The sequence below is a fragment of the Maridesulfovibrio zosterae DSM 11974 genome (genome assembly GCF_000425265.1).
GTDB classification, from domain to species: Bacteria; Desulfobacterota; Desulfovibrionia; order Desulfovibrionales; family Desulfovibrionaceae; genus Maridesulfovibrio; species Maridesulfovibrio zosterae.
The window spans coordinates 288358-346028 of the sequence record NZ_AUDC01000011.1; the positions used below are offsets into that span (position 1 = coordinate 288358).

The 57671-nt window shown below is 40.2% G+C and carries 50 protein-coding genes (1 of these 50 running past the window's edge); 27 read left to right on the top strand and 23 right to left on the bottom strand.

The genetic code is table 11. The features are described 5' to 3' along the window. The first annotated feature begins 170 nt into the window (after positions 1 to 170). The 10 genes from H589_RS19185 to H589_RS19190 all read left to right on the top strand — a co-directional run bounded on the left by H589_RS19185 (position 171) and on the right by H589_RS19190 (position 10017). Complete coding sequence (locus tag H589_RS19185) at positions 171 to 701, top strand: HD domain-containing protein (RefSeq protein WP_027721114.1); 531 nt, start codon at positions 171 to 173, stop codon at positions 699 to 701. A 332-nt stretch (positions 702 to 1033) separates the two neighbouring features. Then, positions 1034 to 1597, top strand: a complete 564-nt coding sequence (locus H589_RS0105530; RefSeq protein WP_027721115.1) for a GAK system XXXCH domain-containing protein — start codon at positions 1034 to 1036, stop codon at positions 1595 to 1597. A gap of 48 nt (positions 1598 to 1645) precedes the next feature. Beyond that, a complete protein-coding gene (locus H589_RS0105535; RefSeq protein ID WP_035075130.1) occupies positions 1646 to 2788 on the top strand; it encodes a PHP domain-containing protein in 1143 nt (380 codons plus the stop codon). Positions 2789 to 2935: 147 nt separating this feature from the next. Further along, complete coding sequence (locus H589_RS0105540; protein WP_027721117.1) at positions 2936 to 3208, top strand: amphi-Trp domain-containing protein; 273 nt, start codon at positions 2936 to 2938, stop codon at positions 3206 to 3208. Between the two features lie 2 nt (positions 3209 to 3210). Continuing rightward, positions 3211 to 4869, top strand: coding sequence for a PhoU domain-containing protein (locus tag H589_RS0105545; protein ID WP_027721118.1), 1659 nt, complete (start codon positions 3211 to 3213; stop codon positions 4867 to 4869). Positions 4870 to 4896: 27 nt separating this feature from the next. Next, positions 4897 to 5772 carry a GAK system ATP-grasp enzyme gene (locus H589_RS0105550; RefSeq protein ID WP_027721119.1) on the top strand — a complete coding sequence of 292 codons (876 nt, stop codon included), beginning with the start codon at positions 4897 to 4899 and terminating at the stop codon, positions 5770 to 5772. Beyond that, on the top strand, positions 5772 to 6860 hold the full coding sequence (locus tag H589_RS0105555; protein WP_027721120.1) for an HprK-related kinase B: 1089 nt from the start codon (positions 5772 to 5774) through the stop codon (positions 6858 to 6860). Before H589_RS0105550 ends, H589_RS0105555 begins: the two co-directional genes overlap by 1 nt. 87 nt (positions 6861 to 6947) lie before the next feature. Then, a complete protein-coding gene (locus H589_RS0105560; protein ID WP_027721121.1) occupies positions 6948 to 8135 on the top strand; it encodes a GAK system CofD-like protein in 1188 nt (395 codons plus the stop codon). Between the two features lie 281 nt (positions 8136 to 8416). Then, on the top strand, positions 8417 to 8968 hold the full coding sequence (locus H589_RS0105565) for a hypothetical protein (RefSeq protein WP_027721122.1): 552 nt from the start codon (positions 8417 to 8419) through the stop codon (positions 8966 to 8968). A 185-nt stretch (positions 8969 to 9153) separates the two neighbouring features. Then, positions 9154 to 10017 (top strand): nitroreductase family protein, encoded by an 864-nt coding sequence (locus H589_RS19190; protein WP_051249635.1) that lies wholly within the window; start codon positions 9154 to 9156, stop codon positions 10015 to 10017. Positions 10018 to 10143: 126 nt separating this feature from the next. On the opposite strand, the gene H589_RS0105575 is transcribed toward H589_RS19190, so the two are convergent. Then, positions 10144 to 10641, bottom strand: coding sequence for a hypothetical protein (locus H589_RS0105575; protein WP_027721123.1), 498 nt, complete (start codon positions 10639 to 10641; stop codon positions 10144 to 10146). A gap of 88 nt (positions 10642 to 10729) precedes the next feature. After that, positions 10730 to 13861 (bottom strand): ATP-binding protein, encoded by a 3132-nt coding sequence (locus H589_RS0105580; protein ID WP_027721124.1) that lies wholly within the window; start codon positions 13859 to 13861, stop codon positions 10730 to 10732. Between the two features lie 265 nt (positions 13862 to 14126). On the opposite strand from H589_RS0105580, the gene H589_RS0105585 reads away from it, so the two are divergent. Then, the gene (locus tag H589_RS0105585) at positions 14127 to 14402 is read left to right on the top strand and encodes a DUF2325 domain-containing protein (RefSeq protein WP_027721125.1); all 276 of its coding nucleotides are present in this window, start codon (positions 14127 to 14129) and stop codon (positions 14400 to 14402) included. Between the two features lie 78 nt (positions 14403 to 14480). Here the strand turns inward: H589_RS0105585 and H589_RS0105590 are convergent, their stop codons facing one another. Then, positions 14481 to 15332 carry a deoxyribonuclease IV gene (locus tag H589_RS0105590; RefSeq protein WP_027721126.1) on the bottom strand — a complete coding sequence of 284 codons (852 nt, stop codon included), beginning with the start codon at positions 15330 to 15332 and terminating at the stop codon, positions 14481 to 14483. A 31-nt stretch (positions 15333 to 15363) separates the two neighbouring features. Further along, positions 15364 to 16503, bottom strand: coding sequence for a GAK system CofD-like protein (locus tag H589_RS0105595; protein ID WP_027721127.1), 1140 nt, complete (start codon positions 16501 to 16503; stop codon positions 15364 to 15366). Positions 16504 to 16833: 330 nt separating this feature from the next. Between H589_RS0105595 and H589_RS0105600 the strand changes: the two genes are divergently transcribed. Continuing rightward, on the top strand, positions 16834 to 17439 hold the full coding sequence (locus H589_RS0105600; protein ID WP_027721128.1) for a YqiA/YcfP family alpha/beta fold hydrolase: 606 nt from the start codon (positions 16834 to 16836) through the stop codon (positions 17437 to 17439). Here H589_RS0105600 and H589_RS0105605 read toward each other — a convergent pair. Continuing rightward, the gene (locus tag H589_RS0105605; RefSeq protein WP_027721129.1) at positions 17436 to 18623 is read right to left on the bottom strand and encodes a GNAT family N-acetyltransferase; all 1188 of its coding nucleotides are present in this window, start codon (positions 18621 to 18623) and stop codon (positions 17436 to 17438) included. The genes H589_RS0105600 and H589_RS0105605 overlap by 4 nt on opposite strands. 9 nt (positions 18624 to 18632) lie before the next feature. Beyond that, positions 18633 to 19559: a LysR family transcriptional regulator gene (locus H589_RS0105610; RefSeq protein ID WP_027721130.1), complete on the bottom strand. Its 927-nt coding sequence runs from the start codon at positions 19557 to 19559 to the stop codon at positions 18633 to 18635. Between the two features lie 243 nt (positions 19560 to 19802). Here H589_RS0105610 and H589_RS0105615 point away from each other — a divergent pair, with 243 nt between their 5' ends. Next, the gene (locus tag H589_RS0105615; protein WP_027721131.1) at positions 19803 to 20237 is read left to right on the top strand and encodes an iron-sulfur cluster assembly scaffold protein; all 435 of its coding nucleotides are present in this window, start codon (positions 19803 to 19805) and stop codon (positions 20235 to 20237) included. 27 nt (positions 20238 to 20264) lie between these two features. Here the strand turns inward: H589_RS0105615 and H589_RS0105620 are convergent, their stop codons facing one another. The 3 genes from H589_RS0105620 to H589_RS0105630 all read right to left on the bottom strand — a co-directional run bounded on the left by H589_RS0105620 (position 20265) and on the right by H589_RS0105630 (position 25373). Further along, positions 20265 to 23267 (bottom strand): response regulator, encoded by a 3003-nt coding sequence (locus H589_RS0105620; RefSeq protein ID WP_027721132.1) that lies wholly within the window; start codon positions 23265 to 23267, stop codon positions 20265 to 20267. Positions 23268 to 23290: 23 nt separating this feature from the next. Beyond that, positions 23291 to 24349 carry an ABC transporter substrate-binding protein gene (locus tag H589_RS0105625; RefSeq protein ID WP_027721133.1) on the bottom strand — a complete coding sequence of 353 codons (1059 nt, stop codon included), beginning with the start codon at positions 24347 to 24349 and terminating at the stop codon, positions 23291 to 23293. Positions 24350 to 24494: 145 nt separating this feature from the next. Further along, a complete protein-coding gene (locus H589_RS0105630) occupies positions 24495 to 25373 on the bottom strand; it encodes an endonuclease/exonuclease/phosphatase family protein (protein WP_245577047.1) in 879 nt (292 codons plus the stop codon). Between the two features lie 216 nt (positions 25374 to 25589). Between H589_RS0105630 and H589_RS0105635 the strand changes: the two genes are divergently transcribed. Then, positions 25590 to 26357: a substrate-binding periplasmic protein gene (locus H589_RS0105635; RefSeq protein WP_027721135.1), complete on the top strand. Its 768-nt coding sequence runs from the start codon at positions 25590 to 25592 to the stop codon at positions 26355 to 26357. Between the two features lie 13 nt (positions 26358 to 26370). On the opposite strand, the gene H589_RS20880 is transcribed toward H589_RS0105635, so the two are convergent. Continuing rightward, entirely contained in the window at positions 26371 to 26544 is a 174-nt protein-coding gene (locus H589_RS20880) for a hypothetical protein (protein ID WP_169433105.1), read from the bottom strand. Between the two features lie 391 nt (positions 26545 to 26935). Here H589_RS20880 and H589_RS0105650 point away from each other — a divergent pair, with 391 nt between their 5' ends. Then, positions 26936 to 27514 carry a hypothetical protein gene (locus tag H589_RS0105650; RefSeq protein WP_027721137.1) on the top strand — a complete coding sequence of 193 codons (579 nt, stop codon included), beginning with the start codon at positions 26936 to 26938 and terminating at the stop codon, positions 27512 to 27514. A gap of 288 nt (positions 27515 to 27802) precedes the next feature. Then, the gene (locus tag H589_RS0105655; RefSeq protein ID WP_027721138.1) at positions 27803 to 28141 is read left to right on the top strand and encodes a hypothetical protein; all 339 of its coding nucleotides are present in this window, start codon (positions 27803 to 27805) and stop codon (positions 28139 to 28141) included. 76 nt (positions 28142 to 28217) lie between these two features. Here H589_RS0105655 and H589_RS0105660 read toward each other — a convergent pair whose 3' ends face one another. The 3 genes from H589_RS0105660 to H589_RS0105670 form a co-directional block, all read right to left on the bottom strand. Next, the gene (locus H589_RS0105660; protein WP_245577048.1) at positions 28218 to 28946 is read right to left on the bottom strand and encodes a peptide arginase family protein; all 729 of its coding nucleotides are present in this window, start codon (positions 28944 to 28946) and stop codon (positions 28218 to 28220) included. Positions 28947 to 29299: 353 nt separating this feature from the next. Continuing rightward, positions 29300 to 29536 carry a hypothetical protein gene (locus tag H589_RS20885; protein WP_035075140.1) on the bottom strand — a complete coding sequence of 79 codons (237 nt, stop codon included), beginning with the start codon at positions 29534 to 29536 and terminating at the stop codon, positions 29300 to 29302. 198 nt (positions 29537 to 29734) lie between these two features. Continuing rightward, the gene (locus H589_RS0105670; RefSeq protein WP_027721140.1) at positions 29735 to 30391 is read right to left on the bottom strand and encodes a LexA family transcriptional regulator; all 657 of its coding nucleotides are present in this window, start codon (positions 30389 to 30391) and stop codon (positions 29735 to 29737) included. Between the two features lie 163 nt (positions 30392 to 30554). Between H589_RS0105670 and H589_RS0105675 the strand changes: the two genes are divergently transcribed. Then, the gene (locus tag H589_RS0105675) at positions 30555 to 30854 is read left to right on the top strand and encodes a hypothetical protein (RefSeq protein ID WP_027721141.1); all 300 of its coding nucleotides are present in this window, start codon (positions 30555 to 30557) and stop codon (positions 30852 to 30854) included. On the opposite strand, the gene rnr is transcribed toward H589_RS0105675, so the two are convergent. The 4 genes from rnr to H589_RS0105700 form a co-directional block, all read right to left on the bottom strand. Continuing rightward, positions 30851 to 33088 carry a ribonuclease R gene (gene rnr, locus H589_RS0105680; protein WP_027721142.1) on the bottom strand — a complete coding sequence of 746 codons (2238 nt, stop codon included), beginning with the start codon at positions 33086 to 33088 and terminating at the stop codon, positions 30851 to 30853. The genes H589_RS0105675 and rnr overlap by 4 nt on opposite strands. A 176-nt stretch (positions 33089 to 33264) precedes the next feature. After that, positions 33265 to 34329: a tetraacyldisaccharide 4'-kinase gene (gene lpxK, locus H589_RS0105685; protein WP_035075143.1), complete on the bottom strand. Its 1065-nt coding sequence runs from the start codon at positions 34327 to 34329 to the stop codon at positions 33265 to 33267. A 291-nt stretch (positions 34330 to 34620) separates the two neighbouring features. Continuing rightward, positions 34621 to 35352 carry a Bax inhibitor-1/YccA family protein gene (locus H589_RS0105695; protein ID WP_027721144.1) on the bottom strand — a complete coding sequence of 244 codons (732 nt, stop codon included), beginning with the start codon at positions 35350 to 35352 and terminating at the stop codon, positions 34621 to 34623. Positions 35353 to 35497: 145 nt separating this feature from the next. Beyond that, positions 35498 to 36946: an oligopeptide:H+ symporter gene (locus H589_RS0105700; RefSeq protein WP_027721145.1), complete on the bottom strand. Its 1449-nt coding sequence runs from the start codon at positions 36944 to 36946 to the stop codon at positions 35498 to 35500. 228 nt (positions 36947 to 37174) lie between these two features. Between H589_RS0105700 and H589_RS0105705 the strand changes: the two genes are divergently transcribed. Beyond that, on the top strand, positions 37175 to 37381 hold the full coding sequence (locus tag H589_RS0105705; protein ID WP_027721146.1) for a TOBE domain-containing protein: 207 nt from the start codon (positions 37175 to 37177) through the stop codon (positions 37379 to 37381). A gap of 78 nt (positions 37382 to 37459) precedes the next feature. Here the strand turns inward: H589_RS0105705 and H589_RS0105710 are convergent, their stop codons facing one another. Further along, the gene (locus H589_RS0105710) at positions 37460 to 38407 is read right to left on the bottom strand and encodes a calcium/sodium antiporter (protein ID WP_027721147.1); all 948 of its coding nucleotides are present in this window, start codon (positions 38405 to 38407) and stop codon (positions 37460 to 37462) included. Positions 38408 to 38574: 167 nt separating this feature from the next. Beyond that, on the bottom strand, positions 38575 to 39642 hold the full coding sequence (locus tag H589_RS0105715; protein WP_027721148.1) for an adenine nucleotide alpha hydrolase family protein: 1068 nt from the start codon (positions 39640 to 39642) through the stop codon (positions 38575 to 38577). Between the two features lie 230 nt (positions 39643 to 39872). Here H589_RS0105715 and recA point away from each other — a divergent pair, with 230 nt between their 5' ends. From recA to H589_RS0105750, 7 genes are all read left to right on the top strand, one after another. After that, a complete protein-coding gene (gene recA, locus H589_RS0105720) occupies positions 39873 to 40934 on the top strand; it encodes a recombinase RecA (RefSeq protein ID WP_027721149.1) in 1062 nt (353 codons plus the stop codon). 111 nt (positions 40935 to 41045) lie between these two features. Further along, positions 41046 to 43688 (top strand): alanine--tRNA ligase, encoded by a 2643-nt coding sequence (gene alaS, locus H589_RS0105725; RefSeq protein ID WP_027721150.1) that lies wholly within the window; start codon positions 41046 to 41048, stop codon positions 43686 to 43688. An 89-nt stretch (positions 43689 to 43777) separates the two neighbouring features. After that, complete coding sequence (rplM, locus tag H589_RS0105730; protein WP_027721151.1) at positions 43778 to 44206, top strand: 50S ribosomal protein L13; 429 nt, start codon at positions 43778 to 43780, stop codon at positions 44204 to 44206. A 19-nt stretch (positions 44207 to 44225) separates the two neighbouring features. Beyond that, positions 44226 to 44618, top strand: a complete 393-nt coding sequence (rpsI, locus tag H589_RS0105735) for a 30S ribosomal protein S9 (protein WP_027721152.1) — start codon at positions 44226 to 44228, stop codon at positions 44616 to 44618. 366 nt (positions 44619 to 44984) lie between these two features. Next, positions 44985 to 46235 carry an EAL and HDOD domain-containing protein gene (locus H589_RS0105740; RefSeq protein WP_027721153.1) on the top strand — a complete coding sequence of 417 codons (1251 nt, stop codon included), beginning with the start codon at positions 44985 to 44987 and terminating at the stop codon, positions 46233 to 46235. A 112-nt stretch (positions 46236 to 46347) separates the two neighbouring features. Then, positions 46348 to 47718 carry a sensor histidine kinase gene (locus H589_RS0105745; RefSeq protein ID WP_051249636.1) on the top strand — a complete coding sequence of 457 codons (1371 nt, stop codon included), beginning with the start codon at positions 46348 to 46350 and terminating at the stop codon, positions 47716 to 47718. A gap of 19 nt (positions 47719 to 47737) precedes the next feature. Further along, the gene (locus H589_RS0105750) at positions 47738 to 49006 is read left to right on the top strand and encodes a radical SAM family protein (RefSeq protein ID WP_027721155.1); all 1269 of its coding nucleotides are present in this window, start codon (positions 47738 to 47740) and stop codon (positions 49004 to 49006) included. A gap of 203 nt (positions 49007 to 49209) precedes the next feature. Here H589_RS0105750 and H589_RS0105755 read toward each other — a convergent pair whose 3' ends face one another. Continuing rightward, complete coding sequence (locus tag H589_RS0105755) at positions 49210 to 50247, bottom strand: HD-GYP domain-containing protein (protein WP_035075149.1); 1038 nt, start codon at positions 50245 to 50247, stop codon at positions 49210 to 49212. Between the two features lie 289 nt (positions 50248 to 50536). Between H589_RS0105755 and H589_RS20295 the strand changes: the two genes are divergently transcribed. Both H589_RS20295 and H589_RS19205 read left to right on the top strand, forming a co-directional pair. Further along, positions 50537 to 53884 (top strand): hybrid sensor histidine kinase/response regulator, encoded by a 3348-nt coding sequence (locus H589_RS20295; protein ID WP_051249637.1) that lies wholly within the window; start codon positions 50537 to 50539, stop codon positions 53882 to 53884. Continuing rightward, complete coding sequence (locus H589_RS19205; RefSeq protein WP_051249638.1) at positions 53877 to 55067, top strand: ATP-binding response regulator; 1191 nt, start codon at positions 53877 to 53879, stop codon at positions 55065 to 55067. Before H589_RS20295 ends, H589_RS19205 begins: the two co-directional genes overlap by 8 nt. Before the next feature lie 56 nt (positions 55068 to 55123). On the opposite strand, the gene hydF is transcribed toward H589_RS19205, so the two are convergent. The 3 genes in view from hydF to H589_RS0105780 are tightly spaced (each overlapping or abutting the next) and all read right to left on the bottom strand, a layout consistent with a single transcriptional unit that may run on beyond the window. Continuing rightward, positions 55124 to 56329 (bottom strand): [FeFe] hydrogenase H-cluster maturation GTPase HydF, encoded by a 1206-nt coding sequence (gene hydF, locus H589_RS0105770; RefSeq protein WP_027721157.1) that lies wholly within the window; start codon positions 56327 to 56329, stop codon positions 55124 to 55126. Beyond that, entirely contained in the window at positions 56319 to 57338 is a 1020-nt protein-coding gene (gene hydE / locus H589_RS0105775) for a [FeFe] hydrogenase H-cluster radical SAM maturase HydE (protein WP_027721158.1), read from the bottom strand. Before hydE ends, hydF begins: the two co-directional genes overlap by 11 nt. After that, positions 57325 to 57671: the 3' portion of a hypothetical protein gene (locus H589_RS0105780; RefSeq protein ID WP_027721159.1), read on the bottom strand. 244 nt of this gene lie beyond the right edge of the window; 347 of the gene's 591 nt are visible here — the last part of the coding sequence; the start codon falls outside the window, past its right edge — the gene reads right to left on this strand; its stop codon occupies positions 57325 to 57327. The genes hydE and H589_RS0105780 overlap by 14 nt, the downstream gene beginning before the upstream one ends.

Consider the following 57671-nt stretch of genomic DNA (forward strand, 5'->3'; position numbering starts at 1 on the left):
GTATAATACTTGAAGAAACCAGACATTCAAATAGTGCCGGTAGGTTCTCGTGATCAATGCACATTGTAAGTAGAGAATTATCTTCATTTTTATATCCAGAAATGTGGAAAAGAATTTATCCCTATTAATAATTATCACCCCCCAAGAATTCAAAGAGTTGCGATACGGCTATGAAAAAAGATATCCCCACCAAAGAACAATGCGAAGCCCTTCTGATATCACATAATGTGCAGGAAGAGATCATCATTCATTCTAAAATAGTCTGCGACGTGGCCAGAAGGATCGGAAGAGACCTTAAATGGTTACGTGATCGTGGTCCAAACATCGCACTGATCACAGCAGCAGCCATGCTCCATGACATTGCCAAAGGACAACCTGACCATGCTGCAGCCGGAGGTAAGCTTTTGCGTGAGCAGGGCTATAACTTAATTGCTGGGATAGTTGAATCTTATAATAATATTGAATTTTCAGGAAAGACACCTGTAACCGAAAAGGAAATCGTATTTATCGCCGACAAACTGGTAAAAGGAGACCAGATGGTTACTGTTGTATACATATACGATAACAAAATAAGGTCATGCACCGATAAACACCAAATAGCTGAATTGGAAAAATGTAAAGCAACAGCGCTACGCATCAAGACGTCAATTGAAAAAGAAACAGAAAAAAATCTTGAAGAACTAGCTATTGCAGAGAGTTAAACAAGTTTCTCCGTAAATTTAAATTTTAAGCCTGAAATGAATCTCATTTCAGGCTTTTTTATTTCAAAAAAAATAAAACAAGCACCTAGATATTTTTCAGCAACTTAACGATTCAATTCCAAGTATTTACTGGCCAAACCATATCTCTTAGAACTATCATTTTTATATTTTTAAAACTTCTTTACAATACATATTCATAGCGAAGTGAACTCTCAGCAGTTGCAAGATTGTAACAATTCCGCAACAGTTCTGGTATGCATTTCATATAAGCCTATAAGGATTAACCAAATAAATGCATACTTAAAAAATGTATAATGATTAGGAGACCTGCAATGGGCAAAGATAATAAAATTGAAAAAACAATTAATCAGGATGAACTCCCAGATTTTCTGCGCAAAATTGCTGCAGCTCTAGAAAATGGAGCATCTGATGACATCGCTTATCTCGCCGGAATTGAGGACTTTAAAAAGCTCAAAATCAACATTCGCAATGAATATGGACAAACTTCAATAAAAATAAAAGCCAAGCCGTCAAAAGACGAACCATTACTACCAAACGAGCAAGAAACATCAGGTCAGAATAGCGGAAAAACTGTTGCGGAAAAACCGAAATACAGCCTCCTCAAAAAACGTATGCGATCTTCATTTAAAATTATATTTAAAGCTCTACACGGTGGAGAGATGCCTCCAGCTGAAGCTGTAGAAGAATTTATTGCTGACTCTCGCCTTATGGTCAGCTATACAGGCAAAGGTTATGGCGATGAATATTATGACGAATACATTGCAACATGCGGCATTTTCAAGAATGCTTTTGAAAGTGGAGATATTGAATCAGCGCATAAGGCATGCGATGAGCTGAACAATATTAAGGCCCATTGCCACTCAAAATATGATTGAAAAATTTCGACCATAACAACTTCGCAAATAAACAGGATTAAAAACACAATGAATACGACCGCCAGCTGCCCACAGGCAGTAAAAATTTCCCCTGAAATAACTGATGAGGACCGTGCAAGATTCCATGAAGTCATATCTACAGAGCTGGCTGACTGGCAAGTTGAGCAAATTACAACTCCTTCAAAAATATATCCCCGCCAGGAAAAACTCCTTGCCCTGCACTGGCACCCGGAGTTTGTTCCTCTTAGTCTGATTACACAAAGGGTAAATGCCATGTTCCCGAATGTATCGGACAAAATGATGATCCCAACTCAGCATAACGTCCTAATGAGCTATGGAGATTATACTGGCGTTGAAGTTGACTGTTATGCCAGCGGGTTCAACCAGAAAGTCCAATTGCTGCTGCATTTTGAAAATGAAAGAGTTGAAGAGGCACATGTATTGAAGTCAATGCTGGCACACACTTTTAAATATCGGTCATCCCAGCTTTTCGAATATATGGACACTATTACCAAGCCCATAGAAGACCGCATAGATAAAGCTTCCCGCGAAACAGGAGCTGATGAAGATCTGGTAGAAATGGTCAGAGTTTACGTGACCAAACTACAGACAATACTTGATGAGGAATGGTCCAATGTTCCTCGTGAATCTATTAAAAATAAACTGATAAAAAACTACTTTGACGCCATGCGTCCAAAATATGGCGACAACTTGATCAATCGTATTCAAGCCTACCTTAAGGGTGTTAAAAAACTGGTCAAAGCTAATTTCTCCTTAAAGTTCTTTTACAGAGCAACTGAAGTAATCGAAGAAGCCCGCTCTCTGGGTGGATGCGTTGTTATACCGCACCCTGAAGAATTCTGGCCCATCCTGCTGGCAAAATACGATGTTGACGGTATTGAAGTGTGGAATCCACAATCCCAGCGCTACACTGAATTCCTTATCTCAGTGGTAAATGAACAGAACGCAAGCCGCCCATCAGGAAGCAGAGATCTGCTCATTTTTATGGGCGACGACTGCCATATGAGTGAAAAGACAAAATCTCTAGAGACTCAGGATGCAGTCAAAGCTGCCCGCGAGATAGGCCTCCAGCCGGCATGGGATAATCTTAATATAAGAAAGAAACTTATAATTGCAGGGATAGACAGACAATCTGTGATCACTGAATACAGATCCAGATTAGCAAGATAATTAAGATTCACCCAATTCTTAATGTAATCTTCACACAACTGAAACTTATCACTTATACATAAACAACAAGTTTGAATAGCCTTTCAGAACTAGCACATCCGGCTGTAACTCAAATTTTACAACAACCGGAATTCATGGAGATAACTAATGTCAATTGATCAAAAATTTGTATTTGAATCCCTGCAGGATTCAGAAACTATCCGTCAGTTTCTAAAATCTCTAGTAGATGGATTTGATACAGGAAAAATCAGTCTTTCAACAAATGGTGATGAAATTGAACTGACTCCTAAAGGACTTCTTAATTTTTCTGTAAAAGCAAAGAAAAAAGAAACAGACAATAAGATTTCCATCAAGATTTCTTGGAAAGAGTCTAAGGCAAATGCCAGTCCTGTTGCAAAAACAATTAACGTTAATTCATAATTATGTTCACATTCGAAGGCCTTGACGAAAATTTTAAATTCCTCATTATTGAGGTTCTCACTCAGATTAAAGCGACCAGAGCATTTGTAAATTCTCCATCTCGCTCCCTTTTTCGCAAAATAACCTCTCGCGACGATTACATCGACAATTTAAAAACTGTCATTGAAAATAAATGCTATTCCAGAATAAACAGCTCCAAAGATCTGGATAAAAGCATGCTCAATAGAATCAGAGCTATTCAGGTTTCAGCGGTTAACCTCGAACGTATCGGTGATTTTTGCGTAAATATTGTCAACCAGATGGCTTACCTTGAAGACAAAGCATTTATTTTACGTTTTGAGTGCACTGAGGCATTTGACATAATTGAATCCACAACAGAGATTGTTGAAGAAGCCTTCATTCGTGAAGATATGCCTCTGGCTCTCAAAATCTGTAAGTCGGAGTTCAGACTCGATTCATTATACAAAGACAACTTCAACCACGTTCTGGCAGAAATGGGAAGTGGCAAGAATATACCAAACCTTGTCACGATCCTATTTATTTTCCGCTACCTTGAACGAATTGGCGATTCTCTCCTCAACGTAGGTGAAGCTATTATCTTTGCGATTCTTGGAGAACGCATCAAAATTGAACAGTTTGAGTCATTACAGCAAACACTGAGTGTGTCCGGTTATGACGGTTCATTTTCAGATATTGATTTTCAAGGGATATGGGGATCACGTTCAGGTTGCCGTATAGGCCACATTAAGGCCAAAGAAAATGAAGGGGATGAAGGCACCCCTGTAGCTCAGGGTAGTATATATAAAGAAGGAAGCCTTGATAAGATTAAGCAGGAGCAAAATAATCTTAAAATCTGGAATGATAAATTTCCGGGAATGGTACCTGAAGTTTTCGGATTTCATGAAACCCCTGAAGAAAACAAGGGGTCAATGCTGGTGGAATTCCTGCCTGGATGTACTCTGGATACAATGATCCTTACCTCAGATGACACCGATCTTGAAAATGCTCTGTTCACTCTTGAGCAGACTTTACGTCATATCTGGATAACGACCAAAAAAGACAATCCCTTACAGACAACTTTTATGGAGCAGCTTCGATCCCGTCAGAACGGAGTGTTGCAAGTTCATCCTGAATTCAACCGCAACACCAGACAACTTGGAAACACTGAAATATGCTCCTCTGAAACTTTGATAAATGAATGTATATCAATTGAAGAGTCTATCCCCGCCCCTTTCAGTGTTTTTATCCATGGTGATTTCAACTGTAACAACGTTGTATATACCAATGCGGACGAACGAATCAGATTTATTGACCTCTATCGTTCGCGCGATTTCGACTACATTCAAGATGTGTCTGTTTTTCTGGTCTCAGGCTTTCGCATGCCTGTATTTGACCGACCAATTAGAAATAAGATCAATTCCGTAATCTCACGGTTCTATTGTTTTGCTGAAGAGTTTGCACAAGAACAAAATGATAACACATGGCAGGCTCGCCTTGCATTGGCACTGGCCCGCTCTTTTTATACATCCACTCGCTTTGAATTCAATTACGCTTTTTCAAAAGAAATGTTCAATCGCTCAATGTTTCTGCTTGAAAAAGTCAGCCGTTTCAACGGTAAATGGAAGGATTTTATTCTGCCTGAAGACATTCTCCACTATTAATTTTTTAGCAGAGACAAGGGATTAGCTATGAAAATAGGTGTAATAGGACTCAAAGAGGCTTGGTCGTCGGAGCAGCTTGCTGAAGCTGTTGCCAGAAAAACTGGTCAGAAAAAAATGATTTTCGAAATGCAGGATGTAAGACTTGACCTGCCATCAGGTAAAGCAATTGTTGAGGGACACGATCTTTCAACTTTTGACGCACTCATCATTAAGAAAATTGGCAGGCAATATTCCCCGGACCTGCTGGACCGTCTTGAAATGCTGCGAATGCTTGAAGGGCGTGGAGTTAAAATCTTCTCATCGCCCTACTCCATACTCAGAGTTCTGGACAGACTGACCTGCACCATTTCCCTGCAGCTAGGAAATATCCCTATGCCGCCCACCACAATAACGGAAGATGTTGATCATGCTTTAGCCGCAGTAGAAGAATACGGTGAAGCAGTCTTCAAGCCTTTATACAGTACAAAGGCACGCGGAATGTTTGTCCTTAAACCAGGCCCAACGGCACGGGGAACAGTAGAAGAGTATCACAAGCTATACTCAACAATGTATATTCAGAAAACCATTGATCTCAATAATAGTGATCTGGGAATTGTTTTTCTCGGCGGTGAGTATCTGACGACGTATGCGCGCTGCAAGACAACAGATTCGTGGAATACAACCACAGTAAATGGCGGGAAATATGCCCCCATTGATCCTCCCCAGGAAATAATTGATCTCGCACAAAAAGCTCAGGCTATTTTCAATCTTGATTTTACCTGTGTCGACGTTGCTATAACAAAAGATGGCCCCTTTATATTTGAAGTATCAGCTTTCGGCGGATTCAGAGGTCTGCTTGAAGCCAGAGGTATCGACGCCGCATCCCGATACGTAGACTACGTAGCTAAAAAGGTTGGAGCATAATGAACCAGAGTAAGATTACACGAGCAGAAGTTGTAAGAAAATACCGCAACACACTTCCAGCTATCTACTCAATTTTTATTGATTTCGGAGGTTGTATTGTTGAAACAAAAGTTAACAATCAGGAATTGCTTTCCGACCTTAAAAATTATTTCAAAGAATTTATTGTAAATGCTGACAAAGGAGACATCCTGATAACGGCACACGAGTGTCCTGCTTTGGACCTCGGCCTTAAATATAATGTAAAGCAGCCAGATCCAGGTAAGACCAAAATTAAAGAAGAATTTGCCGACCTTTCAGACGGTCGCATTGTTTATAAACGTTTGACAGGAATGATCTTCGCATTCGGTGAAGATGAAAATATTGCCCTTGGACCATGCATTAAAAACTCTAATCAGGTTATCAACTTTATTAATAACCGCTTCATTGAGTATAAACTTAACCAAGGCAATTTCCTTGGACATGCTTCTGCCGTTATTGACAGTGGACGGGCAATAGCCATTGCAGGATTCTCAGGAATGGGAAAATCTACACTTGCCCTCCACCTAATGAGCCGCGGAACAACTTTTATAAGTAATGATCGTGTAATGATTGAAGAAAATGAGGATAATATAACTGTATACGGAGTTGCTAAACAGCCACGCATAAACCCCGGAACTGCCCTCAACAACCCGGATCTTTCTTGTATCATTGCTCCTGAAGACAAAGCAAAATTTATGGATCTCCCTAAAGCTGAACTCTGGGAACTCGAACACAAGTACGATGCACTGATTGACGAATGCTATGGTAAAAACAAATTCATTCTGCGCGCACCGATGAACGGATTGGTAATTCTCAACTGGCAGAGGGATAAGAAGCAAACAACTATAGAAATTGTTGATCCGCACGAACGCAAGGACCTGCTGCCTGCCTTCATGAAAGGCACAGGACTTTTCTACCGTCCTGATTCAGAAGACAAAGAAGTTGATCCTGATATTGACTCCTATGCAGAAATTCTGTCAAAGACTACTCTGATTGAGATCAGCGGAGGTGTTGATTTCGATAAAGCAGCCGATGCCTGCCTCAAATTTATGCAGACAGGTTCTCTTTAGATTCTTAAAGTCGATGCACCGTCCTGCTATGAAATGCGGACAGCGTACTAAATATCAGGCTGGGACAAACTCTATATAGGGGAAAAAATGAGAATCAAAATAGAAAGGGAAGTAAAAGTTCCTGATCCTATCAAGCTCGAACGCTATAGAAGAACTCCCGATCTCGGCCCTAAAATTCTATTTTTCAGCGGTGGAACAGCGCTTAAAAAGACATCGACAGAAATTACCCAGTACACCCATAATACAATCCATATAATCACCCCTTTTGATTCAGGCGGAAGCTCAGCTGTTATTCGTAACAAGTTCAAAATGCTTGCAGTAGGTGATATCCGCAACAGACTTATGGCTCTTGCTGATCAGTCAGTACTGGGCAACCCAGCCATATACAAACTCTTCGCCTACAGACTTCCCAAGGATGCTGATGAAACAGAACTGCACGCCGAGTTTGAACAACTTATGTCCGCCCGGCATCCTTTGGTAAAAGACATCCCTGCCCCCATGCGTAAAATTATTCGCAACCACTTCATACAGTTTGCCGACATTATGGATGATTTTAATTTACGAGGAGCAAGTATAGGTAACATTATTCTTACTGCCGGGTACATGGCCAACCGCAAACACATCGATCCGGTTATCTACATTTTTTCCAAACTTGTTGAAGTACGTGGTATCGTCCGCCCGACGATTAATAAAGATATACATCTGGCCGCAGAACTTGAAGATGGTTCTTTCGTTGTAGGACAACACCTGTTGACCGGCAAAGAATCAAGCCCCATTGATTGCGGCATTAAAAAACTTTGGCTGGCTGAAAAGCTTAATGACTCTACTCCGTGCAAAGTTGAAATACGCCATAAACTTGCAAAACTTATCAAAAGTGCAGAACTTATATGCTATCCACTGGGAAGTTTCTATTCCAGTGTAGTCGCAAATTTACTCCCCACTGGAGTGGGTAATGCTATTAAAAACAACAGATGCCCCAAAGTCTTTACTCCGAACACTGGAAGTGACCCTGAACTTAAGGGGCACTCACTGACAGACCAGATTAATAAACTTTTGTACTATCTTCGCAAAGATGATCCTGATAAAATCGAAATAAGTGATGTTCTGAACTTTATACTGGTTGATTCCGTGAACGGGATATACCCCGGCGGGGTTGATAGAAATGAAATCAATAAACTAGGTATTCAGGTTATTGACTGTGAATTGATAAGTAAGAAAAGTGCGCCGTATCTTGATGCCTCTCTCCTATCCAAGGCTTTATTATCTCTAACTTAACTTACCAAACTTAATTAATGGTAAGTAAAAAAACACTCTATCTATACTTTTTCATAAAAAATAAATATTATATTTAATTACATTACTTAAAAGACTACTTTTATATATTATGCAACATTAAATATGTATTTTAATCGAATATTTTAATGCAAATACCACGACACAACTATGCCACAGATTGACTTTATGGCTTTAATACATACTATATAAGAGTAGGAGTGTATCTAAAAACAGACAACTAAAACTGCATCCTTCGTGTGAGCACGTCGCAGGAGGATATTATGACGCTAACTACTATCAAGACCGTATTTATTATAATTTTGACATCATTGCTGCTAATTATAACTAGTACATTATCACACGGAGCAAGCTTCAAGTTTGCCTTGGAAAATCAGGGAAAAACTTGGCAGCTTGGTAATTCTCACCATCTTGGCCTGCTGGGATTCACTGATCTTACTGCCAGCTCAACCTTTACTCTTTCTGAAATTATCAATCACATTGATCTTGGAACACCTGTTAAATTCTATGCAGGACCAGGAATGCCAAGTCTTGTTGAATATACCGAGTTAACTCCTGAAACAGTATTTGACTATACTGCAATTCCCGGACAGCAGAGTGTTAATGACGCATTCTATATTGAATTTGATTCTAACAAAGTACATTTTGAACATTTTGGTTTTACTGGAGGCAAAACGTTAGTAGCAGATGGCAAACTTGGTAGCCTTGATAGTGTCCCTGCCCCTATTCCTATACCTGCAACATGGATGATCGCAGTAACAGGACTCATGTTCATAATACTTGCCAAATATAAACTTAATCCAATCCACAAATAACACTCTCAACCGCCCCGCCATGGGGCGGTTGACTTTTGTACGAAAAAGAGTCTTGCCAACTACCCAAAAAGAACTATTTTATACCAAGTCATTTATTTTCAATAAGCTATGAAACAGTGTCACAGAAAATATTCCCATATTTTACAACATACTGATTAAACAGCTGATATTAACATGAGATAAAAATGTTACCAATACAAATTGATCACACTCTTTGCAAAGCTGATGGACTTTGCGTTCATGAATGCCCACTTGCTGTACTTATGATATCCGAAAAAGGAAAAGCTCCGGTTATTAACCCCAAAAAAATGAACTATTGCATAAATTGCGGTCACTGTGCTGCAATATGTCCCACTAACGCCATAACCATTACTGCATTTGAAGACCAATCTTCAATCCCAATTAATCATGCAGGTATGCCTGACTTCAGCTCAGTTGAAAATTTGATGAAAAGTAGACGTTCTATCCGCAAATTTAAAAAAACAGCTCTCACAGCTAAACAGGTTGAAGAACTTATCCACCTTGCGGCCTATGCTCCGTCAGGTCACAATGCCCACCCCGTATCATGGTCAGTCATAAACTCATCTGACAAAATGCAGGAACTGACTTTAATCGCAGTAGAATGGATGGAAGAAATGGTGAGACAAAAAAGCCCCCTAGCGAAAAAACTTTTTCTATCAGGTCTCATTAACGCATATAAAAACGGTAATGACGCGATCAGCCGCAACGCTCCGACCATCGCCGCAGCATGGGCTCCTAAACAAGGGATCACTCCTCAGACAGATACAGTGATAGCAACTACATATCTTGAACTTGCAGCACATGCCCAGAACATAGGTACCTGCTGGGCCGGATATATTATTCTGGCTGCATCATATAGCGAAAAAATTCGCAATTTTCTTGGCATTCCGAAAGATCATATGCTCTATGGAGCACTGCTACTTGGTTATCCGGCAGTAAAATACAAAAATTCACCGCCAAGACACAAAGCTGAAGGAAAAAAAACAGAATTCGGAACTATATTCCATGCTCGTCTCAACGGACATTAAGAGATATCTAACGTGGCTTTAAAAAACAGAAAAGTAGTTTACATAGATTGCTTCTCGCAATACTCAGTCTTTCAAATAAGTTAAATCTGCTCCAAAATTTTTGTGGGAACCAATATCGTACAAACCTTAATCACGTTCGATCTGTTTCCCGGGCATGAAAGCTGTGCGCAAAAATTTTGGAGTGAAAATTCGAAGTGGATTTTTGACAAGAGTATCAGGCATTACATGATACCAGCGATAACCTAGCCTGTAATATACTTTTTTAGCGAGACATCCATAGCCGCTTTGTTTGGCGGCCCATATTGCAGCATCCCGCTGACAACGGGAGGACGCTACGGCTTTAAAAATTTTGTCGCTATAGCCTTTATCAACAAGCATTTTGCGGATACGCATATATTCACGATAACGGCTGATAATATCAGCAATAGAAAAAAAAGCTCCGGTTCCCCAGCTCATGGCAATAGCAATAGAAGTAACAAACCCGAGACTGTGCCCAACTCGATAAAATTCCGCAGCAAGCCACGCAAGTGTAACAACCATCCCCATACAGAGTCCCAGAACCAGATGAGGTAATGGCGCAACCCGCAAGTAATTATATTTTCTGTGTGCAATATTCTTTATCATCACTGCTTAATTTTAAACGATTCAAAAGGATTATTTCATATACACAAGAAGAGAGATTCAATTCTACCCATCGGTATTCAAAAAACATTTAACCTGACACTTTATCTGGAGAATTGGAAAGCTCAACTGCAACATTAAGTTCTGCAAGAAGTTCTTCCACATTAAAAGGCTTAACAATTCTTGAATCCATACCGCTTTTAATGCACTGCTCAATAAAATCAGCTCCACTGTTAGCAGTAAGAGCAACAATTCGCACCGTGGAATGAAAGTTTCTTATAGCGGTGGTAGCATCCAAACCATCCATAACCGGCATCTGGATATCCATAAAAACTATGTCAAAATCATCAGATTTTTTTATAAGATCAACAGCTTCCTTACCATTTCCAACAATTATATAATCAGTTACGCCATTCTTATCAAAAATCTTACGAAGTAAAATTTGATTCATCTTGCTGTCTTCAGCAACAAGCACTTTAATTCCAGAATAATCTGGAGCAACTTTGTCTAATACGAAATTTTGTTGTCCCTCGTCGATTTCTGCAGAACAGACCTCAAGATAGAGAGTGAAGGTAAAAGTAGCTCCCCCTTTTGCATTATTACGTGCAGAAAGCTCTCCACCAAGATGCTTCACTAACCGATTACAGATAGCCAGGCCAAGCCCGGTTCCTCCGTATTGTCTGGTAATGCTCGGATCGGCCTGTACAAAAGACTTAAAAAGAGACTCTGCTCCTTGGACAGGCAGTCCTATTCCGGTATCACTCACTTCAAATAAAATTTCAACTTTTTCGCCAGGTACTGGATGTGATAAGGACCTGCATTTAAGTGTAACCTCACCTTCATTGGTAAACTTCACAGCATTACCCAGCAGGTTTACCAGCACCTGCCGAACTCTTAGCAAATCAACCTTTACACAAGATGGAATATTCTCGGTTTCCAACAAAACTTCAAGTTTTTTATTCCGGGCTCCAATATCCATCACATCGCGCATTTCCTTTAAAAAGGCAGGAAGATCTGCATTTTCCTCAGAAAGCTCCATGTGAACGGTATCGTACTTAGAAAAATCGAGTATATCGTTAACTATAACCAACAAACTGTCGACAGATGATTTTATAAGACGCAGGTTCTCCTGCTGATCTTCATCCAGTTTCGAACCTTGAAGTAATTGAACCATCCCTTTAATAGCATTCATAGGAGTTCGAAATTCATGACTCATATTTGCAAGAAAGTGTCCCTTAGCCTCGTTAGCTTTCTGAGCCTTATCGTTGCTTATGCGTAACTCATTTTCAACATGTTTAAGTTCAGAAATATCCTCGACAGTAGCCAGAACACGACCCCATGTTTTTTCATAACCAGGAACAATAATACAATTTATTATAAAGAACTGTTCTCTTCCATCTTTGCGAAACAGGTGAACATCACTCCGATGCCTAACTTTACCGGATGCGAAATCCAGAAGAATTGTCCTGAAAAACCGCCACCCTCTAGCTGTTACATAGGCTGAAAAGCCTCTTTCTATCAGCTCTTCTCTTGTATGAACACTCAAAAATTTTATGGCAAGATTATTTGTATCAAGAACTTTGACAAGGCTTACACATTCAGCCACATCATCCATATTACCAAGTAAATCATCTCTCAGCAATTTTGTGTTTTTTTCTCCATATATATCAAATGTATCTTTAAGAGCAGAAAAATCCATTTCCCAGAGAGCAACTGGAGAATTTTCAAACAACGAGCGAAACCTTTTCTCACTGCTGATAAGTTCCCTCTCTGCCTTTTTTCGGGAAGTAATATCGATAGCAAATCCTTCAAGATATGAAGATAAACCGGGTTCGCCTTCAACAAGTCTGAAATCACACGAAAGCCATATCTTTGTCCGATCTCTACGATAGCATTGAACTATATATCCAGAGACCTTTCCTGATAAATTAAGCCGACGAAGCTCGGCGTCCCATCCATCAGAATTTACTAAAACATCAGTACGCATATCCGTTACTGATATTATAAATTCTTCTTGGTCATCGTAGCCTAAAATATTTGCATACGCATTGTTAACAGTAAGATAACCACCATCCATGGTAATTTGAAAAATACCAACCGGTGCATTGTCAAAAATATCTCTATATCGAATTTCGGCCCTTTTACGTAAGGCATCAGCAAGCCTTCTACTCTTTATCTCCTGCTCAAGCTTTTCTTTTTCTCTACTTACAGCGGCTTCACGCTTGGCTGCCTCTAAAATTCTGGTTTCATATATGTGCCTATTAAAAATAATACGCACAATTGAATAACAGCAACTGGCAACTGCCATAAAAATAAACAGAGAAATAAACAAATGCATTCTCAGACTTAAAAAACCAAAAATTCTCTGTTCCTTAACTAATGAAATAATACTCATAGAAGTACCATAGACAGGAGATGAAGTGGCAAGATAATCTAATTTACGATCTGATTTTGCGTTGCTCAACACAGTCAAGCCCTTCCACTCCTTTAGTGCATCCATAAGAAGTAACTGAGCACTATTTCGGGCAGACATGTCCGATATTGCAACAATGGCTTCACCTGCACGTAAAAAGTCACTACCGGCTACAGGAGAGGTAAATATATCTTTTAAATTATCATGCAGGGCTTCGATACGAATCCAAGCCACGACAGTTCCGATCTCTCCACCTGCACCTATAACAGGTACTCCCATAACCAGAGCCATAACTCCATCGGACTCACCTGCAGAATAAGCTATGTCGCTCCCTGTAACCAGATACCGTTTATACTCAGAATTCTCCCCCATAAAGACGCACTCGCTATCGGTATCAATCAGCATTCTGCCATCTGAATCTAGAAGAATAATTTGAGAGTAAATTTGCTCCTTCCCAGTATTTTTTTCGCTGATTGTCTTATAAAATACATTGCAAACTCTCTTTAAAATATCAGGAGTTACAGATGCATATCCAGCTATGTATCTATCTTTCTCAACAACTAATTTTTGAACATCCTCGTTAGAACTAAGTGTTTTTAATTCCAGTGCCCTATTTGAAAAAAAAGAACTTACAGCCATAGCCCTTTTTGCTGATCCACCTGCAAAAAGTTCGCGAGCAGCATTCCGGACTTGTATCTGGGATGAATAACTAGACCACAAGGCATACCCCACTATACCTGTGAAACAAATTAATGCGCTGATAAGTATCAGACGATACCTGCTATATTCGATGCCTTGCTGATTTTTCATATTCGTAACGTATTTTCCAATTCACCCAAAAAAGAATCTATATAAAATAGTTAGCTCAAGAATAAGGGATCAAACTAAATGTAACTTAAAAAAACAAAAAAACAAAAAAATTATTCTTTTACAGCTTACCCCATATCGATAAAAGCTTCATCAATTGAAAAGAATAAATTCACTTTTTTTTATGAGGTTAAAAATAATCTTTTTAATTGACATTGAAATTCATTTTCAATAGAACAAACTTAACTTCAAAAACAAGGAGATCAAAATGTGTGCAGCTCTTATCGGTGGAATGGATAGACTCAAAAGGGACTATATAGTTTCTGCAAAAGAACAAGGTGTAAAACTTAAGGTCTTCACGGGAAAAGAAAATAAAGTTTCCGCAAAACTTGGCAGTGCAGATCACGTTATTATTTTTACCAACCAAATATCCCACGCAGCTAAAAAAGATATCGTTAAATACACAAAGTCAAAACAGATCCCGCTGCATATGTTTCACTCATGCGGAGTAACAACACTGAAGAACTGCCTTGAGAATTTATAGTATGAGAGAAACAGCGAAAGACAGTATTTATAATGTCTTTCGCTGCCTTGAAATAACTTCAAAAAATATTGCTTACTGCTACTCGTGAAGCGACCGGAGAAGTTCAATATTCTTTTTATCAAATTTAAAGTCAGTGTCATCACCTTTAGGTGTTTCAATCACTTTAGGAATTGTGGAAAAGCGGGAGTCGTTAATAATATATTTAAATCCGTCAATGCCGATACGACCTTGTCCTATATGCTCATGCCTGTCCTTATGTGAACCAAGCCCCTCTTTACAATCATTAAGATGAAAAAGTCGCAGAAAATCTAGTCCTATCAACTTGTCAAATTTATTAAAGACTTCTTCACAGCTTTCCGCTGTGCGTAAATCATACCCTGCAGCAAATGCATGGCAGGTATCAAAGCACACTCCCATTCTGCTGGTGTAACCGGAATTTTCAAGAATGGTTGCAAGTTCTCCGAATCTGCTACCCAGATTTGTACCCTGTCCCGCAGTATTCTCAATCAGTACACGAACCTCGGCAGTCTCTGACAAGGCAATCGCTTCATCAAGATTTGCAACATACCTCTCAAGGGCTTCTACCTTTCCAGACCCGAGATGCGATCCAGGATGGGTCACGATGTACTCAATCCCTAATGATTCAGTCCGCCGAAGTTCCTGCGCAAAAGCTTTTACTGACTTTGCTGCACCTTCAGGCTTGGGTGAAGCTAGATTGATAAGGTAGGAATCATGCACTGAAACAGGGTAATTCCCCCAATCCTGACGCAACCTTTTAAAATTCTCTATAACATCTTCTTCAAGAGGTTTAACTTTCCACTGCCGCTGATTGCGAGTAAAAATTTGTAACGCTGTTCCGCCTACAGCAATTATTCTCTCCACAGCCTTGTCCACGCCTCCAGTAATAGGCATATGGGCACCGATATACATAAATAATAAAATCCTTGCTTGTTATGTTCTTCTACAATTCATTACGTAGCGCCAAATCCATAAGTTCCTGACCTAGCAACTCTGGATCAATCAGCCCATCAGAGTCTTCTGAAACAAGTCTGCGGTCAATCACTTTTATCGGTAACTTTCCAAGTTCTTCCATATTAATGTCTTCCTGATAGTTACCATTTTCAGAATCAATCAAAATAGCATTGAGCACACTTTCCGGCTTAATGGCATAGCCGTTATCTAATCTCAAAACTTCCAGCAACCGTTCAACCTGAAGTGCCAGATCATGCCCTATGAGTTCAGGATCATATCCCATGTTGGGAACAAAAATCTTTGGTGCAGGATTAAGTGAAATTGTTTGACCAAGACCGTGCGGGGATAATGCAGCCAGCAAGCTGGAATAAAAACTGCCCATAGGATAAACTATCATATCAGCTTCTTTGATTAACATCATGGCTAAAGAAGAAGCGTGTACTGCACGTGGCCATGGATCGTTAACACCTGAACAAATCCACATCCCGTCAATGGGCGCGGGAACGGGATCAAATTCTTTTCCCGTAAACAAATGCTGGCCGGCAAGAATTTCTCCATTTTGCAAGCGTACAGCAAGATGCCCATTATCAATAGTGGAAGCACGAACTATACCGCGAGCACCTATTAAACGTGAAAATTGAGCAATAGGCGGGGCAAGAACTCGCTGGTGAGACATAAATCCGGCTGCAAGAATAATATTACCCAGACATGCATTTGCAGGGTTATAACTATCTCCTGCCAAATCAATAAAGAGCGAAAATCTATCAGCTAAAATATTGCGAACAACATCAGAAAAGCCACTCATAAGCGGATGGGAGCCAGAGGCAAGATGGGAAAGCTCTCTGTGCAGAAAAATTTTATCTGCAATCCTCGGTAATCGGGTAGATAGAAGTCTTACTATATTTTCCTTATCAGGACTCTTAATATCAGCCAACGCAATTAATCTATTGCGGACATCTCCAACTGCAGGCATATCAAATAAATCACGCAAATCAGCAGAGCTGCCACCTGAATCAAAAGTAGTTATAATATAAGAACATGCAGGATTTATATCAGCAAGATACGCAGCAAGTCCATTCAGAGCAGTACCACCGCTGAAAAAGATAATTCCCGGATGCTTATTTTCCATAACAGCTCCATCAAAGATAAAATAAAAACAATAGTAAACAGTATGCCTGCAAATAGAAAATACGTCCACACAGTTATATATTGACTTCACGCATATAATAAAAACAGCTTCTATAAATTTAAACAGCTAAGTTCGTGCAAATTCCAGTATTTCAATTTATTGCTAATTTTTTATTCATATCAGCTTAAAGCAATGTTCCCCGATTAATTAAATATTTTCATATGGTAATATAAGCTACTTGACTTGCACAGACAAACTGTTTCAATTAAAAAAGAAAAAAGAACTGCTTTCTTAACTAATTTCAAATACTCGCAATAATCCGGTATAAAAATGAAAAATATCTTTTTGAACATTCATGGATTCGGCTCATCTGGAAACAACTCCAAAGCGCAAGCACTTACTGATTCATACCCTGATCATGAATTAATCAGCCCGGACCTCCCCCCAAACCCGCAAGAATGTCTTAAAATTCTAGATGAAATAATAACACCAAACAAAAACCGTCCTCTTATAATGCAAGGATCATCTATGGGCGGACTTTACGCACTTGTAATGCACATACGGCACGGCATCCCTGCATTACTTATTAATCCTGCTCTCGCTCCGTCAATTCTTATTGAGATGCGTCTAGGTGATACTTATGGGTTTTCTAATGGCGATGAAATTGTAATCTCAACTGAGCATGTCGAACAGTTTGCTGAAGTTGAAAAAGAAATTGAACAAGGAATTTCAGACAAAAAAATTGTCGGTAATAAGGTCATTGCCCTTATCGGCGAGCAGGATGAAGTTCTTGACCAAAATGTTATGAAAGAAATTTTAAAACAGGCAGGAATTGAAATAATTTCATATGATACAGACCACCATTTCACTGGATTTGATAAAGTAGTCGTAAGTGATGCCAAAGTCCGTAATCTATTACTTAGAAAATTTAATTAGGCATCTTCGTCTGTAGGGATTTTTCCGAACGGCATAAGTTTGTTCATCTCAGTTATATAACCGTTTTCAAGTGTATTTACTTCCTGAATATAGGTTTTAAAAGTCAAATCCATTGAACGTTCCGTGAACTTGTGCAAACTGTATGAAGGAGTGGAAAAAAAACCACGACGAGCTTTATGTTCTCCCCCCATGCCAGGATCATAAGTGCGAATACCGTTGGCAATAGCCCACTCTATTGGAGTGTAGTAACAAAGCTCAAAATGGAGAAACCGAACTTCCTCGAAGCAGCCCCAGTACCTGCCCCAAAGCTTATCTCCCGAAAAAACATACATAGAAAAAGCAATAGGATCAGGATTATCCCCTGAATAAGCTACAATAAAAAGGAGATTCTCACGCATACTTTTTTTCAATCCTCGAAAAAAATCAGCATTGAGATACTTACAGCTCCAGACACCAAATTTATCATTTGTCGACTCATAACATGCATACATCATAGAGAAATATTCTTCCGGTATTTCATAACCCGTTAACGTTTCAATACGTATATCTTCATTTCTAAGAGTCTTACGTTCTCTTCGAACAGTTTTACGACGATTACTGTTCAGTGTAGTTAACCAATGATCAAAATCACGAAAATCATTATTTCTCCACACATATCCCTGATGCTGCCATGCTGCATATCCGTATTTATCCATCCCGGAAACCCAATCGGTATCAGCAAAATTAAAGGCGCAGCTTCCTAATCCGTTTACTGAACAAAAACGATCAATTGTGTGGCATATGATATCGGTAATCTTAGCAGAACAAACGTCGTCAGCTATAAGGAATTTATACCCGGAAGCAGGAGTAAAGGGACTCATACCGACCACTTTAGGATAATAAGCAATGCCTCCTTTCTGAGCCACTTCAAACCAGACTCTATCAAAAATAAACTCTCCATCACTCTGGTCTCGCACATATAATGGAGCCAGCCCAACTAACCTTCCTTCAGTTCGAACCAGAAGATGAGCAGGTAACCATCCTGTTTCAGGAGAGGCACTCTTACTTTGTTCCACCAGCCTCAGCCAGTTCCACTCCAAAAATGGGAATTGAGCTGGTTTTGCCAGTTTGTCCCATTCTTCTTGTTCCACTTCGGTCACTGACGGAACCCATGAAACTTCATAACCATCTAGTATATCAGTCATTACCGACCTTCAAGGAGTCTCAGAAGAGACAATTTCATTTGCAAAAAAATCCGACACAGAAAAATAAGCAGCTACCTGCTCCATAAAAACAGCAGCAGTATTGGAATACTCGTCACTTTTCCATACCATAAAAATATCCATACTTGGAAAATCGTCCTGCAAGGGAACAAGTGCAATACCCTTACGGGTTATGTGGCTGTTCTCCGGCAAAAATGTAACCCCCATACCAGACGCAATCAAAGCAGAAGCTCCGGAAAGGCCCGAAATTTCCTGACTAATCGCCGGAGAAAAGCCTTTGGAAGTAAACATTTTCATTATGGCGTCATGTAAATCTGGCTGCCCGGCTCGTGGAAACATAATCAAATTTTCCTGAGCAATTTCCTCTAATGATACACTATCCTTTTGCGTAAAGATATGATCTTCCGGTACAGCAAGAATATGCTTCTTAGAAAAAAGCTTTACTGAAGAAAGTTCTTCCATGGCATAATGAAATATAGTTGAAAACCCTAAATCAAGTTTCCCGGATCTTATATTCTCAAGCTGATTTGAAGTTCCAAACTGACTGAACTGGACAGATACACCTGGATACTTACTACTGAAAGATCTTACTGCCTCAGGAAGAAGACTGTCCATGGCTGTCTCGGTAAATCCGACTTTAATATTGCCGTACTCCCCTTTAGACATACGCGCGACTGTAGATGCTGCCTCCTGTGCCTGCTCAAGAATAGAAACAGCCTGTCTGTAAAAATATCTACCTTCATTAGTAAGCCATACCTTACGGCTGTTACGCTCCAGAAGTCTTGCGCCAATCTCTTCTTCCAGAGATTTAATCTGCTGTGAAAAAGGAGGTTGTGCAATATGCACTCGGCGTGCAGCTCTTCCAAAATGAAGTTCTTCAGCAACGGCAACAAAATATCTGAGCTGTCGTAATTCCATAATTCCCAACCGACATCTGTGACAGATGTAGTATTTACAGTAAAAATTGCCCAATACAATATGACATCTAAAACCCAATATGAAATACCTATGCTTCCCCTACTTGGTATTCAACAATAAATTAAGCTTAATTACAACACGTATATATGATTGATTATGCGGAACATGGATGTGAAGACTTTATTGCTTTTTTTTTCATGCTGAGTCACTTTCGATTTTCACTATTTGAATAAGGAGTTTTTTATGATTGATCCCTTAGATTTCCTTCTCGACGACATTGAACAGCAATATGAAGATGCTGCCCTTGAAATGTTTGGCGAAGAAACAACCAAGCGCTGGAAACAACCTGCATTTGCCCGCATAATGGATGGCCCGGACTGTGTTGGAGAAATGCATGGAGAATGTGGTGACACCATTAAGATTTTCTTAAAAATTAATGATGGTATTATCAGTGACGCAACATTTTTTACAACAGGATGCGGGCCGAGTATTGTCAGTGGAGATATTGCTTGTGAAATGTCCATTGGGAAAAGTGTAGATAAGGCTTCTGAAATTGATGGGGAAGATATTCTAAAAGGCCTTGGAGGTCTTCCAGATGATAAAACCCACTGTGCTCACCTAGCATCTTCAGCTCTTCAAGAAGCATTAGGAGACTGGATGAGTAAAAAATGTTCTTAATTAAATTAATACTGCTCCTGAACATCGTCAGGAGCAGTATTTCAAAATAGATTTAACAAGAGTAATTTTTTTAATAGGCTTGGATATATAATCTGTACACCCTGCTTCAAGGCAGCGTTTTCGATCTCCAGAAGAAGTATTTGCCGTTAAAGCAACTACCGGAGTAGCCGGATAACCGTTGCCAGCTTCATATTCTCTTATTTCTTCAGTTGCCTCATATCCATTCTTCTCAGGCATCTGCATGTCCATCAGAACCAAATCAAAATTTTGATCTTTGTAGTAATCCACAGCCTCTTTCCCACTGCTTGCATGAGTCAAACGAAACGGCGTATCCTTCAAATAAAAATCCAAAAGCATTTGGTTGCTTTCTGAATCGTCAGCTATCAGGATTCGAAGCGGGAGTAGCTCTGCACTACTTGTGGGTTCAATTACATTTTCACCGTAAAGATCAAATATAGCCGTCCTTAACCCAGTCCGGGTAAGAGGCCAGCTAACACATCCCATTACACCAAAAAGTTTATTAATCTCAGGTTTGTTGCTGTTCCTTGGCGATGAAGAAAGAATACAAATTATTACATCATCTCTGTTCATGATTGCTTTGATGTTTTCAACTTCACTATATGAATCATCATCGCCAAGATTGTCGGAAATAATCACAAGCTCAGCATCCCTGCAACCGCTTTCATTTTCCAAAGAGTCTGGTAAATTAGAGAGAGGATAACATTTCGCGCCCCATTCATTCAAACAGGAACATATATAGCTGCGCATAAGAGTATTCTCGTCAATAACAAGAATTTCACGCCCCTTAAGGAGCTTTCGCACTTCAACAACTTCAGCAATAGGTTCATCTATGCTGTCCACAACAATTTCTGCACGAAACTCAGCCCCGCCGTCTGGCAAATTACAAACCGAGATATTTCCGTCCATCCGATCCACTAAATTACGTGTAATTGATAATCCAAGCCCCGTTCCACCGAATTTACGAGTCGTTGATGAATCAGCCTGCACAAAATTCTCAAATATAATGCCAATCTTATCTTCAGCTATTCCGATTCCAGTATCGCGTACAACAATGAAAAGACTCGATTTACCGCTTTCAACCTGTTCATGTAAAATATTTAAATTGACACTTCCAGAGTCTGTAAATTTTATTGCATTACTAAGCAAATTTACAATAATCTGCCTGATGCGTGTAGGATCTCCTATAAGTAAAGATGGAACCTCCGGACTAACGTTACAAGCAAACGAGATTCCTTTCTTCCATGCCGTAACAGACATGATTCCAGCGACTTCATCAATAAGGCTGTCAATATCGAATTTAGTTTTTTCAAGAGTAAGCTTGCCTGATTCAATCTTAGAAAGGTCAAGAATATCATTTATCAAACTTAGTAATGCTCTACCTGAATTTCTAAAAATAGAAACATAACTTGCCTGCTCAGACGTGAGACTGGTATCCGAAAGCATATCAGCCATACCCAGAATAGAATTCATGGGAGTACGGATCTCATGACTCATCTGAGCCAAAAATTCACTTTTTGTACGATTGGCCACCTCTGCTCGGGCCATAGCATTCTCTAGCTTCTTCAAAGTCTCGGATATGTGCGCTGAATTACGTTCTTCAACCTCCTTTGCCTTTAACAACTCAGATGCATAGCGCTGGAGATCTTCTTCATCCCTCTTACGATCAGTTACATCACGCACGACACTGAGCAAAGCATCTTGCCCTCTATACTTGATCTTACGTGAACGCACTTCACAGTAAACAGTTATCCCTGAACGGGTAATCATGGGACATCCAAAGCTGCCAGTGCTGTTGCCAGCAAAGAGAGCATTCAGGACCCCACGCAAAGATTGACGCTCATAGGCAGGGACAAGTTCAAAAAAAGTCTTTTTCAAAAATTCGATCCGCTCATACCCCAAATAAGCCTCGACAGTTGAATTAACTTCAAGGAAAAGACCATCTATATCGGTTATACAAACAAGATCACCTACGTTATCAAAAAAGAATTGATATTCCTCAAGTCCCTTAGTTTTGCGCAGGCTTTCCAGCATTGATGAAAGAGAATTGTTAAGAGCGTTAATTTCATACAGTCTGCTGCCTTTATCTTCAAACTTTCCTTCATATCCTTTGGAAATATCTTCTGCAAAATCCATTATCGCACGCAAGGGGCGACTTAATTTTCGGCTGATATATAGAGAAACAAAAATGCTGAGTCCTATAACAGCGACAAAAAAAGGCAGCAGCAACCAAAAAGTTCCATACAAAGAATTGTTAAGTCTATCATTGGAAACAAAATATGAAAGTCCGGGAACAAGAGAACTTCTAAAAAGTACTCCATCTATATTTCCGTCCAGAACAGCATCAGTTAAATCGTCATCACTATAATCGCCTTTAATCACATCAAGTTTCTCACCACTCAATAAATCATAAGCAATATTGTCATCAAACATTACCAGCCTTGCATCGACACTATTGGCAATAGAAGAAGATATTCTGGTTTCGGAAAGATTTACCTGACAGGCCGCACTACCGACAACTTCGGATCGACTTCGAATGGGGATGGAAAAAATAGTAATGAATTTACCGTCATTATCCCGGCAAAGAGAACAATTAAAGGGGGTCTCTTCAAGTGCTGAACGGAGTAAATTTTCATTATAAGGCTTTGAAGAAGAAGAAAAAATTCTTTTCTCCCCTTTGCGCATAATAAAATAATCAACCCCTGCGGGAACCTGATTATATTCAATGAGTTTTTCTAAAAGAGGATAATCAACACCAAGCATCATCGTTACACGAATAGAATTATCATGACCAAGTTCAGAAAGTCTTGACTTTGCCTGGTGCAAAAAACTGTAGACCTCAAGACTGTATTCTTCCCCCTCAGCCTTGACCCTATCCCCAAACTCATTTTTCAAGCTGTTGATATAACTATAAGAAAACACTCCGCCTAAAGCAAAAGCAGTAAAAACAACTAATCCGCAAAGAGTTGCTGAAATTAGCGTGGACAGCCTGTAAGTGTTATTACTCTTCATATATTGCAAGCTGGAAACCTTATCTAATTATTATAAATAACATCAGCGGCCATCAACACATCAGAAGGAATTTCCAACCCCAGTTCTTTAGCTCTTTTAAGATTAAATACTAGAGCATATCTTTGGGCATCTTCAATAGGAATATTACCAGGTGGCGTACCTTTCAAAATCCTTGCCACCATATTTCCTGCCTGACTGCCCATAAAAATAAAATCAACACCTGCACCACCAAGCATTCCAAGGCGGGCAAAGGAATAGTTTACAGGAATTCCTGGCTTGAGGCAGTTCTTAGCTGTCCATATAATAATTTCCGAAGTACTATAACTGTTGCCATTTTTATCCTTCAACACTGTCGCGACCGGATAAATTGTTCCGATTTCGGGATCATTACAAACGGAGTGAATAGTATCAATGTATTCTTCCCACGATGAGGTAGATGCGGTCGCAACTTCAATTCCAGTATCAATACCTCGAAGTTCTATATCTATCTGCTTCATCACCGCAACTCCAGTTGGAGATGCATCTGAAATAATCATCGCCTTTTTTAAATCAGGCAGTATCATTTTCTGGACGCGGAATGCTTCAGCAATGTGAAGTTTCTCATATACCCCTGTAATATTATGCCCAGGTCTATTACGCGAGTTCATCCATTTTTTCTTTAAATTGTAATCTTCAGGCTGCCCGTTCATCCCAGAAAAAACTACACTTACCCCTGTATCTAAAAGATCAAGTCCAACAGTGGCAAAAGCATTGTCATCTAATAAAACTACGACATCTGGTTTAAGCTGATCAATTTCCGATAAGACTTTATCAGCCTCTTTACGGATCAACTCAGGTGTATTGTTAACCTTTTTCGTATCCATGGCATAAGATAGGATATCTATATTCTTCCCATCAATGAAGCCATGCTTTGCAAGAGCTTCCACCACCCCTTGATGCTGTGGAGAACCACAAATATTCTTCAGGCTGTAGCTATGTATTATCAAAATTTTTTTTACATTTTCTTTAGATGCATAAGCAAAAGAACATATACTTAATATTATCAATACAAAATTAAGGCCTATGGTACCAAGTTTATTCATGGCTACTCCATTTTGCAAAAAACAATATACTGTGAACAACGAAAATATAAACTTTGTAAGTTCAACTGTAACACTTTTCATACATTTAAAAATAAAAACATACCCAACACAAGTGATTAGATAAATAAACACTATAAATAATAAGCTAAAATTCTAAATAAAAATTACCACTGACAGGTAAATGATCTGAAGAAGGTATGCCTTCAATAATTTTACTTTTATCAAGATGAAGACCATTTGAATAAAAAATAAAATCGTATCGATGCTTTCTCTCTGGGAAAGTATAATTGTAATGTATATCTGCGATAGAACTATTTTGCGTACTTCTAATTTCTTCTATCCCATCTAAATTATCCCAAAGAGTATTCATAAACGGTTCCTGCTGCATATCTACTTCAGGCACAGGAGTCCCTCTGATATAGGCTTGAAAATTAAAATCTCCACCAATAATAAATTCATGCCCTGCTCCTTGGCTTTTGATCCAATTCACCAAAAAATTTGTCTGAGCGACTCGAGCCGATCTACTCCAGACGCAAAGGTGGACATTATATATGTCAATAATTCGCCCTCCAAGATCTATCCCCACCTTCTGCATTGTTGACTTCCAAAGCAGAGGATAATAAAAAATATTGAGCATCCAGTTTTCGAAGTTCGATTTGGCTGAAGTCTGGGTATAATAATTTGAAACAATAGGATACTTTGAAATAATTACAGTTGCCTTCTTTATTTTATGTTCTTTACGCAGCGGGAAGTACATGTTCCAATCGACAACAGGTGCAGCATACTTCCATCCAAGCCCCTTCATGATATAATCGAGTTGATTTAAATACCACGAACGTTTTGAATTCAAGTCAACTTCCTGCAACAGAACAATCTCAGCTCTTTGACTTTTTATCATCGCTATCATGCAGTCTAGATTTTTAATAAAAAAAGACCTTGGATGATAATCAGCTAAAGTATGCTGTATTGGGCCGGCAGCAAATCCCATATTATAGCTGATTATTTTTATATGCTCTGAACTCAAATCAGGTACACCTAATTCAGTTGAGTACGTTATAATCTCACCTTTGTTTATAGAATCTATCTTATAATCCGCGTCCGAATACCACTTTACGACTATCCAAACACATATAAAAAAAAGAACAATTAAAAAAATAAGTGTAAATATTTTAAAAAAAGTATAAACATTATTCATTACAACCTCTCAAGCAAGTGTTTAATTACTTGCTGACAAAACAAAATGGATATGCATAGAAAATTTTTAAAAATAATGATTGTAGTGACACTGATAACATCCTGTTTATCAGCTATATCGTATGCAACTCCGCCTGAACAGGAACATATCAAAATACTTTTTGGGTATAGATTCCCTCCATTTTATACTGTTAGCTCCAAAAGATCCCCTTCAAACTCTTTACGGGGTATTTTTATAGATGTGCTTAAAAAATTCGAAAAAAAACATCCAGAATATATAATTCAATATAAATGTCTGCCACGTGCTCGTATATCAAAAGTATTGGCAGAAGGTGGTGGAGATGCCTTTGCTTTATCAAGTCCAATGTTTTTAAACAATGAGATAGTTGATAAATATACTGCGTCATCTCCATTATGGGAAGTTGGGGACCACCTGCTAGTCAAAAAAGACTCTCCAATTGCTGAGTCAGGCTTAAATTCTTTAATTGGTAAAAAAATTGCTGTACTTCATGGCAATGGATACGGTCTCTTAGATGAATATTTTAGCAGCGGTCTAATAAAAAAACATGCCGTATATGCAACTTCACAACAACTTATGCTTGTTTTAAAAGGTAGAGTTGATGCTGCTATATGTAATAAATCAACACTTCCTGATCTTATAAAAAGCTCAAAGCTTTCAATGGATGATTTTAAGATCATTGAATCACCGCTTTATACATTTAAACTTCACCTGCTAATAAAAAGCACTAAAAAAAAATTTATTAAAGACTTCAATGAATTTGTCGAAAAAGAGCAGTTACCAGTCATTAAATAAAATCCCGGAAGGCCTACTGGCCTTCCGGGAAATATAAAGGACAATTCTTTCCTTCGATGCGTACCAACCGTATTGGCTTGGGGTCCTTAATTTTTACTGGGTTAAAGCTGCGATAAATCTGAAATCCTGAGTTCAAAAGAAACATTCCACTGAGCAAAACAAGGCCCAACGCCAAAGTATTCCGCATTTACTAACCTCCGTCAGGAATAATTTTCACATTAAATAATAAATGCAAAAATGACGCCTGCAGAGATAGCTCTAGATAATTAAAGACATTTCAACTTGATTACGTATGCCTGGGCAATTTTTGCCCGCTCCATATTATTGCTACAGGTAAACTCAACGTAAAGATATTTACCCTTACTGGGATACGGACCACAACATTAACAATATTCCCATCTTTCAATATTATTTTCATTTCCGCATACAAAATTGTTATACGAATAAGGACAGACAGGATCGTAACCATTATAAACATTTTCATCACATTATAATTCATGCTACTCTTCCATTCGAAAGTAACGATAAGCAACTTATAAATTAAAATTGTCTCAGCAATATGCAGGAGAAAATTCATAATGCTCAGGATACCAGTCTTATTTTTTATAATACTATTCTCAGCGACTTCAAGTTCGGCTCAAGAATATCCATCTTTAAATAATCTAAAAAGACCGCGTTATGGCATCACAGAATATGAAAATAAATCGCCATCAAAAAATATTAATTCAACCAAAAACAATGCAATACAGATGGATAAAATCAATAATTCACGTTTTGCAGGAAAATTTAAAGGAAAGGTTACTGTTCACTATAAAGACACGATGATTACCACAGAAGCAACTATAGTTATCTCCGTAGATACTGAAGACCGTAACAGTCACTATGATCATTATTTATTGCCATCAAACGAGCAATATCTTGAAAATATATGGAAACTGGATCAATACAATGTTTTTCGTTCAATCACTATTTCAGACAACACTGTCTATGTTACAGATTTAATTAAATACGAAAATGGAGGCGGAAATTCTCAGATACGGACACTGGTTTTTACCAATGACTATTCTGCTCTTACTTTTCTAAAAACTGAATTTGATGACTCTGCAACCTCTCAGGCTACAGGACAGATAGTAGGAAGATTCATACGAGTTGATTAAATTCTATACAATTAATGAATTCCACTGCTCCAAATCAAGGAGTAGACTGGGGACATCTGAGGAAAAGACTAGTCGCTCATGGATAGTAAATGACGAAGTATTATGTTTTTGTACTACTCAGTAATGCTAAAAAAGACATTACAAGCAAGTGGCAATAAGATTAGATTTACAAAACATTTTTTGGAAGAAAATATTTTCATCATTGATGGTGCAAGATAAACTTGAAAAGTACCTGTTTTTATTTCATAATCACTTGATAAATGACCATAGTAAATTGGAGTTATATTAATGTACATTCTAAAAAAAGGCCAAGACAATAAATTTCAGGACCTTATACCATTAGGTGAAACTGACTGGCCAGATAATGTTAAAGCGGAAATCTGCGAATTTTTCAAAAACGCAGGCGTAGATGATCCCATGACTCAGAAACTTGTTGAACCTGGATTACAGGGGTTCAGATTTAAAAATAGTAAAGAAGAAATTGATTGGGATGATGTTGTTGCTTATTTCAAATACGAAGCTCTGAGCGTATTGGTAATGCACGACGACAAATTCAAAGAAAAGGCAGAAAAACTGTATACTGAATTTTTTGCCGATCACAAATTTAAAGTCTGGAATAGAGATTAACCCAGAGAAACAAATACTTAAGCCTCATCTATCTGCAAATGCAAAATTGACGAGGCTTTTTTATTAGATACTAGTCTTAAACAGGGAGATCAAATTTAATACCTAATCCAGTAAGCAACACTTGCAGAGCTTGTTCAGAACCGCTCCACCCTGCAGCACATTCAGGACTCAGGCTGATGGTCAGACTTTTTATAACATCTGCATCAATTGCTTTACGTAGTGCCACTCCCCATCCGGAGATGTACTCGTCTGTAAAAAGGCGCCCCATTTCTCCATTTGTCATACGACTAAAAAAATAATCCAGATCCAGATTAAAAATCCAGTTCCCTGTCAATCCACCAATAGCTGAAGGAAATTCCCAAGGATCATATGCGGCGTAACGAACGGAGTTAGGTGCAGAGCCCTTGCCATGAGTAGCAAATGCCCAGTCAGTTATTTTATCCTTATATCTTTCAATGAATAATCCCAGATAATTATCCCATCTAAAAAGCGGAGTTACAGAAAAAAAATCATTTTCATAACCACAGGCCAGATAGTCTACAATAGTCATATCTTCAAAGTTATCATGTGGAAAATGCCGGTAATCTTTATCCGAAAATAATGCATCAAAATGTCTATCCACATGAAAAAGGCTCAGCTCTTTTTCTCTTTTAAGACAATCCAACCAGCACCATAACGCCCCTCTGTGATTATCCATGATAAAAATATTATCCTGCTTCCATAAAAAATTAAGATTTATTGCTGTAGAATGATTACGCCCTTGAAAATCTACGATCCACTCTCCCATATTACCCTCACTATCCATAATTTATCTCAGCTATGTAATTGCCCTGCAAATCTTTATCAGCCCATATAATGCGGTCCAATGCATCAAACAGTACCGCATAAAAAACTTTCATTAAATAACTATAGAAGTCAAAATAAATGTAATGCCGATATATTGAAATGTTTTGCAGACATATTTTATGGTCAAATTAATTAAGCCGCCCGAACGGGCGGCTTAGATGGGGGATGAGAGATGGATAAAGTGTGTTAGATGAGATCAACTGTTTCGAGTCGGCAACAGGGGAGAAGCCGACCGAAATTTTAAAATTTTATTATTAAGTTTCCGCACCAACTTCGAAAACATTTTTGTAAACTGTAACTAAACATTAATTTTCACTTTAGGCTATTAATATCGAGAGGACATCCACACTCAGGACAAATTCTAATTGTCTTGCCGAATGTTGAACCCATCACCCAGAAACGGGTGAACCAGTCTGTGGATTTCTTATTCTGGTACTGCACCATGACCCGGTTGCCGCACTTGCAAAATCTTTCCTGCATGAATGCCTCCTGCTCATTTAGCTTATCTGAAAAGAAAAGGTCTTCACCTTCTCGCTGAACTCTCGCCATGTGACGACTTCAATTAATCACAACAAAACACCTATGTCAATCTAAAATAAACACTAGATAAACAAAAAGAATACACTTTCAATATAAATCGCTTTAATACGAATACTTAAAATAAAAAAAAGCCTCCCAAAAAAGGAGGCTTCAAGAAATTCGAATTTTAAAATCCAGCAACAAACAGCTAATCAGGATCAAATAGAATTAGTGATACTCGCGAGAAACCCAGACCACTTGCCCGAGCACTCTGACATTTTCAAGTTCATCTCCCCCTAGATAAATGGGAGAATAATCTTTATTATCGCTATGTAATACAACCTGACCGGGTCTCTTCTCAACCCGTTTAACCATAACAGTATCCTCAACGCCTACAGCATAAATACCACCGGCAAGAATATTCTGTCGCGACTGATCCAATAAAACAATGTCACCTTCTTTGAGTTCTGGCTCCATACTGTTTCCATATACTTCCATAAGTACCATATGAGAAGGATTGCCTTTGCTTCCGATCCAGTCTTTGCGAAATGCATAATACCCTTCTACCTGACCGCCGGTTTCAAAAGATCCTCCTCCGGCAGAAAGACGGGCCGCAACTTTTGGAATACGTTCAAATTCCCCTGCGAACTCTTCTGCACTGACCTCCGGGCGAGGCGCTCCTAGACCTGATTCAAGCCAGGTTGAGTCTATATTATATCTTACAGAAAGCTCAAGAATCCATCGAGGAGGAACCATCCCCTTCTTCTTAACCAATGAAATAGCAGCCCGCCCGACACCAAGTTCACGAGCAAGCTGCGCCTGTGTTGAAATATCAGTCTGACTTTTAAGTCTTTCAAAAAATGAATCGAAATCTTTATTTTGCATTGCTTCCCCGTATTAATATATATTTAACAGCAACGTTAACCTATGGTTAACACACGCAAAACATTATCGCAACCATTTTGTAAACAGACAACGCTTTTAAAAAAAAATTATTTGTAGTAAAGAGCACGAATAGTTAAGAGATATTCACTTTGGAGTTTTTTTGATGAGTAACGACCTTGCTGTTAAGAATCTGGCTGCAAAATATGCAGAACATTTTGATTTCGACTTCGGTGATTCTGGAGTCGAGCTCATGTTACTTGAGAATGCTCCTAACGGTCTCAAAAAAATGATCCGCGATCTATGTGGAAGCACTAGTTCAGAATCATTGGTAAAAATATACGAAGCACTCAACGCAATTGCTGAGTGCGACGATATTTATCAATGTGAAATTGATGAGAAAGTTTGTGAACTAACACTATTTTGCAAAATTGCACGCAGAATAGAGCAGATTGCTGTAGGCTAAACAAATTTCTTATAATCTTCACCGCCCTCAACCAACGCCAAATCAGCTTCCAGCATTTCCAGACTTACTGACTCAAGGCGAACAGTAATTTTCTGTCCAAGACGAAAAGCCTTACCAGTCCGTTCTCCAACGATCAGCTGACGATCTGCCCAGAATGTATAGTAATCATCATCGAGTCGGGATAACCTGAGCATTCCTTCCGCCATCACTTCCTGAAACTCTACCCAGAAACCAAAATCAGCCATGGATGAAATTATTCCGGTAAAATCTTCTCCGACTTTATCTTTAAGAAAAATAATGGTCAGGCGTTTCAATATTTCACGCTCAGCTTCCATAGCAACACGCTCACGGGCACTCAGGTTTGTACCGATTCGTAAGAGCTGTTTATCTCCGGGTATGGCTTGATGTGTATCGCCTAAGGCCACTTTAAGTAACCTGTGAACAACAAGGTCGGCATAACGTCTAATGGGTGAAGTGAAATGGCAGTAACAATCAGAAGCAAGCCCGAAGTGCCCCTCATTTACAGGTTCATATTTAGCCTGCTTCATAGAGCGGATCATAAGTCTGCTGATTAAGAACTCCTGATCTGTTCCTTCAGATTCCTGCAAAATATGTTGCAGTGATTCAGGAGTAACAGGATCAGGAACGTCTTTACTGATGCCCATTTTGCGAAGCACCTTGAAAAGGCTTACCAATTTCTCTGAATCCGGTCCGGGATGAACTCGGTACAGGCAGCCCATATTTTTTTCAGTCAGAAATTCAGCAACAGCTTCATTGGCCGCTATCATAAATTCTTCAATTATCTGATGAGCAAAATTACGGCATCTAGGGCGTATATCTACGGTTTTACCCTGCAAATTAAACATAATCTCCGGCTCAGGCAGATCAAATTCAAGACTTCCGCGTCCTTTACGAATGGTATTAATTTTTCGAGCCAGCTTTTCCGCCACTTCCAGCATGGGAACAAGATCACTTATTTTCTCACGCTCCGCCTCATCTCCTTCGATAATCGCAGCGAAGACCTCATCATAAGTGAGACGTGCATGGCTTTTAATTACCGCAGTCGCAAATTTTGAAGACTGAGGTTCGCCGGACTCATTGAACTCAATGGTGGCAGTCATTGCCAGACGATTAACATTCGGATTTAAACTGCACAGCCCGTTACTGAGAGCTTCAGGAAACATCGGTTCAACAGATTTAGGGAAATAATACGAATTGCCGCGCTGCAATGCTTCACGGTCCATGGGAGAATCCATTGCTACGTAATGGCTCACATCCGCAATTGCCACTCTTAAGCAATATCCGGATGAGGTTTTCTCAACGTGTACGGCATCGTCAAAATCTTTGGCAGTAGCTCCGTCAATTGTGACAAAAGGTATATCACGCATGTCGACACGCTCAGAAAAATCATTTTCTTCAGGTGCGTCTGGCAATGAATCCGCCTGAGCAAGAACCTTTGCAGGAAAATCAGTAGAGATAGCATGATTAGCTTTAACAACTGCTTCCTGTACCAGCGCATCATCTTCCTGTCCCAGAAATTTAAGAATGCGGCCTTCCCACAGATTTGGATTAATCTGATTACCGGGAGCAACCAGTAAGACATCGCCATTATTTATCTGCGAAAAATCAACATCTGTTTCAATGGATTCGAGCGGATATATTTCATTGCCATCATCATCCAGCAAACGCTCTTCAGGCAGATAAAAATCAGGGTCGACGACAATACCAAGATCCATCTTTGGATCAGTAGGATGACAAAGTAATGCAGTCCCGCCCATAGGACGGATAACCCGTACAGGAAAAACCTGCTTGCCACGCTCAAGAACACGGACAACCCGTCCCTCTTCCCGCTTACCTCTGCTTTCACTGTTAATAGCAACAGTGACCCTGTCTCCATGCCATGCATCGCGCATATTTTTGGGATGAATAAAAATATCTTTACGCCCTTTTTCATCAGGCAAAACAAAAGCCACACCGGATCGTTGAACCTGCAGCTTTCCGGTAACCATATTCATTTTATCTACAACACCATAACTGCTGCCTATCTTGATAATTTTTCCATCTTTAACAAGTCCCTTTAAAATATCTTTAACAAATTTGCGGTGTCTTTTGGTGAGTCCAAGTCTCTTTTCAAGCTCGCCAACGGATAATGGTTTTTTGCTGGCTTTAAAAACATTCATAGCCTCATAAGGCTTAATCATTCCGGGATTCTTAGATTTTCTTTTTTTTCCCACTTTATTATATCCTGATAGTAATGTGCTGCGCACTTTTATATTTACAAATTACTCTGTCGATAGAGATAAAAACGATTATTAAATTATGACGCTAAATCCATACGCATCGTCACCTCTAACGCATGAAATGCAATCTCTTTAATATTATTAATTAAGGCTGATATTAACAGATATTTCTATTTCTTATGCAACTTTTTCTCAGTCCACCATTCATTGAAACTCAACTCTTCTGTTCCGTCAAAAAATATCGATTCTTTAAATTCTACTTCTAAATCAATCACATAAAAATCTTCACACCCAAGATTAGTCAATTTAATTGCGTCTTTTGGAGTACATATTATTTTCTTGGCAGCCACAGTCACTGCTTTTCGTCTGATAAGCTCTACATCCTTCCAGCTGTATGCATGATGATCTTTAAAAACCATACATTCAGCAGGGGCCCTGCCCAGATACTTTGTCGCATCCTTTAAAAGCAATTCAGGCTTTCCAATACCGGAAAAAAGTAAGAAACTATCATTTCCAAATTCTATTCTATCGTTGCCACCAAGAAGCTTCAGTCCTTTGGCTTCCAAATTAAATTGAAAAACTGGTTTACCAAATCCACTCAGCTTTTCACTTACTAAATATCGCATGGAATTAAAATCATCAGGACTACTCTTAACAAAAAAGACATCCGCCCGATGCAAAGCCTGCACGCTTTCACGCCAAGTTCCTCGAGGAATAACTTTATTCCATCCGCTAGTAAAATCATCTGGAGTCATGAGTACAAAATCTAAGTCACGCTGCACAGCCATGTGCTGAAATCCGTCATCCAAAATTATAAAATCAGGTTTAAATTCAGCAGAAACCCAGCGACCTGATCTTTTACGTACAGGATCAACAACTACCATAGCCTCAGGATTAGCTGCCGCCAGCATTAAAGGCTCATCTCCTGCTTCAGCAACAGGACTGTTTTTCAGTACAGGATAAGGATGCTCTGGCGGCTTTGCTCCATAGCCACGGGTAAGCACTGCGACCCTTAGTCCATGACCTTCTGCCCATCTGAGCAACCAACCTGTTAACGGTGTTTTACCGCTTCCACCGGAACCGATATTCCCAACAGAGATGCAGGGACATTGAGGCTGAAACAGCTCATAACTACCTTCAGAATAACGATCGGCACGTATTTTCATAATCGCACCGTATCCTTTAGAAAGAGGGGTCAGTATCGGGCTTAAAATATTTTGTATTTCAATCAGCATACGCACAAGCCTTAGGTGTCAGTGACGGAAGTTAATCCAAACTTAATTTAATCAATTAAAATTAAGCATGCCCTATTACTACTTATTATTTTCGTAAAAGCTACTATTGGTCCTGCAAAATTAAATAAAGCAAAAGTCTTAACTCAACACTATATAATAATTTTACGGACAAAAAGCCCACAACTAATTGGATTGAAAGATGAAAAAAACCATGCAGGCAGGAATAAAAAAAATATGCTCTGCCAAATTTAAAAATCCGGCAGAGCATAACTATATTGGAGTTGATTAGAACTATTCGCGGTTACCCATAAGACGCAGCAGGAATATGAACATGTTTATAAAATCAAGGTACAAGGTAAGTGCTCCCATGATGGTTCCACGCCTTACAGCAGTGGCATCATCCGCCGGGATAAAATCACCCATATCTTTAAGCTTCTGTGAGTCATAAGCTGTCAGTCCGGCAAAAATAAATACGCCAAGAATTGAGATCGCAAAAGTCATAGCAGAACTATGCATAAACATATTTACAACCATCGCAATAAGAAGACCGAAAACACCCATCATCATGAACGCGCCCATTCCGGTAAGATTACGACGAGTAGTCAAACCATATAATGACATGGCACCGAACATTCCTGCGGTTACCAGAAAAGTCTGAAAAATTGATGCAGATGTGTATGCAATCAAAATAGTTGAAAGAGTCAGACCGTTCAGAGCACTGTATGCCATAAACAATCCGGTAGCAGCGCTGGCCGAAAGTTTAGAGATACGCATACTGAGATAAAAGACCAAACCAATCTCACCTATAGCTGCAACCCAGAACAGCATTGTTGGTGCAATCATACCGGTCTCAGGATTCTGAGCCAGAACCAGGTTCAAAACAGCGGGAGTTGAAAGAGTAACCCATGCTACAGCTGCTGTTGCAAGCAGTCCGGCACTCATCCAACTGTAAATTCCACGCATAAAAGCGTTAAGGACTTCCGGTCTCGCACTTACAGAGCCGGCTGTACCAAATCTACTCATAGTATCCTCCAAATCATTTTTTTAATCTTTTCATTAAACGGATGCCATGCACCCGTATATGTTTAACCTACTTACCAAGTAAGGTAGACATCTTCTGCATGGCTGGCAAGTAATTTAGGTCAATTAAAAAATAGACACGCAACAATTATTCACTGATATACCTTTTGAGAACAGGAACAAATGCGGCCATGACAATGCCTATCCCACCGGTAACCAGCCCTATATTCATAAATAGATCACCATATATTACAAGTGATTTTAAGGCAGTAATACCGTGTTCAGGCACGCTTGCTATTGTGGCGATTTCTCCGCCCAGCACCATGGCAATTGATTGAAACATGAACCATGCCCCCATCATAAACCCCATTGATCTTTCAGGAGTCAGTCTGGATACCATTGCCAATCCCAGCCCACTGACCAAGAGTTCACCAAGACTCTGAAAGGCATAACTCAACACCAGCCAATTACCTGAGACGTACCCACCTGCATCAGCTCTATACTCAGCAACAAAGGCGAGAGTCATAAAAGCAGCGCAGCACATAATCATGCCCATTGCAAATTTCCCAGGAAGTGAAAAGTCGTTTCCTGCTTTATCCAGTTTAGCATAAACAACCGCCAGCACAGGACTTAAAACCATTACCCAAAACGGATTCAAAGCTTGAAAAGATGCAGGTTCAACCGGGATCCCTAAAATTACCGGATGCACATTACGAGCGGCAAAAAGATTTAAAGATGTTGGCATCTGCTGATATAGAGCAAAGAAAACTATTGCCTCAACCATAAGGATCAAACAAACAATAAGATTAGCCCGCTCATGCACCTCTGCTTTTAGTATTTCTCGCACATAAAGAACGGCAACAACTACAAGTGCAGAATAAAGCAACCCATGAGCAATAATCAGATTCTTAAGTAACAGTGCAGAAACTGTCGCAATAAGAGCTGTTCCAAGAATGGTCAGCATGAGTTTACTGATTGAAAGCGGTTCAAAGTCTGCTTTCGAGCCAATAGGTTCAAGTACAGACCTGAATATAATATAATTAAGAATTGCTATAACCATACCTATGAAACAGACAAAAAATCCGGCATTCCACCCATAATGTTTTTGAATAATAGGGCATAAAGACATCGCTGCAAAAGAACCAATATTAATTGCCATGTAGTAAATGGTAAAAGCAGCGTCTACTCGCGAATCCCCTTTGTCATATAATTTGGACACCAATGCGGAAGGATTCGCCTTGAAGAGCCCATTACCGGCAATTATCAGCCCAAGTGCAGGATAAAGAAACCTTTCACAGTCCATGCCGAGCAAACCATATCCTCCGGCAAGAACAAGCGCTCCCAGAAACATGGTTCTCCGGTTACCGAGAATTTTATCCCCTACGTATCCACCTACACATATAAAAGCGTAAACAAGGGCTGCAAAAGCACTGAAAGTAGAATCGGCCAGATTATCGTTGAACCCCAGTTTTTTAACCATGAACAGGACAAGAAGGGCCTGCATTCCGTAATAACCAAACCGCTCCCACATTTCCACCGAGAATAGTAGATAAAACGGTTTTGGATGACTAAATGCTCCACTTGAACTTTGAGACATGACAACTCCTTTAACTGACTGATTTAGTAGTAATATGCACTATATAGCAAATAAGAATGAATTGCGAGAAAGATCGCTTCTAATAGAAGACAAAATGTAAACGAACTACATTAGAGCCTTTTACATCCTTCTATGCATCTATATAAACAACAAATAAGCATTTGACTTTTATCAAAAGAATAACATAAAAGCTTCTCACATATTAATCTCAACCGCAAGGATGTAAAAATGAAACTTAGCGCACGTAACTTTATCCCAGGTAAAATCAAACAGATCACTGTTGGACTAGTAAACGCAGAAGTAATCATTGAGGTTGCTCCAGGCGTAGAAGTAGCATCAGTAATAACCAAACACTCAGTTGAAAACATGGATCTTAAAGAAGGTGACACAGTAAATGCCATGATCAAGGCAACAAGTGTTATGGTAGCCAAATAAGCTATTATATGCCGAATAAGAAAGCCCTGTGAACGTACGTTCACAGGGCTTTCTTATTTTGCAATAAGATAAATTCAATCATCCCATAAAATCATGTGCCCAACGTCCCAGACTTAAAGCGACTAGAATTGCTCCTTCCAGGCGACTAACTTTCCAACCTGTGCGAATAAAGACCAGAACAAGCCCCACCATTCCTACCAGCACCGCTAATCCGGGCAAAGCTTCAGGAGTAACATCAAGAGGTCGAAGTACACAGGTCAACCCCAGAACTCCCGCAAAATTGAAAAAATCGCTACCTATCAGATTACCGAGAAGCATTTCATTACGGCCCTTCATTGACGCAGCAAGACAGGTCACCAGTTCAGGCAAAGAAGTTCCAGCAGCAACAATGGTCACTCCTATGACCCAATTGGAAACACCGAAGTGACGGGCAATTTCTGAGGCAGAATCAACCATAAATTCACCGCCAAGAGCAATGCCTATAAATCCGACCAACAACTTGAGCCAGTCTTTTGATGAGACCTCTCCTGTAGCACTATCGTCAACCTCAGGAATAACACCGGAAAGATTTCTGGCAGCCCTTTTACTGTGAATCATTAGATAACCAATGTAACCACCCAAAATAACGAGCAGCATGATACCTGCAGAACGATCCAGCTTATCAAAATATGCAAGTCCCAGAATCAAAGCTGTGGTTGCCAGTAAAAGGGGCGCATCACGCATGGCAAGAGAACGATTAGTAGGTAACGGCTTAATAAGTGCCATCAGCCCCAAGATGAAGCCAAGATTAAAAATATTAGAACCGACAACATTAGACAAAGAGATATCTGACATCCCTTTAAATGCAGCGGTTGCGGTAACCAGAAATTCCGGTGCAGATGTTCCGGCAGCAACAATAGTCAATCCAATCACTAGATCGGAAACTTTATATTTACGCGCAATCTTCGACGCAGACTCAACGATCCAGTCCGCCCCGAACCAAAGTAGAAAAATACTGAGCAGAAAAAAAGCTATATTAGAAACCATATATTCTCCGGGACATTTTTAAATTTAATATGGACTTAGCCTTTTTGCGATAGATGCCCATCGGCAGCGGAAAAAGAAAAATACCATTTCAGTCTTGATCAGAAATACTTATAGAACCTTGACCAGCACTTTATCACACAGACTTATGATCTAAAAATGAAAATAGATTAAACTCTTTTAGTTTGCTTTTGCTCATCTCTAGCCATTTTCCACTCTTTAAGCCCATCAAGATCAGGACCGGCAAAACCGGTATCGGTATCCCGTGAAGGCATAACAGATACTACAATTTCTCCATCAGGACCGATAATTGCCACGTGTACCTTTTCGCCGGACTGAACTGCCTTTGGAGAAAAAGATGCTGTCAATGCAGCGGCATCAAGTATTTCATCTTTACTCCACTCTTCTGCCCTAAAGGCGCGGCCTATACTGAGCGGACCGGGGAAACCTCTAACTTCAAACATATAATCTGAATCATCAAAAAGATCTTCCATTTTATCATTATCACTATGATTTCTGCCAATTGCCAGCAGTTTATTTCCGGCCCAGTACTGACGTCCTGTGGTCCCGAGCTGAAAAGAATTTACATCCGGAATATCAAGTTTCTTGAGCAGCGGAAAAAAACGTGCGGCATTCTCAATTTCAGTTAATTTACAGCCTCCACCAGGAGTAGGGATCTCTGTAAATCCATAATCTTTAGCCATTGCAAGCTGCTCTTTACGGCCCCTTCCATATATGTTGGGTAGCTTTGACCTATCAACCAGCCCCGACTCTTCCATCGGTGTAACAGGCTGGCTCTGAGCACAAAGAGGACGTAAAAGAAAATCCTTTGAATCAGAACTGTTCTTAATGGCATTAAGTGCCGTTGGTCGCTGGGACATAGGCCTCTGTCCCACAACCTCACCGGAAATAATAAACTTAGCCCCGAATTCATCAAGCATGGATTTTACATGGCTGATCATCATAATTTTACAATCCACACATGGATTGATCAGCTTGCCCATTCCGTACTCAGGAATATCCATCATCATTTTTATATATTTTTCACTGATATCAACAGCCATGATTTCAACACCGTAGATTTCCTGCCAGTGTTCTATCTTTTCAGGATTACCGAAAAACGGTGTTACAAAATGGATCCCCAAAACTTTGAGTCCCTGATCCTGAATAACCTTGCATGCCAATATACTGTCCAGCCCGCCTGAAAAAAGGGCCAATGCGTCATATTTATTGTTCATGGGGCGGCTGTACCTTCATTTTTTAAAAACCGCAACAAAATCTGCCCTCCTTACTCATTGCGTTATTTAAGGACGTTTGATATTGGAAGCAGTTGCTTGGTGCGTCAAAAATTACTTTTTACAGACAGCACGCAGGCATAGGACGCTCACCGTAACTCGCTGCAAAGCTCTTGTGCATGTGACAGTAATCAAGAAAATACGTTGAAACGTCCAACTCAAATGGAGAAAAAATGAGCAAAAAATCAGTAAACCCCGATGAACTCCGCAAGGCCGCTTTAAGTACAGCCCTTACCACAATCGAACGTAAATTCGGTAAAGGCTCCATCATGCGCCTTGATTCAGATGCGACACAAAAGATGCCGGTCATTCCCACGGGATCTATCAGCCTTGATTTGGCTCTGGGAATCGGCGGTATACCTAAAGGAAGAATCACTGAAGTATACGGCCCTGAATCATCAGGTAAAACAACTCTTGCACTGCATGTTATTGCTGAATGCCAGAAAGCAGGCGGAACTGCCGCATTCGTTGATGCAGAGCACGCACTTGATGTAAAATATGCTAAACGTCTCGGGGTTAATACTGACGAACTGCTGATTTCACAGCCGGACTATGGTGAACAGGCTCTTGAAATTACAGACCTGCTTGTTCGCTCAGGCGCAGTTGATATCGTAATTATTGACTCTGTTGCGGCACTTATTCCGCAAGCTGAACTCGAAGGCAACATGGGTGAAACTCAGGTTGGCGGACAGGCTAGACTTATGTCTCATGCCCTGAGAAAGCTCACCGGAACGATTCATAAATCAAATGCAGTTGTACTTTTCATCAACCAGATCCGCATGAAGATCGGCATGACAGGTTATGGCAGTCCTGAAACAACTTCAGGTGGTAATGCCCTCAAATTTTATTCGTCTGTCCGTCTTGATATCCGTAAAATCCAGACTCTTAAGGATAAAGACGAAGTTTACGGTTCCCGCACAAGAATCAAAGTTATTAAAAATAAAGTTGCTCCGCCTTTCCGTGAAGCGCTTGTTGATATACTGTATGGAACAGGCATGTCTCGCGAAGGGGAACTTTTAGACCTTGGTGTTGATCATAATGTGGTGGATAAATCCGGAGCATGGTATGCTTTCGGCTCAGAGCGTCTGGGGCAGGGTAAAGAGAACGTACGCCAGTTCCTCATTGAAACACCCGAACTGCGCCAGCAGATTGAAGATAAGCTGCTCGTCCACCTTGGTATGAAAGAAGGGGAAGAGACAGAAGAGAAGGTTGACGAAGAGGCAAGCGCAGAGTAAAGCCTGTTGGCCCATAATAAATATTAGTGAACCTCGGATTTTCGGGGTTCAAATTTTAAAAACCGACAAGGAACGACCCTTGCGGTAATATATATTTTACGGAGACAGCCCATGAAGGCCAGTGAAATCAGAGAAAGATTCCTTAAGTTTTTCGAAGAAAACGGACACACAGTTGTAGAAAGCTCCTCCCTTATTCCTAAAGACGACCCGACCCTGCTGTTCACAAATGCAGGTATGGTCCAATTCAAAAAGACCTTTCTGGGTCAGGAAAAAAGAGAATATGTAAGAGCTACAACTTCTCAAAAATGTCTGCGCGTTGGAGGTAAGCATAACGACCTTGAAAATGTAGGCCGTACAGCACGCCACCATACTTTTTTTGAAATGCTCGGCAACTTCTCTTTTGGCGACTACTTTAAAGAAGACGCCATCAAATTCTGCTGGAAATTTCTTACAGAAGAACTGAATCTCCCTAAAGAAAAACTTTATGTAACTATTTACAAAGACGATGACGAGGCTGGAGAACTCTGGCAGAAGGTTGTTAATTTTCCTGCTGAGCGTATTTATAAGCTGGGCAAAAAAGACAACTTCTGGTCAATGGGTGATACTGGTCCCTGTGGTCCATGCTCTGAAGTTCATATTGATCAGGGTGAAGACATGAGCTGTGGACCGAACTGCGGTATCGGTAAATGTGACTGTGACCGCTATCTTGAAATCTGGAATCTAGTTTTTATGCAGTATGATCAGGACGAAGAAGGCAACCAAGTTCCGCTGCCACGTCCATCTATTGATACAGGAATGGGACTTGAGCGTATCACAGCTGTTTGTCAGGGTGTTCAATCCAACTTTGAAACAGACCTTTTTCAGCCAATGATTCAGACTGTAGCTAAAAAGGCCGGAGTAAAATACAAAGCCGATCCTGAAATTGACACTGCCTTGCAGGTTATTGCCGACCACTCCAGAGCTATTGCGTTCCTGATAACAGACCAGATTCTTCCTTCCAATGAAGGTCGAGGTTACGTTCTGCGTCGTCTGATCAGAAGAGCATTCCGCTTTGGACGCCTGCTCGGCCTGACTGACCCATTTCTATTTGAAACAGTACAGATGGTAGTCAAGGATATGGGCGGACAGTTCCCCGAACTAAATAGCAATAAAGACTTTATGGCCCGCATGGTCCGTGAAGAAGAAGAGCGCTTCAGCCAGACTCTTGATAAAGGGCTCATCATCCTTGAAGATGAAATGGAAGAGCTGAAAAAAGATGGCAAGAATATAATTTCAGGTGAAACAGCTTTCAAACTTTATGACACTTTCGGTTTCCCTCTTGATATCATCAACGATGTCACCGAGAAGCATGGCTTTACCGTAGATGAACCAGGTTTTAATGCAGCCATGAAAGAACAAAAAGATCGAGCTAAAGCTGCATGGAAAGGTTCCGGTGAGAAAAACAGCGCAGCCATATTCCGCCAGGTTCTTGAGGCAGGGCTGAAGAACAGCTTCACCGGTTACACAGATATGGTGACTGAATCCAGAATTGTAAATCTTCTTTCAGAAGAAGGTGAACACCTCGAGCGTATTTCTCAGGGGCAAGGCGGCTGGATGATAACGGCAGCAACACCATTTTACGGAGAATCCGGCGGTCAGATGGGCGATAACGGCGCTGTCGGCACCATGACCGGTAATGCCGAAGTTCTTGAAACTGTAAAAGCATCCCCTGAACTTACTGCCTGCAAAATTTTCGTAAGCGAAGGTGAACTGCTCCTTGAGCAGGAAGCCAAGCTGGAGGTCAACGAAGAAACAAGAGCGGCAACGGAGCGTAACCACACAGTTACGCATCTGCTTCATGCTGCCCTCAAAAAGATTCTCGGCGACCATGTAAAGCAGTCAGGATCACTGGTTGGTCCGGACAGATTGCGCTTTGACTTCACCCACATTGCAGCCATGACACCTGAAGAGATTCGTCAGGTTGAAAATGAAGTAAACCGTGCTATTCTTACTGACACTAAAGTGGAAGTTCAAGAGATGAGTAATAAAGAAGCTGCCCAGAAAGGAGCGACTGCACTCTTCGGCGAAAAGTACGGCAATGTTGTCAGAGTCGTTGATATTTCTGGTGAGTCCATGGAACTTTGCGGTGGTACACACCTTAGTTCCACAGGTGAGGCCGGAACCTTTGTAATTCTTTCCGAATCAGGCGTTGCTGCGGGTATCCGCCGTATCGAGGCTGCAACCGGATGGAATTCACTTGTATTCCTGCAAGAGCAGCGCGAAGAGCTTGCTAAAAGCTCAGCTATGCTCAAAGCAGTACCTGGACAGCTGTCTAATAAAATAGCAGCTCTAATGTCACAGGTTAAAGATCTGACCCGGGCCAATGACCAGCTTCAGTCTAAACTGGCTTCCGGGGCAGGAGCGGATCTTATGAGTTCCGTAGAAGAGATTGGCGGAATCAAAGTGATTGCAGCCAAACTCGAAGTTACAAATGTCAAAGCTATGCGCGATCAGACCGATGCACTTAAATCCAAGCTGGATTCTGGTATTATCTGTCTGGCTGCCAAAGTTGATGACGAAAAAGTTTCCCTGATAATCGCCGTAACCAAGGACTTGCACGATAGATTCAAGGCCGGCGCATTAATCAAACCCGTTGCAGCAGAGGTAGGCGGTGGTGGTGGTGGAAGACCTGACATGGCTCAGGCCGGAGGCACCAACCCCAATGGAATTGAAAAAGCATTTGCAACTCTAAAGAAGATAGTTGCAGAGTCCTAATCTGGAGGAAATGAAAATTTACACTTGACAGTTAACGGTCAATGTATTTATAGATCCCCTTCCCAGATTTCACGTAAGGAGCATTTCTAATGAAAACATATATTCCTAAGGAAGAAGACATCAACCACGAGTGGTATGTAGTTGATGCAGAAAATATGGTACTTGGACGCCTGGCAACTCAGATCGCCAACAAGCTGAGAGGAAAGGACAAAGCAATGTTCACACCTCACATGGACACCGGCGATTTCGTCGTAGTTCTTAATGCTGACAAGATCAAAGTTACAGGTAACAAGCTGGATCAGAAGACCTACTACAAGCACACTAACCACCCCGGTGGTATCAAATCCAGAACCCTCAAGGTTATGCTGGAAAGAAAGCCTGAAGTAGTTATCGAAACCGCAGTACGCGGCATGCTTCCTAAAAGCAGCCTCGGTAGAAAAATGATTAAAAAACTGAAAGTATACTCAGGAACTGATCATCCTCACACTGCACAGCAGCCCAAGACCCTCGAATTTTAATTAAGGGTGGAGCAATAATATGAGCAAAGATTTCAACTACGCTACCGGCAGAAGAAAAAATGCTGTTGCACGCACCCGTATGTATCAGGGAAGCGGCGAAATAACAGTCAACGGCAAACCTTACGAAGATTACTTTCCTCGTAAAACCTTGCAGATGATTGTACAGCAGCCCCTCAAACTCACTAAAAACCTCGGTAAATTTGACATTACTGTCAATGCTGATGGTGGTGGTGTTGCAGGACAGGCACAGGCTGTAAGACACGGTATTTCCCGTGCTCTTATCGCAATTGACCCTGAACTGCGCCCCATACTTAAACGTGCAGGACTCCTGACTCGTGACGCTCGTAAGAAAGAGCGTAAAAAATACGGTCAGCCCGGCGCACGCGCAAAATTCCAGTACTCAAAGCGTTAAGCCGTACTGCAGATTTATTTGCATGCTTATTCAGGCGGAATCGCATTTGCGATTCCGCCTTTTCAGGTTTAAACTATATACATGAACTTAATTATTCAAGTTATACCCAACAGCACTTTGCACATGCGCGGCATAGAAATTTAATTTTTTAAATTATTACTTGTGTCACAAATGAGATCTTTACTTTTTTAACAAAATTATTTTAACGCAATAGAAACTTTGGTGCTTTTATAATTGAATTATATTCAAAAACATCACCTGTTTCAAAAATATCTATGTTAGATATGCCACAAGAGCTAATTCTGACATGTCTCAGAAATAAGATTAATAAAAAAAATAAAGACAATATATTAAAGCATATAGCAAATGGCAAAAACACAAGACCAACTATACGACAAAATTTTCTTTGCGCGTCAACCAATTCTGACTCAGGATCAAAAACTCTGGGGCTATGAGCTGCTATTTCGTAATAGCAGCGACGCAACAAGTGCTATTATTTCAGATGACTACAATGCAACTTTAAATGTAGCTGCTGATATATGTGCTGCCCCGGGCGAAAAAATGCCCGACAATGTAAAGCTCGTTGTTAATTTTTCTCACAAATCAATTATGGACAAAGTTCCATATTCATTGCCGGCAGGAAAAACAGTTGTCCAGATACCTGAAACAACTCCACCTACGCCAAACCTGATCAATGCTCTGAAAGAGTTATCACGTGACAATTATTACATTGCTATCGATGACTTTGAAGGCAGACCTCAGGGAGAATTTCTGATTGCATACGCAAATGCGGTTATTATTGATGTATTATCAAAAGATGAAAAAACTCTTTGTAAAATTTGCGAGCACTCCAAACAATACGGTACTAAGCTGATAGCCAAGCGTGTTGAAAATATGAGTCAGTTCAAAATGGCTCAAAAACTGGGATTTGATTTTTTTCAAGGTTTTTATTTCAAACGCCCGGAAAATATAAATGGACGGAAGCTACGTGCAGGAGAAGCTGTTAAGCTAAAACTCCTAAAACTCATTGAATCCCCTACTCCTGATTTCGATATTGTAGCCGAGGCATTGCAAAACGATGTTTCCATAAGCTATAGATTGTTAACCTTACTCAATTCCCCTACTTTTGGCTTTTCCCAAAAGATCCATTCTATTAAGCAGGCAATAACTCTTGCCGGATGGAAAATGCTTAAGAATTGGCTACGCGTAATCCTACTCACAGATCTGACATCCAAAGAAAAAAGTCCTGAACTTCCGCTTTTAGCTACTCAACGTGCTAATTTCTTACAACTGGTCACTAAAGAGGCAAAAAATGGACTGCAACCCGAATCCATGTTTTTGCTGGGCCTTTTCTCTCTTCTTGGTGCTATGTTTGATATGCCCATGAGTAAAATCACTAAATTCCTTCCCCTGGAGAGGGAAATAAGCGCAGCTCTTTGCGGCGAAGATAATATTTACAATCGTTATCTGGAACTTGTATCTTTTTTTGAAGCAGGCGATTGGGATAACCTTGAGTTTGTTATCGAGGAACTGAAACTAGACGCTGTAGCAGTATCAAGAAGTTACTATGAGTCCAGTCAGTGGGCAAACAGCTTCTTTCAAATTTCCGGAAGTTAATATAAAAGGAAAACAGAGATTAGAAAGGCATTAATACCCTATGCCAACCAAACGACAATAATTCTCGTGAATAAATGTACATAAATGCAGCCATAAAGAGACTTACCAAAAAATGAATATTCTTATTACGAGCAAAAATCAGACTCTTCATACGATTATGCCAGAGCTGCATAAACAAGGCTATATCGTATCTGTGACTAGAGGAGCTAAAGAAACTCTCTTTACGTACGCCAGCCAGCATCCGGACATGATTATTTTTGCAGGGCAAGACGATATTCATGATACATTCAATAAAATACGTGAAGTCAACCCGAATGCGAATGCACTTTTTGTTATTGATACAAGCAAACCCGAAACATTTGAGAGCCTTCTTCAATTTCACAATGTCTCATTTATTCCAGCTTCATCTTCAAAAGAGGAAATCATTTCTGTAATAAATAGTCTACAGGAACAGATTGTATTAAGAAAAAAAAATGAGGATGATTCCAAACTTTATGAGCTTATTCTGCAAAGTCTTCCTTTTCCAGCTCTACTGATTTGCGATAAAACTAATGTTCCGATACTTGCCAACAAAGCCGCACATGAACAATTACCGACTTTTGACTATGAAAGTGAGCTTCCATTCATATCTAAACTTTCAGAAGATGTGCGCAGTAATATTTTCTCAGATATTGAAGCTTACCGAATCCATTCTCTCAATTCAATAAATGCATATGATCGATTCTGGGATCTCACCATCGATCAGGTCGCACCATCTGTATTCATGCTGCTGGCGGTAGATGTAACCAAACAACGACAGCAAATGCAACTCAGAGAGGAAATGGAGCGCATCACTAGGCACGACCTGCGCTCTCCCACTGCAACTATTGTCGGCATGTCCCGCATACTTGAAACAGAAGCACAGCTGGATGAAGAATACCAGCCACTTGCACAAATTTTACGCAAAACCGGTGAAAGAATGATTCGTCAGATTGATACATCATTGACCCTCATCAGACTTGAAACAGGATCACTTGTTGCTGACGCACATCCTTTCAATCTTTACAGCGCAATAAATGCCGGAATTGGAGATTTAAGTCAGCTGGTTGAGGAAAAAAACATTGAGATTGTGACCCTGCTCGAGGGAGAACCTCTCCAGGATGAATGCTCAATCGTCTGCTACGGAGAAGCTTCTCTCATTATCACTATGTTTTCAAACTTACTGAAGAATGCTGCTGAAGCAGCACCTGAAAACACCATTATCACTATTAGTATGAAAGAAGACAGCACTTCAATCATAACAGAGATCCACAATCTCGGAGAAATTCCTGAAAGTATCCGCAACAATTTTTTTGACCGCTATACCACCTTTGGTAAGAGAAACGGAACCGGGCTTGGAACATATAGCGCGCGACTGATTGCCAGAGCCTCCGGCGGTGATATTTCATTTAGAACATCCAGTGAAAAGGGAACCACCCTTATCACCACAATTCCCAAACCATAACAAAAAACAGGACCATCTAATGGCTTCTAAAAAGAAACCCCGTCCACTGCTTGTTTTTGCTGACAAGGACGGTCAGCTTTTCGATCACCCTGAACTTCTGATGATGTGTCGCAGAGGTGATGAACTGGCACAGCCAAAGCCTGAAGAGTATATTCCACTTCCTCCAGATAGTGAATTTTTCCTGCTTCCAGGTAGATATCCAATTGGACTAAATCCTGAGACTGGCGAAGTTGAAGAAGTTGAAGGAACTGCTGTTGCCGCTTTTGCCTGCCCCGGACATACATTGACAGGACTTGCTGCTTACTCAAACTCAGAGGATGCTCCGGTATTACCTATGTTCGCATATGGAGCTGTCGGCTATGCCAATGGTAAATTCTGGATAACGGCTAAAGTCGTAGATGAAGATAAACGCCAGGTATTTACAAAAATACCGCGTACAAAAATTGATGCAGGCGCTCAGCGTCTCATGAAAGAATTTCCCGAAAACAGACTGGTACGCCATTTGGCAGGTTGTGCTTTGACCTATGGATGTCCTGCTGCAAAAAATCTTGCTCTTGGACGTTTTGAAGCTCCGCTTCCTACTGCAAGGACATGTAATGCTCGCTGCATAGGGTGTATTTCTGAACAGCCGGAGGATTCAGGTTTTCCATCCACTCAGGAGCGTATTAAATTTACTCCTACAGCTGAAGAAATTACTGAAATCATGCATTACCATGCTCACCGTGAACGCAGGCCGATTTTCTCTTTCGGACAGGGTTGCGAAGGCGAACCACTCACTGAGCATGTACTGCTTACCGAAACGATTCAAAAATATCGTGACGCTGGTGGTAAAGGCACAGTAAATATCAATACAAATGGCTCAATAACTGAAGCAATGGAACCACTTGCTGCTGCCGGACTTAATTCAATCAGAGTCAGTTTAAACAGTTTGCGTGAGCCGGTCTACAACGCCTATTACCGTCCCAAAGGATATAAATTTGAAAACGTTGTAGCAACGATTTACAAGGCTAAAGAACTTGGGCTTCACGTCTCTTTAAATTACCTCTATTTTCCCGGCATAAGTGATACAGAGTTTGAAATAAGCGCACTCACTGATGTTGCTAAAGAATGTAAACTGGACTTTATACAGTTGCGCAACTTGAACATCGATCCGGATTTGTACATGGAGCTTATGGAACCCTATGACTTCGGTCCGGGCATGGGCTTCATCAATTTCCGTAAACGCATCAAAACTGAATGTCCGTGGATCGGGTTTGGATATTTCAACCCATACTTAGGCGATAGGTAAGATAGTTTTATTTCAGAAACACAAATGTCAGTTTTACGTGCACTACCATGTGATCAGTCTTTAATAGTCACGTGGCTGTAAAATAATTATGAATACTTACAAAGTCCTTACCATTTGGTGAGGACTTTGTTTTATTATTTTATAAAGAGTTAACTACAGATCAGAAATGAATACTGAATTTACTTCATAGTTGAGCCCAGATTCTACTCACGATACTGCTCCTTAATCCTTATGATTTCCTCAATATTCTTAAAAAATACTTCAACCAGCTCAGGATCGAAATGTTTTCCACGCTCTTTCAAGAGTAGATCAAAAGCCTTTTCATCGGACCAAGCATCCTTATATGGTCTCCTGGACGTAAGGGCATCAAAGACATCCGCAATTGCAACAATGCGTCCTTCAAGTGGAATATTTCTACGATAAAGCCGATTAGGATACCCCGTACCATCCCATTTTTCATGATGAGTCAAAGCAACACTTTTAGCTGTGCTCATAAGAGCGTTGTCATGATTGCCTATAATAGTTCCACCTATTACAGTATGAGTTTTCATAATATCCATTTCTCTATTGGTAAGTTTGCCCTGTTTACTGAGAAGACTATCAGGGATACCAATCTTGCCTACATCATGCATAGGTGCTGCATTTAGCAGTATATCAGCTTCGCTGCTGCCAAGCCCGTATCCCTCAGCAATGGTCCGGCTGTATTTGCTCATACGAATAATATGGAGACCTGTTTCATTGTCACGGAATTCTGCTGCAATTCCGAGACGCCTGACGATTTCCAATCTAGTTGAATATAAATCTCTTGTTCGCTCAGCCACCTGCTGTTCCAATGCAATAGCCTGATTATGTAAGGCCAGATGAGTCCTTACACGAGCCTTAACAATATCGGGATTAACAGGTTTAGTTATGTAATCAACTGCGCCAAGTTCAAAACTGTAAGCCTCGTCATCTTGAGCATCTCTTGTGGTAACAAAAATAATCGGAATAGTGCGGCTGTTTATATTTGCCTTCATCCTTCGGCAAACTTCAAATCCATCCATGCCGGGCATCATAACATCCATCAAAACGATGTCAGGAGGTGAAGATGAATCCACAAGACTCAATGCCTCTTCCCCATTAAGAGCCACCTTTACCTTATACTCATCCTTGAGGATCTCAACGAGAATCTCAATATTCGTGGATATGTCGTCAACTACCAAAACAGTCTGGATGGATTTCTCTTCTATTTTGATTTCCATACTTCCCCGATTGATAAATAATTCTGAACATTCAATTTACATCCACAAAATATGAATCTCATAATATATTTATATATTATTTTACTGTCCCAGCACAAAACTGCATATCCATCTAACAGCAGAAAGCATTACATATATTAATATTTCAAAAGTTCGGACAACGCTCCATAAAAGACAATAATATTAATATATTTAACATACTATGTGATTTTTACATGACTGCAGTATACCACATTATTATTTTATGATAAGAAGAATAACCTGGTTTAATTTATTTTAGGGGTTAAGAATGAATAATTTTCATAGCTGGCCACTTGTGGCCATTCGCAGCTTTCTGTTAACGGCTATCACCCTTTCTATTTTAGCTAGCGCAGGATGCTATTTTATGTATCAGCAAGAGGCTACTTCAGTAGAACAAGCCATTAAAATGAATGTAAGGATGCATAATAAATTATTGTCACAAAAAGTTAGTCTGGATTTAAAAAGTCTGTTCAACGACATCCAACTTGTAAGCAGTCATGTTGATGTTCGCAGGTTCCTGCAAAACAAATCATCAACAATACGTTCTGAACTTGAAACAGAATTCATATCTTTGTGCAACATCCGCAAAGTTTATGATCAGGTCAGAATTCTAGATAACAATGGCATGGAACTCATAAGAATAAATAACAATAACGGATCCCCTGCTGCCGTAAGTCCAGAAAAACTTCAAAATAAAAACAGCCGCTATTACTTCAAGGAATCTCTGAAGTTAAAACAAGGTGAAATATTCGTCTCTCCATTTGATCTTAACGTTGAAAATGGAAAAATTGAACAGCCGGCTAAACCTATGATCAGAATATCCATGCCAATTTATGGCAGTTCAAAACAACGGGTTGGTATAGTTGTTCTCAATTACCTTGGGCAACAAATCATTAATGATATAAGAAATGGTGAATCGATCAATAATTTAATGATTTCGATGCTTCTTAACAATGAAGGTTATTGGCTTTTGTCCCCAGACCATTCACAAGAATGGGCCTTTATGTACAAAGATCGGCAAGATCTCAAATTTGGAACCGTCAATCCTTCGGCATGGGAACATATAAAATCATCAATGGAGGGGCAATTCATTACTCCACAGGGAATTTATACCTACTCTACGATCACAGTTTCCCATGAGGCTGCCCAAAAAGAAATCACCGGGAATGTTCGGACGTGGCGAATAGTTTGCCTGACCCCCAATGCATATATCAATACAATGCTTTCAAGATCATTCACCCGTTATCTTATAATATTTTTCGGAATAATTCTGATAATCTTTTTTGGAGCATTAACAAGGGCCAGATATATAGCTGCCCAAGTTTCCGGACAGCATAAGCTAGAAAGAGCTAAACAGGCGGCAGAAGAGGCCAACCGGGCCAAAAGCGATTTTCTGGCAAGAATGAGCCATGAAATACGAACCCCGATGAACGCTATCATAGGGTTAACTCACCTGGCTCTTAAAACAAATTTATCCGCCAAACAGAGTAATTATCTAACGAATATTGATACTTCTGCTAAATCATTGCTTGGCATCATAAATGATATTTTAGACTTTTCCAAAATAGAAGCAAATAAACTGGAACTGGAACTGGTAGATTTTCTTTTGGATGATGTTTTTAATGATATAATCACTATGCTTAGCCTTCAGGCTGAGCAAAAGGGGCTTGAACTTTTACTAATGGTAGAAAGTACTGTCCCCAATTTGCTTGTAGGTGACAGGCTCCGCCTTGGACAGGTACTATTAAACCTGACAGGAAATGCAATCAAATTCACCGAATCAGGTGAAATTATTATTTCGGCCAGTCTTGTTGAAGAAGCCGACGGAATAGCTAAAATCAAATTTTCTGTTAAGGATTCCGGTATTGGCATTACCCAAAAACAATCAGCCATGCTTTTTCAACCCTTCGCTCAGGCTGATGGATCTATCTCTAGAAAATTTGGTGGAACCGGACTCGGGCTGACAATCAGCAAACGTCTGGTAGAGTTAATGGGCGGCACTATGGAACTTAAAAGTGAAATAGAAAAAGGCAGTGAATTTATTTTCACTATTCCTTTTAAACTGCAGGCTAAATATTCTCAAGAACACTACATCTACCCTGACGATATCAGAGGTATGCGTGTGCTGGTTGCTGATGACAGCAAAATGCTACGGACAATAATGAATAAGGTTCTACAATCATTTACATTCGATGTTGAAACAGCAGAAAGTGGAGTACAAGCTTTAGAATTATTATATAAACATGATAAGTCAGATCCTTTCAAACTGGTCGTCACTGATTGGAGAATGCCGGACATTGACGGCATTGAACTGGTACGAAAAATAAAAGGGAGCAGTTTTCTTGAAAACATCCCTAAAGTCATCATGCTTACCGCATATGGTCATGAAGAAATACGTCACAGAGCAGAACAGATTGATCTGGATGGATTCATGCTTAAGCCGTTTAATCGCTCTATTTTATTCGATACAATTATGGATGTCTTTGCCCATGAGGATTATCGTGTAGGAAGTCGCATTCCCGAAAAAGATCGATATGGAGTTCCTGCAAACGTTGCAGGGATCCATATTCTGATAGCTGAGGATAACGAAATTAACCAGCAAGTCGCCCGCGAAATCCTAGAAGGAGCCGATGTTACCGTCTCAATAGCTGAAAATGGTCAGAAGGCTATTAACATGGCCAAGACCAACACTTATGATATGATACTCATGGATATTCAGCTACCTATAATGGATGGTTTTCAGGCTGTAAAGATTATCCGGGAGGATGAAAGACTGCAGTCCATCCCCATAATAGCTATGACTGCACACGCCCTTGTCGGTGACAGGGAGAAAAGCCTGCTGGCAGGTATGAACGATCATGTCACAAAACCTATTGATCCTGATGTACTCATGGAAACAATTTCCAAATGGCTGCCTGAAAAAAAGAACCATGAATCAATACAATTGCCTCCTGTATGCAGAAACGGAGAACCCCCGGCCATCTTTAAAAATTTATCTGGTATCAATGTAGAAGAAGCTCTAGCCAGAGTTAGAGGAAACATGATGCTTTATAGAAAACTCCTCGTAAATTATGCTCACGACTGCAGCAACTTATACTCAAAACTTTTCTCTAGTATATCGATAAAAAAATATGAAGAAGCTCTCCCTCTAGCGCATACCATGAAAGGAGTTTCGGGAAACATCGGCGCCCATATTTTGCAACAATCTTTTCATGAAGTTGAAACAGCTTTGAAAAATAATCCTGAAACAGCTCTCTCCCTACTGCAAAATCTTGAGCCTGAAAGAACGCGTGTTATTGAGAGTATTCTCAAAACTTTTCCACCGAACAAAATAGACAGTTGCAGCGCTGAAGATAATTGTGAAACTGACATCTTTCTGTCCCAAAAAACTCACAAGCTATTGCCTCAGTTAAAAGTGATGTCAGATCTTCTGAAAAAACATGATGTAGAGGCCAGGCATATTTATCGTTCAATGGAGTCTGAGCTAAAACATGCTGCACCTAAATTCACAAATGAATTAGGAGGTATACTAGATAAATTTGACTTTACGTTAGGAAGCAAAATCGTTGACCGATTTATCGCTGAATGTGAGCAGGAGGAAAGCAGTAATGGATAAAGCACGAATTTTAATTGTTGACGACACTCCTGCTAATTTGGATATTTTAAGTGAAATTTTAATCCCTGACTATAATGTGAGTGTGGCAATTAATGGAGGTGAAGCCCTGCAAATTGCCTTATCCAATGAACAGCCGGATCTTGTATTGCTTGATATCATGATGCCTGGAATTGATGGATATCAGGTGTGTACTATGATGAAGGCCGACAGAAGTACTTGTCAGATTCCAATAATATTCGTGACGTCCATGAGTGAGATTGAAAATGAAGAAAAAGGGTTAATGATCGGAGCGGTCGATTATATTATCAAGCCAGTAAATCCAGCCATAGTTTTGGCTAGAGTAAAAACACACCTTTCGTTGTATAACCAAAGCCGAATGCTGCAAAATATGGTCACCGAACGAACTCGTGAACTTGAAAAAGCCAAAGAAGATGCTGAGTTAGCAAATCAGGCAAAAAGCTGTTTTCTTGCCAATATGAGCCACGAGCTGCGTACGCCCCTCAATGGCATTATTGGAATGGTTCAACTCCTTCTGGCAAGCCCCTACACTGAAGAACAGGAAGATTTTCTCCAGGACACATTGAAATCATCTTCCAGAATGCTTAATATTGTTAATGACCTATTGGAATTATCCAGTATTGAAGCTGGGCAAGTCCATCTATGTCCCTCCGATTTCAAAGCAAAGGAGAGTATAGATCAGGTTCTTTGCCTCTATCAGGATATTGCAAAGCAAAAAGAAATAAATTTTACCAGCTCATTGGAAACAGATATCCCCTCAACTCTTTATGGAGATATTGGGCGTATCCGCCAAATCCTTATGAACCTGTTGAATAACGCATTTCGTTTCACCAATAGCGGGGAAATAGAAGTATCAATCAAATCATGGACAGAAAATAAAACTGGTCCATGCGAGTCATCTCCAGTGGTTATTTGTATAACTGTCAGGGATAGCGGTACAGGCATTCCCGAGGAGAAACAAGCGTACATTTTTGAGTCATTCTCCATCGGAGAAGATTTCATGACAAAAATATATAGCGGTGCGGGATTGGGCCTTTCCATCTCAAAACATCTCGTAGAACTGATGGGCGGACATATCTGGATAGAGAGTCAAGAAGGTGTAGGAACAGCTGTCAGCTTCACTGTTCCATGTAATGTCTGCAAGATTGATAAGGTAGAAATATAGACATACGGGGCTAATCGCCCCGCTGACTGTGATTCAGTTCAGGAAGGAGTTCATTTTTAAAATAATTTAAAAACCTTAATAATCCTGTCCAGAACCCCCTGAACTTTGGATATGGCAATACCATAATTTGTAATCGGCACTCCGCGCATTGAGCATTCACGCATACGACGCAGCATCTCAGTCCTATTCATCATGCATCCGCCGCAATGTATCGCCAGCGCATAGTCTTCAAGATTGTCCGGAAAATCATGTCCTGAATACATGTTGTATTCAAGACTCTTTCCTGTGTACTGGGTAACCCAGCGCGGAATTTTCACCCGGCCTATATCATCTGCAACATCATGATGTGAACATGCCTCGCACATCAAAATTTTATCCCCGTCTTTCAAATTGTCTATTGCTTCAGCTCCCTGAACCAGCCCCCGAAGATCACCTTTAAAACGTGCAAATAATGTGGAGAAAGTTGTCAGAGGTATGTGCTCTGGAACTTCAGCTGCAACTTTCAGCACGACCTGTGAATCCGTAATTACAAGTTTCGGATCTGTTTTAAGAATTTCGAGGGCTTCGCCCAGTTCTCTTTCTTTAACTGTAAGTCCCATGGCGTCGCTGTCCAGAACATCACGCAGTACCTGTACTTGTGGGAGGATAAGTCTGCCCTTGGGAGCAGCCAGATCAACAGGAACAACGCATAAAACGGTGTCCCCCTCAGTAATAAGATCACCTATTAACACAGGCTCTTCTTTAAATTCTCGCGGAGCAGATGCAACCAACTTATCTTTAAGACATTTTACACCTGAACCGGAAAAAGCCGATACAATCAGGTAAGGCAACAACCTAGATTCACAGAATGAAATATCACTTTGGGAAGGACTAAACATATCAGCTTTGTTAAATACAATAATCACCTGAATATGCATTTCCTGAAGAGTATGAAGAATTTCATGCTCTGGACCACCTATTCCGTTTTCATCAACAATCAGCAAAGCCATATCGGTACGATAAAGAATCCTGCGGGCAGATTCTATACGCTTTTCTCCCAGCTGTCCGGTATCATCCAATCCGGCAGTATCATAAAATGTGACTGGACCAAGCGGGAGAAGTTCATAATGCTTAGAAACCGGATCTGTTGTCGTTCCGGGATGATCTGCAACTATTGAAACTTCCTGTCCTGTAAGAGCATTAAGAAGTGATGACTTCCCTGCGTTGCGCCTTCCGACAAGAGTAATCACCATACGGACACCTCTAGGTGCTTTATTGGACATTAATAAACTCCTGATCCTGTTCATTCTTATTAGGGGATTTCCCCTGCAACGAAGATAATTGATATCCGGCATTGCACACACGCTGCTGCAACTTACCGATAGTTTCTTTGACCGATATCGTGGATGAATTCTTTCCGGGATAGATTGTATATCCTGCCCTTACCTGTTCAGGAGTGATCGAAGGCATTATAACATTTGCCCCGGCATAAAGTCCCAGTTCACGTCCCTGAGCCGACAAAGCATCCAAAGCACTGGTTGACGGTATATTGCAAAGGGGATTCATTATACGCAACAGCGCTACTGCCCTCAGAGACTCGTCCATAGCTCCCGGAACATTTTTTCCCAACGGAGTACAGGGATGAGGAACGAACGGTCCCACAGCAATCATATCAAGTGCAAGACGGCTCAGTTTCAATAGGTCCTCAGCCAGAATTTCAACAGTCATGCCGGGCAATCCTGTAATTATTCCAGATCCGGTTTCATAGCCAAGCTTCTGAAGTGTCTCCACATTTTTCAGGCGTCGTTTTATACTCTGCCCGGGACGAAAACAGGAATGCAGCTTTTCGTCAAAAGTCTCAGCTTTGAGCAGATAGCGGTCTGCACCACAGTCACGCCATAATTTATATGTATCTTCACTCTGATCGCCTAAACAGAGGGTTACGGCTAACTCTGTATTTTTCTTAATCTCTTTAATAATAAAACCAATATGCTCAAAGCCAGAGGAGTCCTGTTCGCCGGATTGAAGAACAATTGTCCCCATACCGGATTCAATTGCTATCCTCACAGTTGCAAGGATAGAACTCCTGTCCATCGAGAATCTGCCAAGGGCTTTATTGTCCATACGTAACCCGCAATAATGGCAGTTTTTCCGGCAGTGATTACTGAATTCAATAACTCCTCGTTGAAAAATGCTACGATCGAAAATGCTATCCCGTACCTTTCTTGCATTCTTAAACAGCAGTAAAGAGTCCTGCTCCTTCAGAAGATCTATAACCTCATTCAGGAGCATGAAAATCGGCCTTACATCCTTTTTCAAGAGCAAATGCGTACTCTGATATAATTCTAAATGCTGCAAGTTCGGCATGAGTTCCGTTTGTGGGTATTCTGCCGGATTCAGCACAGGTGAATAATTTTTCAACAGGGACCTCAACAGAACACCAGAATCCTTCAGGAGTCATAACTTGTGAATAGGCAAAATGCCCAAATAAAATCCGGTCATCTATTATGAGAAAGGGCAGACAAGGACGAATCGGCATCTCATAAATTGAGATCCGCTCCTTAAATTTCAGCTTCAGCTCCTGTAAAAAAATACGTGAGTGATCTAGGTCCTGCCTGATTGAAT

Bases quoted from the DNA above. Each gene is read 5' to 3' on its own strand.
- H589_RS0105625 (WP_027721133.1), bottom strand. From the start codon at position 24,349: ATGAATAAACTTGGTACCATAGGCCTTAATTTTGTATTGATAATATTA.
- hydF (WP_027721157.1), bottom strand. From the start codon at position 56,329: ATGTCCAATAAAGCACCTAGAGGTGTCCGTATGGTGATTACTCTTGTC.
- H589_RS0105660 (WP_245577048.1), bottom strand. From the start codon at position 28,946: ATGGATAGTGAGGGTAATATGGGAGAGTGGATCGTAGATTTTCAAGGG.
- H589_RS0105600 (WP_027721128.1), top strand. From the start codon at position 16,834: ATGAAAAATATCTTTTTGAACATTCATGGATTCGGCTCATCTGGAAAC.
- alaS (WP_027721150.1), top strand. From the start codon at position 41,046: ATGAAGGCCAGTGAAATCAGAGAAAGATTCCTTAAGTTTTTCGAAGAA.
- H589_RS0105650 (WP_027721137.1), top strand. From the start codon at position 26,936: ATGCTCAGGATACCAGTCTTATTTTTTATAATACTATTCTCAGCGACT.
- recA (WP_027721149.1), top strand. From the start codon at position 39,873: ATGAGCAAAAAATCAGTAAACCCCGATGAACTCCGCAAGGCCGCTTTA.
- H589_RS0105555 (WP_027721120.1), top strand. From the start codon at position 5,772: ATGAACCAGAGTAAGATTACACGAGCAGAAGTTGTAAGAAAATACCGC.
- H589_RS0105670 (WP_027721140.1), bottom strand. From the start codon at position 30,391: ATGCAAAATAAAGATTTCGATTCATTTTTTGAAAGACTTAAAAGTCAG.
- H589_RS20295 (WP_051249637.1), top strand. From the start codon at position 50,537: ATGAATAATTTTCATAGCTGGCCACTTGTGGCCATTCGCAGCTTTCTG.
- H589_RS19190 (WP_051249635.1), top strand. From the start codon at position 9,154: ATGTTACCAATACAAATTGATCACACTCTTTGCAAAGCTGATGGACTT.
- H589_RS0105605 (WP_027721129.1), bottom strand. From the start codon at position 18,623: ATGACTGATATACTAGATGGTTATGAAGTTTCATGGGTTCCGTCAGTG.
- rplM (WP_027721151.1), top strand. From the start codon at position 43,778: ATGAAAACATATATTCCTAAGGAAGAAGACATCAACCACGAGTGGTAT.
- H589_RS0105755 (WP_035075149.1), bottom strand. From the start codon at position 50,247: ATGGAAATCAAAATAGAAGAGAAATCCATCCAGACTGTTTTGGTAGTT.
- H589_RS0105740 (WP_027721153.1), top strand. From the start codon at position 44,985: ATGGCAAAAACACAAGACCAACTATACGACAAAATTTTCTTTGCGCGT.
- H589_RS19205 (WP_051249638.1), top strand. From the start codon at position 53,877: ATGGATAAAGCACGAATTTTAATTGTTGACGACACTCCTGCTAATTTG.
- H589_RS0105585 (WP_027721125.1), top strand. From the start codon at position 14,127: ATGTGTGCAGCTCTTATCGGTGGAATGGATAGACTCAAAAGGGACTAT.
- H589_RS0105675 (WP_027721141.1), top strand. From the start codon at position 30,555: ATGAGTAACGACCTTGCTGTTAAGAATCTGGCTGCAAAATATGCAGAA.
- H589_RS0105635 (WP_027721135.1), top strand. From the start codon at position 25,590: ATGGATATGCATAGAAAATTTTTAAAAATAATGATTGTAGTGACACTG.
- hydE (WP_027721158.1), bottom strand. From the start codon at position 57,338: ATGCTCCTGAATGAGGTTATAGATCTTCTGAAGGAGCAGGACTCTTTA.
- H589_RS0105595 (WP_027721127.1), bottom strand. From the start codon at position 16,503: ATGGAAAATAAGCATCCGGGAATTATCTTTTTCAGCGGTGGTACTGCT.
- H589_RS20885 (WP_035075140.1), bottom strand. From the start codon at position 29,536: ATGGCGAGAGTTCAGCGAGAAGGTGAAGACCTTTTCTTTTCAGATAAG.
- H589_RS0105655 (WP_027721138.1), top strand. From the start codon at position 27,803: ATGTACATTCTAAAAAAAGGCCAAGACAATAAATTTCAGGACCTTATA.
- H589_RS0105580 (WP_027721124.1), bottom strand. From the start codon at position 13,861: ATGAAAAATCAGCAAGGCATCGAATATAGCAGGTATCGTCTGATACTT.
- H589_RS0105620 (WP_027721132.1), bottom strand. From the start codon at position 23,267: ATGAAGAGTAATAACACTTACAGGCTGTCCACGCTAATTTCAGCAACT.
- H589_RS0105545 (WP_027721118.1), top strand. From the start codon at position 3,211: ATGTTCACATTCGAAGGCCTTGACGAAAATTTTAAATTCCTCATTATT.
- H589_RS0105565 (WP_027721122.1), top strand. From the start codon at position 8,417: ATGACGCTAACTACTATCAAGACCGTATTTATTATAATTTTGACATCA.
- H589_RS0105610 (WP_027721130.1), bottom strand. From the start codon at position 19,559: ATGGAATTACGACAGCTCAGATATTTTGTTGCCGTTGCTGAAGAACTT.
- H589_RS0105745 (WP_051249636.1), top strand. From the start codon at position 46,348: ATGAATATTCTTATTACGAGCAAAAATCAGACTCTTCATACGATTATG.
- H589_RS0105530 (WP_027721115.1), top strand. From the start codon at position 1,034: ATGGGCAAAGATAATAAAATTGAAAAAACAATTAATCAGGATGAACTC.
- lpxK (WP_035075143.1), bottom strand. From the start codon at position 34,329: ATGCTGATTGAAATACAAAATATTTTAAGCCCGATACTGACCCCTCTT.
- H589_RS0105705 (WP_027721146.1), top strand. From the start codon at position 37,175: ATGAAACTTAGCGCACGTAACTTTATCCCAGGTAAAATCAAACAGATC.
- H589_RS0105560 (WP_027721121.1), top strand. From the start codon at position 6,948: ATGAGAATCAAAATAGAAAGGGAAGTAAAAGTTCCTGATCCTATCAAG.
- H589_RS0105700 (WP_027721145.1), bottom strand. From the start codon at position 36,946: ATGTCTCAAAGTTCAAGTGGAGCATTTAGTCATCCAAAACCGTTTTAT.
- rpsI (WP_027721152.1), top strand. From the start codon at position 44,226: ATGAGCAAAGATTTCAACTACGCTACCGGCAGAAGAAAAAATGCTGTT.
- H589_RS0105750 (WP_027721155.1), top strand. From the start codon at position 47,738: ATGGCTTCTAAAAAGAAACCCCGTCCACTGCTTGTTTTTGCTGACAAG.
- H589_RS20880 (WP_169433105.1), bottom strand. From the start codon at position 26,544: ATGCGGAATACTTTGGCGTTGGGCCTTGTTTTGCTCAGTGGAATGTTT.
- H589_RS19185 (WP_027721114.1), top strand. From the start codon at position 171: ATGAAAAAAGATATCCCCACCAAAGAACAATGCGAAGCCCTTCTGATA.
- H589_RS0105540 (WP_027721117.1), top strand. From the start codon at position 2,936: ATGTCAATTGATCAAAAATTTGTATTTGAATCCCTGCAGGATTCAGAA.
- H589_RS0105615 (WP_027721131.1), top strand. From the start codon at position 19,803: ATGATTGATCCCTTAGATTTCCTTCTCGACGACATTGAACAGCAATAT.
- H589_RS0105550 (WP_027721119.1), top strand. From the start codon at position 4,897: ATGAAAATAGGTGTAATAGGACTCAAAGAGGCTTGGTCGTCGGAGCAG.
- H589_RS0105695 (WP_027721144.1), bottom strand. From the start codon at position 35,352: ATGAGTAGATTTGGTACAGCCGGCTCTGTAAGTGCGAGACCGGAAGTC.
- H589_RS0105590 (WP_027721126.1), bottom strand. From the start codon at position 15,332: ATGTATATCGGTGCCCATATGCCTATTACTGGAGGCGTGGACAAGGCT.
- H589_RS0105535 (WP_035075130.1), top strand. From the start codon at position 1,646: ATGAATACGACCGCCAGCTGCCCACAGGCAGTAAAAATTTCCCCTGAA.
- H589_RS0105575 (WP_027721123.1), bottom strand. From the start codon at position 10,641: ATGATAAAGAATATTGCACACAGAAAATATAATTACTTGCGGGTTGCG.
- H589_RS0105715 (WP_027721148.1), bottom strand. From the start codon at position 39,642: ATGAACAATAAATATGACGCATTGGCCCTTTTTTCAGGCGGGCTGGAC.
- H589_RS0105710 (WP_027721147.1), bottom strand. From the start codon at position 38,407: ATGGTTTCTAATATAGCTTTTTTTCTGCTCAGTATTTTTCTACTTTGG.